At 69.1% G+C, this 56371-nt stretch carries 54 protein-coding genes and 1 pseudogene (1 of these 55 cut by a window edge); 18 read left to right on the plus strand and 37 right to left on the minus strand.

All coding sequences use genetic code 11. The features are described from left to right. Positions 1–292 (minus strand): annotated as a pseudogene (locus A5680_RS06455) (nuclease PIN); the annotation flags it as partial. Between the two features lie 57 nt (positions 293–349). Here A5680_RS06455 and A5680_RS06460 point away from each other — a divergent pair. Both A5680_RS06460 and A5680_RS06465 read left to right on the plus strand, forming a co-directional pair. Continuing rightward, positions 350–823 (plus strand): sensor domain-containing protein, encoded by a 474-nt coding sequence (locus A5680_RS06460; protein ID WP_231977577.1) that lies wholly within the window; start codon positions 350–352, stop codon positions 821–823. A 10-nt stretch (positions 824–833) separates the two neighbouring features. After that, positions 834–1802 carry an aldo/keto reductase gene (locus tag A5680_RS06465; RefSeq protein ID WP_067817415.1) on the plus strand — a complete coding sequence of 323 codons (969 nt, stop codon included), beginning with the start codon at positions 834–836 and terminating at the stop codon, positions 1800–1802. A gap of 112 nt (positions 1803–1914) precedes the next feature. Here the strand turns inward: A5680_RS06465 and A5680_RS06470 are convergent, their stop codons facing one another. The 5 genes from A5680_RS06470 to A5680_RS06490 form a co-directional block, all read right to left on the minus strand. Then, the gene (locus A5680_RS06470; RefSeq protein WP_082460019.1) at positions 1915–2682 is read right to left on the minus strand and encodes an SDR family oxidoreductase; all 768 of its coding nucleotides are present in this window, start codon (positions 2680–2682) and stop codon (positions 1915–1917) included. 91 nt (positions 2683–2773) lie between these two features. Further along, a complete protein-coding gene (locus A5680_RS06475; RefSeq protein WP_067817418.1) occupies positions 2774–4528 on the minus strand; it encodes a sensor domain-containing diguanylate cyclase in 1755 nt (584 codons plus the stop codon). 125 nt (positions 4529–4653) lie between these two features. Further along, on the minus strand, positions 4654–6804 hold the full coding sequence (gene glgX / locus A5680_RS06480; protein ID WP_067817421.1) for a glycogen debranching protein GlgX: 2151 nt from the start codon (positions 6802–6804) through the stop codon (positions 4654–4656). Positions 6805–6873: 69 nt separating this feature from the next. Beyond that, complete coding sequence (locus A5680_RS06485) at positions 6874–8055, minus strand: zinc-dependent alcohol dehydrogenase (protein WP_067817424.1); 1182 nt, start codon at positions 8053–8055, stop codon at positions 6874–6876. A gap of 40 nt (positions 8056–8095) precedes the next feature. Further along, complete coding sequence (locus A5680_RS06490; RefSeq protein ID WP_067817427.1) at positions 8096–8803, minus strand: GAF and ANTAR domain-containing protein; 708 nt, start codon at positions 8801–8803, stop codon at positions 8096–8098. A gap of 272 nt (positions 8804–9075) precedes the next feature. Here A5680_RS06490 and A5680_RS06495 point away from each other — a divergent pair, with 272 nt between their 5' ends. Further along, entirely contained in the window at positions 9076–10386 is a 1311-nt protein-coding gene (locus tag A5680_RS06495; protein ID WP_067817492.1) for an NAD(P)/FAD-dependent oxidoreductase, read from the plus strand. A 7-nt stretch (positions 10387–10393) separates the two neighbouring features. On the opposite strand, the gene A5680_RS06500 is transcribed toward A5680_RS06495, so the two are convergent. After that, positions 10394–10930, minus strand: a complete 537-nt coding sequence (locus A5680_RS06500) for a DUF1360 domain-containing protein (protein ID WP_055402111.1) — start codon at positions 10928–10930, stop codon at positions 10394–10396. Positions 10931–11001: 71 nt separating this feature from the next. After that, positions 11002–11373, minus strand: coding sequence for a helix-turn-helix transcriptional regulator (locus tag A5680_RS06505; protein ID WP_055402108.1), 372 nt, complete (start codon positions 11371–11373; stop codon positions 11002–11004). Positions 11374–11520: 147 nt separating this feature from the next. On the opposite strand from A5680_RS06505, the gene A5680_RS06510 reads away from it, so the two are divergent. Continuing rightward, a complete protein-coding gene (locus tag A5680_RS06510) occupies positions 11521–11970 on the plus strand; it encodes an Hsp20/alpha crystallin family protein (protein WP_055402137.1) in 450 nt (149 codons plus the stop codon). Between the two features lie 63 nt (positions 11971–12033). Beyond that, positions 12034–12708 (plus strand): PAS and ANTAR domain-containing protein, encoded by a 675-nt coding sequence (locus tag A5680_RS06515; protein WP_055402107.1) that lies wholly within the window; start codon positions 12034–12036, stop codon positions 12706–12708. Here the strand turns inward: A5680_RS06515 and A5680_RS06520 are convergent. Then, positions 12703–14085 carry a wax ester/triacylglycerol synthase family O-acyltransferase gene (locus A5680_RS06520; protein ID WP_055402105.1) on the minus strand — a complete coding sequence of 461 codons (1383 nt, stop codon included), beginning with the start codon at positions 14083–14085 and terminating at the stop codon, positions 12703–12705. The two genes, A5680_RS06515 and A5680_RS06520, sit on opposite strands and share 6 nt — an antisense overlap. Before the next feature lie 245 nt (positions 14086–14330). Here A5680_RS06520 and ppsA point away from each other — a divergent pair, with 245 nt between their 5' ends. Further along, the gene (gene ppsA / locus A5680_RS06525; RefSeq protein WP_067817430.1) at positions 14331–16736 is read left to right on the plus strand and encodes a phosphoenolpyruvate synthase; all 2406 of its coding nucleotides are present in this window, start codon (positions 14331–14333) and stop codon (positions 16734–16736) included. A gap of 96 nt (positions 16737–16832) precedes the next feature. Here ppsA and A5680_RS06530 read toward each other — a convergent pair whose 3' ends face one another. The 5 genes from A5680_RS06530 to A5680_RS06550 all read right to left on the minus strand — a co-directional run bounded on the left by A5680_RS06530 (position 16833) and on the right by A5680_RS06550 (position 22291). Next, positions 16833–17720 (minus strand): 3-oxoacyl-ACP synthase, encoded by an 888-nt coding sequence (locus A5680_RS06530; RefSeq protein ID WP_067817433.1) that lies wholly within the window; start codon positions 17718–17720, stop codon positions 16833–16835. Continuing rightward, the gene (locus tag A5680_RS06535; RefSeq protein WP_067817436.1) at positions 17704–18807 is read right to left on the minus strand and encodes a 3-oxoacyl-ACP synthase III family protein; all 1104 of its coding nucleotides are present in this window, start codon (positions 18805–18807) and stop codon (positions 17704–17706) included. The genes A5680_RS06530 and A5680_RS06535 overlap by 17 nt, the downstream gene beginning before the upstream one ends. 25 nt (positions 18808–18832) lie before the next feature. Then, the gene (locus A5680_RS06540; protein ID WP_067817493.1) at positions 18833–19822 is read right to left on the minus strand and encodes an NAD(P)H nitroreductase; all 990 of its coding nucleotides are present in this window, start codon (positions 19820–19822) and stop codon (positions 18833–18835) included. 105 nt (positions 19823–19927) lie between these two features. Further along, positions 19928–21388: a bifunctional aminoglycoside phosphotransferase/ATP-binding protein gene (locus A5680_RS06545; RefSeq protein ID WP_156675018.1), complete on the minus strand. Its 1461-nt coding sequence runs from the start codon at positions 21386–21388 to the stop codon at positions 19928–19930. Positions 21389–21403: 15 nt separating this feature from the next. Then, positions 21404–22291, minus strand: coding sequence for a universal stress protein (locus A5680_RS06550; RefSeq protein WP_055402099.1), 888 nt, complete (start codon positions 22289–22291; stop codon positions 21404–21406). A gap of 143 nt (positions 22292–22434) precedes the next feature. Between A5680_RS06550 and otsB the strand changes: the two genes are divergently transcribed. Together otsB and A5680_RS06560 are read left to right on the plus strand one after the other, a co-directional pair. Continuing rightward, positions 22435–26109, plus strand: coding sequence for a trehalose-phosphatase (gene otsB, locus A5680_RS06555; protein ID WP_067817439.1), 3675 nt, complete (start codon positions 22435–22437; stop codon positions 26107–26109). Between the two features lie 76 nt (positions 26110–26185). After that, positions 26186–27037 (plus strand): universal stress protein, encoded by an 852-nt coding sequence (locus A5680_RS06560; protein ID WP_231633767.1) that lies wholly within the window; start codon positions 26186–26188, stop codon positions 27035–27037. 7 nt (positions 27038–27044) lie between these two features. Here A5680_RS06560 and A5680_RS06565 read toward each other — a convergent pair whose 3' ends face one another. The 12 genes from A5680_RS06565 to A5680_RS06620 form a co-directional block, all read right to left on the minus strand. Beyond that, complete coding sequence (locus A5680_RS06565; protein ID WP_067817441.1) at positions 27045–27413, minus strand: STAS/SEC14 domain-containing protein; 369 nt, start codon at positions 27411–27413, stop codon at positions 27045–27047. Between the two features lie 16 nt (positions 27414–27429). Next, positions 27430–28302 (minus strand): universal stress protein, encoded by an 873-nt coding sequence (locus A5680_RS06570; RefSeq protein WP_055402092.1) that lies wholly within the window; start codon positions 28300–28302, stop codon positions 27430–27432. Positions 28303–28313: 11 nt separating this feature from the next. Further along, positions 28314–28847 carry a GNAT family N-acetyltransferase gene (locus A5680_RS06575; protein ID WP_197499733.1) on the minus strand — a complete coding sequence of 178 codons (534 nt, stop codon included), beginning with the start codon at positions 28845–28847 and terminating at the stop codon, positions 28314–28316. 88 nt (positions 28848–28935) lie between these two features. Continuing rightward, entirely contained in the window at positions 28936–30585 is a 1650-nt protein-coding gene (locus A5680_RS06580; RefSeq protein WP_197499734.1) for a GAF domain-containing sensor histidine kinase, read from the minus strand. Between the two features lie 172 nt (positions 30586–30757). Further along, positions 30758–31429: a response regulator transcription factor gene (locus A5680_RS06585; protein WP_055402088.1), complete on the minus strand. Its 672-nt coding sequence runs from the start codon at positions 31427–31429 to the stop codon at positions 30758–30760. 53 nt (positions 31430–31482) lie between these two features. Further along, positions 31483–32304, minus strand: coding sequence for a universal stress protein (locus tag A5680_RS06590; RefSeq protein WP_067817444.1), 822 nt, complete (start codon positions 32302–32304; stop codon positions 31483–31485). Positions 32305–32309: 5 nt separating this feature from the next. Next, positions 32310–33080 carry a universal stress protein gene (locus A5680_RS06595; RefSeq protein ID WP_055402085.1) on the minus strand — a complete coding sequence of 257 codons (771 nt, stop codon included), beginning with the start codon at positions 33078–33080 and terminating at the stop codon, positions 32310–32312. A gap of 64 nt (positions 33081–33144) precedes the next feature. Next, on the minus strand, positions 33145–34137 hold the full coding sequence (locus A5680_RS06600) for a 1-phosphofructokinase family hexose kinase (RefSeq protein ID WP_055402083.1): 993 nt from the start codon (positions 34135–34137) through the stop codon (positions 33145–33147). A gap of 11 nt (positions 34138–34148) precedes the next feature. Continuing rightward, positions 34149–36188: an erythromycin esterase family protein gene (locus A5680_RS06605; RefSeq protein WP_156675019.1), complete on the minus strand. Its 2040-nt coding sequence runs from the start codon at positions 36186–36188 to the stop codon at positions 34149–34151. 158 nt (positions 36189–36346) lie between these two features. Next, positions 36347–36586, minus strand: a complete 240-nt coding sequence (locus tag A5680_RS06610; RefSeq protein WP_055402079.1) for a hypothetical protein — start codon at positions 36584–36586, stop codon at positions 36347–36349. Positions 36587–36594: 8 nt separating this feature from the next. Continuing rightward, positions 36595–36864, minus strand: a complete 270-nt coding sequence (locus A5680_RS06615) for a DUF1918 domain-containing protein (RefSeq protein WP_055402077.1) — start codon at positions 36862–36864, stop codon at positions 36595–36597. Between the two features lie 43 nt (positions 36865–36907). Next, on the minus strand, positions 36908–37894 hold the full coding sequence (locus A5680_RS06620) for a hypothetical protein (protein ID WP_055402075.1): 987 nt from the start codon (positions 37892–37894) through the stop codon (positions 36908–36910). Between the two features lie 177 nt (positions 37895–38071). Here A5680_RS06620 and acsA point away from each other — a divergent pair, with 177 nt between their 5' ends. The 7 genes from acsA (at position 38072) to A5680_RS06655 (ending at position 44800) form a co-directional block, all read left to right on the plus strand. Further along, the gene (gene acsA, locus A5680_RS06625; protein ID WP_067817446.1) at positions 38072–39871 is read left to right on the plus strand and encodes an acetate--CoA ligase; all 1800 of its coding nucleotides are present in this window, start codon (positions 38072–38074) and stop codon (positions 39869–39871) included. Then, positions 39868–40839: a pyruvate dehydrogenase (acetyl-transferring) E1 component subunit alpha gene (gene pdhA / locus A5680_RS06630; RefSeq protein WP_067817451.1), complete on the plus strand. Its 972-nt coding sequence runs from the start codon at positions 39868–39870 to the stop codon at positions 40837–40839. Before acsA ends, pdhA begins: the two co-directional genes overlap by 4 nt. After that, a complete protein-coding gene (locus A5680_RS06635; protein ID WP_067817454.1) occupies positions 40836–41813 on the plus strand; it encodes an alpha-ketoacid dehydrogenase subunit beta in 978 nt (325 codons plus the stop codon). The genes pdhA and A5680_RS06635 overlap by 4 nt, the downstream gene beginning before the upstream one ends. Next, positions 41810–43018: a dihydrolipoamide acetyltransferase family protein gene (locus tag A5680_RS06640; protein WP_067817457.1), complete on the plus strand. Its 1209-nt coding sequence runs from the start codon at positions 41810–41812 to the stop codon at positions 43016–43018. Before A5680_RS06635 ends, A5680_RS06640 begins: the two co-directional genes overlap by 4 nt. Positions 43019–43024: 6 nt before the next feature. After that, positions 43025–43276, plus strand: a complete 252-nt coding sequence (locus A5680_RS06645) for an acyl carrier protein (protein WP_055402065.1) — start codon at positions 43025–43027, stop codon at positions 43274–43276. A gap of 25 nt (positions 43277–43301) precedes the next feature. Next, on the plus strand, positions 43302–44282 hold the full coding sequence (locus tag A5680_RS06650) for an NAD(P)H nitroreductase (protein WP_082970282.1): 981 nt from the start codon (positions 43302–43304) through the stop codon (positions 44280–44282). A 101-nt stretch (positions 44283–44383) separates the two neighbouring features. Further along, the gene (locus tag A5680_RS06655) at positions 44384–44800 is read left to right on the plus strand and encodes a pyridoxamine 5'-phosphate oxidase family protein (protein WP_067817460.1); all 417 of its coding nucleotides are present in this window, start codon (positions 44384–44386) and stop codon (positions 44798–44800) included. 7 nt (positions 44801–44807) lie between these two features. On the opposite strand, the gene A5680_RS06660 is transcribed toward A5680_RS06655, so the two are convergent. From A5680_RS06660 to A5680_RS06670, 3 genes are all read right to left on the minus strand, one after another. Then, the gene (locus A5680_RS06660) at positions 44808–45599 is read right to left on the minus strand and encodes a universal stress protein (protein WP_067817504.1); all 792 of its coding nucleotides are present in this window, start codon (positions 45597–45599) and stop codon (positions 44808–44810) included. A gap of 67 nt (positions 45600–45666) precedes the next feature. Continuing rightward, positions 45667–46311, minus strand: coding sequence for a hypothetical protein (locus tag A5680_RS06665; protein ID WP_067817463.1), 645 nt, complete (start codon positions 46309–46311; stop codon positions 45667–45669). 77 nt (positions 46312–46388) lie between these two features. Then, positions 46389–47192, minus strand: a complete 804-nt coding sequence (locus tag A5680_RS06670) for an HPF/RaiA family ribosome-associated protein (protein ID WP_067817464.1) — start codon at positions 47190–47192, stop codon at positions 46389–46391. Between the two features lie 169 nt (positions 47193–47361). Between A5680_RS06670 and A5680_RS25620 the strand changes: the two genes are divergently transcribed. From A5680_RS25620 to A5680_RS06680, 3 genes are read left to right on the plus strand one after another with little or no spacing between them, the layout of a single operon-like run. Beyond that, a complete protein-coding gene (locus tag A5680_RS25620; protein ID WP_231977575.1) occupies positions 47362–47514 on the plus strand; it encodes a hypothetical protein in 153 nt (50 codons plus the stop codon). Next, positions 47511–48908 carry a trypsin-like peptidase domain-containing protein gene (locus A5680_RS06675; protein ID WP_067817467.1) on the plus strand — a complete coding sequence of 466 codons (1398 nt, stop codon included), beginning with the start codon at positions 47511–47513 and terminating at the stop codon, positions 48906–48908. Before A5680_RS25620 ends, A5680_RS06675 begins: the two co-directional genes overlap by 4 nt. 16 nt (positions 48909–48924) lie before the next feature. Then, the gene (locus A5680_RS06680) at positions 48925–49329 is read left to right on the plus strand and encodes a DUF302 domain-containing protein (protein ID WP_055402054.1); all 405 of its coding nucleotides are present in this window, start codon (positions 48925–48927) and stop codon (positions 49327–49329) included. On the opposite strand, the gene A5680_RS06685 is transcribed toward A5680_RS06680, so the two are convergent. The 8 genes from A5680_RS06685 to A5680_RS06720 all read right to left on the minus strand — a co-directional run. Further along, positions 49280–49780, minus strand: coding sequence for a hydrogenase maturation protease (locus A5680_RS06685; RefSeq protein WP_067817469.1), 501 nt, complete (start codon positions 49778–49780; stop codon positions 49280–49282). The two genes, A5680_RS06680 and A5680_RS06685, sit on opposite strands and share 50 nt — an antisense overlap. Continuing rightward, a complete protein-coding gene (locus A5680_RS06690; protein WP_067817470.1) occupies positions 49777–51069 on the minus strand; it encodes a Ni/Fe hydrogenase subunit alpha in 1293 nt (430 codons plus the stop codon). The genes A5680_RS06685 and A5680_RS06690 overlap by 4 nt, the downstream gene beginning before the upstream one ends. Beyond that, the gene (locus A5680_RS06695) at positions 51066–51824 is read right to left on the minus strand and encodes an oxidoreductase (RefSeq protein WP_055402122.1); all 759 of its coding nucleotides are present in this window, start codon (positions 51822–51824) and stop codon (positions 51066–51068) included. Before A5680_RS06695 ends, A5680_RS06690 begins: the two co-directional genes overlap by 4 nt. Next, the gene (locus A5680_RS06700; protein WP_082459810.1) at positions 51824–52639 is read right to left on the minus strand and encodes an FAD/NAD(P)-binding protein; all 816 of its coding nucleotides are present in this window, start codon (positions 52637–52639) and stop codon (positions 51824–51826) included. The genes A5680_RS06695 and A5680_RS06700 overlap by 1 nt, the downstream gene beginning before the upstream one ends. A gap of 19 nt (positions 52640–52658) precedes the next feature. Then, positions 52659–53783, minus strand: coding sequence for a 4Fe-4S dicluster domain-containing protein (locus tag A5680_RS06705; protein WP_067817482.1), 1125 nt, complete (start codon positions 53781–53783; stop codon positions 52659–52661). Positions 53784–53786: 3 nt separating this feature from the next. Continuing rightward, positions 53787–54362 (minus strand): hypothetical protein, encoded by a 576-nt coding sequence (locus A5680_RS06710; RefSeq protein ID WP_082970283.1) that lies wholly within the window; start codon positions 54360–54362, stop codon positions 53787–53789. Between the two features lie 29 nt (positions 54363–54391). Further along, entirely contained in the window at positions 54392–55390 is a 999-nt protein-coding gene (locus tag A5680_RS06715; protein WP_067817509.1) for an NAD(P)H nitroreductase, read from the minus strand. 117 nt (positions 55391–55507) lie between these two features. After that, on the minus strand, positions 55508–56371 hold the 3' portion of the coding sequence (locus tag A5680_RS06720) for a cation:proton antiporter (protein WP_231977576.1). Its footprint extends 321 nt past the window's final position; only the last 864 of its 1185 coding nucleotides appear in the window; its start codon lies beyond the right edge, outside the window; its stop codon occupies positions 55508–55510.

The raw sequence follows: 56371 nt of genomic DNA on the forward strand, positions 1-56371 counted from the left end.
AATAGGCGTCCGGTGTGCCGGGGGCGACGCTGCCCCAGCATTCCGGCCGGTCGATCGCCCCGCCCGCGCCCGGGCGGCCCATGTTGTCCCACGTCTGGCCGGCCTGCAGGTTCTGGTCGCTGGTGATGTTCTTCAGGGCGTCGGCGCCCGGCAGCAGCGTCGCCAGGACGTCCGGCGCGACGGGGCCCGGGGCCGCCGCGGGCATCGCCGCGCTCGTGGGGGTGGAGGTCGGCGCCGCCGTCTGGGTGGGCGGTGCTGCGCCGAAGATTGCCCATGCGACCAGCCCGACCACGGCGACGGCGATGAAGGTGTAGGACAGCGCCAGTCCCGCCCGGGCGCGGGCGGGGCGATCGACCGGCCGGAATGCTGGGGCAGCGTCGCCCCCGGCACACCGGACGCCTATTCGGGCGCCGACGTCGCGGGATACCGCGCGACGGAGTTGCGCGACTCGCGCAGCTTCCTCAAGTCCACCCAGGTCATCCAGGCCGTGGTGGCCTTCCGCGACCCGCCGGCGGCGCAGGCGCAGCTGGCCGCGTTGCTGTCGGGGTGGCGCCGATGCGGCGGCTTGACCGTGACCCTGACACCGCCCAACGGGGAGGCGCTGCCGTTCGCGGTCGGCGCGCCGGCCGATGCCCCCAACGGCATCACGACGCTGGACCTCGCACCCAGGGGGCTGCAGATCCGCTCGGCGCGGGCGGTCGCGGCCAAGGCCAACGTCATCGTCGACGTGCTGGTCTCCTGCAGCGGCACCACCGACGGCGACCAACCGCGGGTGGCGGGCGTGGGCATCGCGAACTACGTGCTGGGCAAGCTTCCTGGCTAGGGTTGGGCGCATGAAGTATCTCGACGTCGACGGCGTGGGACGTGTCAGCCGGATCGGCCTGGGCACCTGGCAATTCGGGTCTCGTGAGTGGGGCTACGGGGAGGGGTACGCGTCGGGCGCCGCCGGTGACATCGTGCGCCGCGCCCTCGCCATGGGGGTCACGCTGTTCGACACCGCCGAGGTGTACGGGCTGGGCAAGAGCGAGCGGATTCTGGGCGAGGCGCTGGGCGACGAGCGCGCCAACGTCGCGGTGGCCAGCAAGATCATGCCGGTCGCGCCCTTCCCGGCCGTGATCAAGCAGCGCGAACGGGCCAGCGCGCGGCGGTTGGGCCTGGACCGCATCCCGCTCTACCAGATCCATCAGTCCAACCCGGTGGTTCCCGACACGGTGATCATGCCGGGCATGCGCGACCTGCTCGAGAGCGGCAAGATCGGCGCGGCCGGCGTCTCCAACTACTCGCTGGCGCGCTGGCAGAAGGCCGACGCCGCGCTCGGGCGGCCCGTCGTCAGCAACCAGGTCCACTTTTCGCTGGCCCATGCCCGGGCGCTGGAGGATTTGGTGCCCTTCGCCGAACGGGAGAACCGCATCGTGATCGCCTACAGCCCGCTCGAGCAGGGGCTGCTGGGCGGTAAGTACGGCCTGGATAACCGCCCCGGCGGCATCAGGGCGCTGAACTCGCTGTTCGGCACCGAGAACCTGCGCCGCGTCGAACCGCTCCTGCAGACCCTGCGCGACGTCGCGACCACCGTCGGCGCCAAGCCCGCCCAGGTCGCGCTGGCCTGGCTGATCAGCCATCCGGGCGTCGTCGCCATTCCCGGCGCCTCCAGCGTCGAGCAGCTCGAGTTCAACGTCGCCGCCGCCGACATCGACCTGCCCCCGGACGCCCGCGAGGCGCTCACCGGCGCGGCCCGTGCGTTCCGGCCGGTCTCGGCCGGGCGTTTCCTGACCGACCTGGTCCGCGAGAAGCTCGGGCGCTGAGGTTAAGGCGGCGACCCGCAGCGCCCGGCTTCGCCGCGCTCGCGATCGCCGCTGAGGCGCCGGCGGCGACCCGCAGCGCCCGGCTTCGCCGCGCTCGCGATCGCCGCTGAGGCTAGGACTGCGCGGAATCTGCGAACGCGGCCGGACTGGCCGGCGCGCCCCGCGCCACGACCACCGGCATCGAGGTCGCGGCGTTCGTCCGCAGGATCGTGTGCACCACGTCGATGAGGTCCTCGACCGGCATCAGCTTGCCGGGCATGCAGCCGCGCGATGCCCACAGCGGCACGGCCTTCATCGCGAGGTCCATGTCCCAGTCGACGTTCATTCCGGTCTGCCCGTCGCCCTCGCCTCCCGCGCATTCCCCGACGATCAGGGTGGTGAAGCCGATGTCGGGGTGCTCGGCGCGCCACGCGTCGACCATTCGCTCGAGGGCCGCCTTGCTGACGCCGTACGCCCCGAGGCCCGGCCATGGCGGCCCGAACGTGCCCGCATCGGAGGACAGATAGACCGACTTGCCCGCGGAGGCCGTCAGGTGCGGCACCGCGGCAGCCGTCACCAGCGCCGCGCCGATGACGTTGGTGTCGAAGATGCGCCGCCAGGTGGCGGCGTCGGTCTCGACCATGCGCACCAGGGGCCCGACGGCGGGCGTGTAGACGACGTTGTCGATGCCGCCCAGCGCGTTCGCGGCGTTCTCGATCGCCGACCGGCACGAGGCCTCGTCGGTGACGTCGCATTCGACGGCGACCGCGCCCGGGCCCGCCTCCTGCGCGGCGGCCTCGATGCGCTCGCGGCGCCGCGCCAACAGCGCTACCTGATCGCCGCGCTGCGCCAGGCCGACACCGATGCAACGACCGAGCCCGCTCGAGGCGCCCACTACCACTGTCCTTGACATATTTGCCCTCTCTTGTAACGAGCTGCCGTCGGCAAGAACCTACCGGATATCACCCGGCGCATGTCGATGGCTGGGCTGGCTAATTCCGGACGACGGTGTTCCGGTCGCCCAGTTTTGCCCGGTACATGGCCTCATCCGCCCGGGCCGTGATCGTGTCAACCGAGTCCCCGGGTAGGGCAAGGGTGGCGCCAATGCTCAGGGTGGCCGAGACCGTCGTGCCGGCGGCGTGGATGGGTTCGGCGGCCTGCCTGCGGATCTCTTCGGCGATCTGCGCGAGCTCGTCGGCGCTGCGGACACCGGGCAGCAGGACGAGGATTTCGTCGCCTCCGGTTCGTCCGACGGTGTCGCCGCGCCGAACGCTTCCTTCGATCCGCGCCGCCAGGGTCGCGAGCACCGAGTCGCCGACGCCGTGCCCCCAGGTGTCGTTGATCTCCTTGAAATGGTCTACGTCGCAAAACAACACGCCGACATAGGTCCCAACCGGTTGCGGTTCCTCGAGCGCGGCGGCGAGCCGGCCGAGGGCCTCGGCCCGGTTGGCCAGCCCGGTCAGGGTGTCGAACCGGGCGAGCCGCTCCAGGCGCTGCTCCGCCTTCACCTGATCGTCGACGACGCGCACCGCCGCGATCATGCCGTCGATGTTGCCGTCGGCGTCGACGTACGGTTTGCCGTGGCTCTCGACCCAATGGTATTGACCGTCAGCGGAGCGAATTCGGAACCGTTGCACGACCGATTCGCCGGCGGCGACCCTGCCCACAGCGGCGGCGACCGTCTCGATGTCCTGCGGGTGGATGTGGCGGTTGAAACCTGGGCCGATCCACTCGTCCGGCGGCCGGCCCAGCGCGGCCTCCACGGACGGCGACACCCATACGACCTCGTCACCGCGGAGGAGCACGACGATGTCCACCGCGTTGTCGGCCAGGATGCGGTATCGCGCCTCGGCCTCGGCACGCTCGGTGCTGACCAACTCCTTCTCGATCAGCAGTTTCTGCTCGTTCTGAATGAACAAGAAAGTGATCACCCCGACGACGAGGGTGCCCAGCAGAATCGAGAAGGTCCACTCGGCGTGCGGTCCGACCCCGAGCCCCGAGAAGATCGGCCGCGATATCGCGACGACGACCGGAAGCGCGGCGAGCAGGCCGGCTAACCGAATCAGCGACTTCCGGTCGGGGCGGGCGAGCAGCCAGGCGACCGGGAACCGATCCGGGCGCGCCAGCGCCGTCGCCGCGGCGACCAGCAACAGCGCCGACGCCGTCATCAGTGCCTGGCCGGTCGAAGACGAAGTGCCCACCAGCGCCAGCGCGTCGAAGAGGTAGGCACCGACGGTGACGAACGGAATGGCCCCGCCGGCGGCGGTGCACGCGGGCCGGACCACGCGGGTCCCACGATCCACTCGTATCAGGCCGGTGGCCGCCGCCAGGAACAGCGCCGACACGCCTGTCTGCGGGCTCGGCCGCCCCGGCCAGCTCCATCGTGACGCACGGACCGCGTCACCGAACCACACCTCGTCGAATCCGGACGATGGCCTGCCGGTGGCGTACTCCGCAAGCACGATCACGGCGAGGACGCCCACGACCAGTGCCAGTCCTCGCCCGGCCCACACGCGCCCCCGCGAGGGGCGCCCCGACTGGAGCAGAATCGCCGCGTCCAGCGCGACCAGCCACGCCCCGGTCCACGGCATCATCTCCGGCCAGGTCGGATGGATGCGGGTCAGTCGGTCAATACCCGTCGCCCAGCCCACCCAGGTCAGTGTCGCGATGGCGAACACCACCAGCAGGGCGATCCGCCGGCACCAGGCCACGTCGTTGAGGCACGCGTCGGGGCTCGGCCTCTCCATCGGCGGCCCCTTCCTCCCCCACGGCGCGCGCCCGTCAGTGTGCGCGGATCGATGACCCCGCCGGAGGGCAAAAGGTAATCAATCCGTGGGAGAAAGGTCCTCGATGGCGGGCGATCCGGGGCTCGTCAGCCGCCGTCGGCGGCCTGCAATACCACGGCGGTGTGCGCGTCCACGGTGAGCATGCCCCCGCCGGGCACCTCCTCCGCGGGCGTCTCCTCGTCGGGACCGGTGAAGACAACGAGTTGCCAGGACGCGCCGAATTCCTTTGGCGGCAAGGTGAATTCGATCGGCTCGTAGTGGGCATTGAAGCACAGCAGGAACGAGTCATCGAGGACCCGCTGCCCCCGGGCGTCCCGGTCCGGGATGCCGTGCCCGTTGAGGAACACCGCGAGGGATTTCGCGAAACCCGCGCCCCAGTCTTCCTCGGTCATCTCCGCGCCCTCGGGGGTGAACCAGGCGATGTCCGGTAGCCCGTCCTGACCGCGGCGGCCCAGCGGCTTGCCGGAGAAGAACCGGCGCCTGCGGAATACCGGGTGGTGGGCGCGCAGCGCCGACACGGCCCGGGTGAACTCCAGCAGGCCGTTGTCCACTTTCGCCCAGTCGATCCAGGTGAGTTCGTTGTCCTGGCAGTAGCCGTTGTTGTTGCCGTTCTGGGTGCGGCCCAGCTCGTCGCCGTGGCAGATCATCGGCACGCCCTGCGACAGCAGCAGTGTGGTGAGGAAGTTGCGCTGCTGTCGGGCCCGCAGCGCGTTGACGTTCGGGTCCTCGGTCGGCCCCTCCGCACCGCAGTTCCACGACCGGTTGTGGCTCTCGCCGTCGTTATTGTCCTCGCCGTTGGCCTCGTTGTGTTTCTCGTTGTAGGACACCAGGTCCCGCAGCGTGAACCCGTCGTGCGCGATGACGAAGTTGATCGAGGCCACCGGTCGGCGCGCGGTGTGCTCGTAGAGGTCGGCCGACCCGGACAGGCGGTAGGCGAACTCGTCGAGGGTCGAGGGCTCGCCGCGCCAGAAGTCGCGCACCGCGTCGCGGTACTTGCCGTTCCACTCCGTCCACTGGGGCGGGAAGTTGCCGACCTGGTAACCGCCCGGCCCGACGTCCCACGGCTCGGCGATGAGCTTCACCTGGCTGACCGTCGGGTCCTGTTGCACGAGTTCGAAAAACGCCGCCAGCCGGTCCACGTCGTAGAACTCGCGCGCCAGCGTCGCGGCCAGGTCGAACCGGAAGCCGTCGACGTGCATCTCGGTGACCCAGTAGCGCAGCGAATCCATGATCAGTTGCAGCGCGTGCGGATGCCCGACGTTGAGGCTGTTGCCGGTGCCGGTGTAGTCCATGTAGTAGCGCTTGTCGTCGTCGACCAGCCGGTAGTAGGCGGCGTTGTCGATGCCCCGCATCGACAACGTCGGGCCCATGTGATTGCCCTCGGCCGTGTGGTTGTAGACGACGTCGAGGATGACCTCGATGCCGGCCTCGTGCAGAGCGCGCACCATCGCCTTGAACTCCTGCACCTGCCCGCCCGGCGAGGTGGCGCTGGAGTACTTGAAGTCGGGTGCGAAGAAGCCGATCGTGTTGTAGCCCCAGTAATTAGAGAGGCCCTTGTCCACCAGCGTGGAGTCGTTGGCGAAGTGGTGCACCGGCATGAGCTCGATGGCGGTGACGCCGAGGTCCTTGAGGTGCTCGATGATCACCGGGTGCGCCACCGCCGCATAGGTGCCGCGCAGTTGCTCGGGGATGTCCGGGTGGGTCTGCGTCAGCCCTTTGACGTGCGCCTCGTAGATGACCGTGTCGGCGTACTGGTGGTCCGGCGGACGGTCGTTGCCCCAGTCGAAGTACGGGTTGATCACCACCGACTTGGGCATGAAGGCGGCGGAGTCGTCGTCGTTGCGGCTGTCGGGGTCGCCGAAGTTGTAGCTGAAGAGGGCCTGGTTCCACTCGAAGGAGCCGTCGATGGCCTTCGAATACGGGTCCACCAGCAGCTTGTTCGGGTTGCACCGCAGCCCCTGCTGGGGGTCGTAGGGCCCGTAGACGCGGTAGCCGTAACGCTGACCGGGCTCGATGTTGGGGATGTAGGCGTGCCAGACGAATCCGTCGATCTCCGGCAGTGTGACGCGGCTCTCGGTGCCGTCGGCGTCGAACAGGCACAACTCCACCCGCTCGGCCACTTCGCTGAACACGGCGAAATTGGTCCCCGCCCCGTCGTAGGTCGCGCCCAGCGGGTAGGCGCGGCCCGGCCACACCTCTCCGGTGGGCGTGGGGGCGGAGGCTTCTGCGGATGTCATGGCGCAATCAATACCCTACCGGGGCCTCCCCCAAACGGTGGTTCGGAAGCCCTTGCAGCAAAACGGTTTTCAAGGTCGTAACATGACCTTCACCGCGCCGTCCTGCTTCTTCTGGAAGATGTCGTAGCCGTGCGGGGCCTGGTCCAGCGGCAGCACGTGGGAGGCGAAATCGTCGACGCCGAGCGGGTCGTCGTCGGTCAGCAGCGGCATGATGTCGTCCACCCACCTCTTCACGTTCGCCTGACCCATCCGCAGGGTCACCTGCTTGTCGAAGAGCGTGAGCATCGGCAGCGGGTCGGCCATCCCGCCGTACACACCGATCAGCGATATCGTTCCGCCGCGGCGCACGATGTCGATGGCCGAGTACAGCGCGTGCAGCCGGTCCACGCCGGCGGTCTGCATGAACCGCTTGGCGACGAAGTCCGGCAACATGCCGGTGGCCTGCTGGGCGAGCTTGGCCGCGGGGGAGCCGTGGGCTTCCATGCCCACCGCGTCGATGACGGAGTCGGAGCCCCGCCCGTCGGTCAGGTCCCGGATGGTGTCCCCCAGCGGGGCGTCGAGCCGTGACAGGTCGATGGTGTGGATGCCGCGCTGCGCCGCGCGCCCGAGGCGCTCGGCCACCAGGTCGACTGCGATCACGCGGTAGCCGAGGTGATCCGCGATGCGCGCGGCCATGTCGCCGATCGGGCCCAGCCCGAGCACGGTGACGGTGCCGCCGTCGGGGATGTCGGCGTAGGCCACCGCCTGCCACGCCGTCGGCAGCACGTCGGACAGATAGACGAACCGCGAATCCGGCGGCCCCACAGGAACTTTGATGTGCGTGAACTGCGCCTGGGGCACCCGCAACAGTTCGGCTTGGCCGCCGGGGACTTCGCCGTACAGTTCCGAGTATCCGAACAGCGCGGCCCCCATGCCCTGCTCACGCACCTGGGTGGTCTCGCATTGGGTATAGAGCTGCTGGCCGCACATGTAGCAACTGCCACAGGAGATTTGGAAGGGGATGACGACCCGGTCGCCTATCCGCAGGTCGCCCGTCTCACCGCCGACCTCGCGCACGATCCCCATGGGTTCGTGCCCGAGGATGTCGCCGGGGTTCATGAACGCCCCGAGAATCTCGTAGAGATGCAAATCGGAGCCGCAGATGTTGGTCGACGTGACTTCGACGATGGCGTCGGTGGGCTTCTCGATCTTCGGGTCCGGCACCGACTCCACCCGGACGTCGCGCTTGCCGTGCCAGGTGACAGCCTTCATGTGCAAAGCACATACCCGCCTGGGGTCCGCCGAAACGCGGTCAGCGCCGGCGGCGCTTGATCGGGTGCTCGCTTTCGACCAGCCCATGAGCGATGTCGATGAGCCTGGTGTTGGATTGTTGAGAGAGCCGGGTGAGCAATTCGAACGCTTCGACGGCGTCAAGATTGAAGCGTTCCATAATGATTCCCTTGGCCTGACCGATGATGTCCCGCGACGCCAGGGCGCTGCGGAACTGGTCCTGTCGCTGCATCACCGACCACGCCAGCGCGACGTGCGTGGCGAATACGGCGCCGAGTTCCACCGCCTCGTAGCGGAACGCGTGCGGCCGATCGGCGTAGAAGTTGAGTGCGGCCAGGCTGTCGTGGTTGACGAACAACTCGTAGGACAGGATGGACCGGATCGGGGTCTGTTCGAGCGCGTGCCGGCGATAGCGCGGCCAGCGTTCCTCGGCGGTGAGGTCGTCGACGTGCATCACGTGGTGCCGCCAGGCCGCCTCCACACACGGCCCCTCCCCATACCGGTTCTGTATCGCGTCCAAGACGACGGGGTACCGGTGGGTGGCGGCGACGTTCGTGACCGCCCTGCTCTTCTCGGCCAGCGTGATCCCCGCGTACTGGGAGCCCGCCACGTGCTGGACGCCGTTGTGGATCAGTTCGCGCAGGCCGACATCGGTATCGGTTTCGTCGTGCTCCAGGCTGGCGACCAGTTTCGCCAGCTGGGCGACGATCACTTCGCTGCCCTGCTGCATGGCCTTACCCCTCCGGGCTAATTCGGGCATGCTTCATTTCGAGGTCCCGACCTCGCTTGTCTCATCTTTCCGGCGACGCGCTTACCTGTCTACCCCGGAAAACGAAGTCTATGGGTCATAGAACGAAGCTCTAGGCCGGCCCAGGCAGCCCGGCACTACGTTCCGCCGACGACGAGCGTAAGTCGTTGATAACCAAGACTTTTCGCCGCAGTGGCCGTCGCCCGACGAAACGGGACGGCGCTCGGTGGGTAATTCCTCCTACACTCGGCTTGGTGACCTCAATCGTGATCGTTGGCAGCGGCTTCACCGGATTCACCTGCGCGCACCGCCTGGCCCGCATTCTGCGCCGGCGGCGCGCGCAGGCCGACATCACGATCGTCTCCCCGGTGGACTACATGCTGTACACCCCGTTGCTGCCCGACGTCGCCGGCGGGGTCGCCGATGCCCGCTTCGTCGCGATCCCGCTGGCCAACACCCTCAAGGGGGTGCGCGCCGTGCGCGGCCGCGTGGACGGGGTGGACTTCGCCCAGCGCACGCTCATGTACTGCGATCCCGAAGAACGCAGCCACACCATGTCCTGGGACCGGCTGGTGCTCACGCCGGGCTCGGTGACCAAATTATTCGACGTGCCCGGTCTGGCGACCTGCGCGCGCGGCTTGAAGACCACCGCCGAGGCGCTCTACCTTCGCGACCATTTCGTGGAGCAGCTGGAGTTGGCCAACATCGAGGACGACCCGGCGGTGGCCGCGGCCCGGCGCACCGTCGTCGTGGTCGGGGCGTCTTATTCGGGCACCGAACTGGTGACCCAGCTGCGCGCGCTGGCCGACGCGGCCGCCAAACAGATGCGCTTCGATCCCGCCACGGTCCGGTTCGTGCTGCTCGATCTGGCGGAGCAGGTGATGCCCGAGGTCGGCAAGAAACTGGGCGATGCCGCGCAGAAGGTGCTCCGCCGGCGCGGCATCGACGTCCGCCTCGGCATCACGCTGAAGGAAGCGCACGCCGATCACGTTGTGCTCAGCGATGATTCGCGCATCGACACCCGCACGGTCGCCTGGGTCACCGGCGTCACGGGCGCGCCGCTGATCCAGGATCTGGGACTACCGACCGAGCGGGGCCGGCTCAAGGTGCAGGCCGACTTGCAGGTGCCGGACCACCCGGACGTGTTCGCCGCCGGCGACGCGGCCGCGGTTCCCGACCTGACCCAACCGGGCAAGATCACCCCGCCGACCGCCCAGCACGCCACCCGGCAGGGCAAGGTGCTGGCCCGCAACGTGGCGGCCAGCCTGGGTCACGGCACTTCCAAGCAGTACAAGCACCGCAACCTGGGCCTGGTGGTCGACCTGGGACCGTGGCATGCGGTGGCCAACCCGCTGAACATCCACCTGTCGGGGCTGCTGGCGAAATTCGTGACCCGGGCCTACCACCTGTACGCGATCCCGCGGGGCGTCAACCGGTGGGCGGTGTCGCTGGCCTACCTGACCGACCTGCTGTTCAACCGGTCGGTGGTTTCCATCGGCCTGGCCTCCGAGGAGGACTCGCAGTTCGCGGCCAGCGAGGGCATCCCGATGCCGAAGACGGGCTGAGGGCGGCTCAGCCCTCGGCCGACTTCTGGGCCATCGCGTAGCCGAGCTGCAGAAAGTCGGCACCGGCCAGTGCGGTGAAGACGCCGGCGATCAAGCGGGTCAACCGCGGGGCGAAGACCAGGCCGATGGCGAAGCCGGTCGCCACCCACATGTCCAGGCAGAACGGGCAGGTCAACAGCTCCCCCAGGCTGTGCCGCAGCTGGCTCTCGTCCCTGACCTCCTCCTTGACCTCCGCCGGGCCGCCCGTCCCCGCGTAGCGGGTGAACGGCGCCCGCAAGGGGCTGGTCACCGCGTCCTTGGTCACGGTCCGCGAGAGCTTGTGGGTGCCCAGCGTCACCAAGACGAGGTCCTGGATGCGCCAGCGCGGCGGCAGCGTGCGCCCGGTGAGCAGCGCGGCAGCGGTCGCGGCGGCCACCACGACGCCGTAGATCATCAGCACCGCTAGGTAGCCGCCGAGCGGCTGGGGCGCCTCTCCGCGGTACGCGTCGGCCTCGCGCCGCGCTCCGTCGACCACCTGGGCCTTGGCCTCCGCCACCTCTGCCATCGCATCTCCTTCAACTCAAAGGCACAGCAGGGGGTGTACCCGATGTCGGTCGGCGCAATCCGAGGCCGCCGTCAGGGGTCGTTGGCGCCGGCCTCGGCGAGCTTCGCGGTTTTGGCGGCCTTGCGCAGCGTGCGGTTGGTGGACCGCAGGTCGGTGTTGGCGGCCGAGAGCGTCGCGTTGTGGTCCTCGAGATCGAGGATGCGGGCTACGCCGGCCAGGTTGACGCCGGCGTCGACCAGCTCGCTGATGCGCTTGAGCCGGGCCAGGTCGTCGTTGCTGTAACGCCGGGTTCCGCCGTTGCTGCGCGCCGGCGTGAGCAGTCCATAACGCTCGTACAGGCGCAGCGACTGCACCGGGATGCCCGAAAGCTCGGCGGCCACCGAGATGCCGTACACGCCGTGATCGGGCGCCGGGGCGCCGGAATCGCCGCGTTGGTCGGTCATCACCCGCTCCCCCTCGAAACGAACTGCCTTAGAAAATCTGTTTATCACACTTGCAGGCATAGTGTCGACGGTGCTATATAAAATCTATGTCATTGGACATAGGTAAGAACCGGACCACAGCCTAGATTGGAGTGAGAGGTGACCACCATGCTGATGCGTAGCGACCCCTTCCGCGACCTCGACCGCTTTGCCCACCAGGTGTTCGGTACGGCCGCCCGGCCGGCGGTGATGCCGATGGACGCTTGGCGTCAGGGCGAGGAATTCGTCGTCGAGTTCGACCTGCCCGGCATCGATGCCGAATCGCTCGACATCGACATCGAGCGCAACGTGGTGACCGTGCGCGCGGAGCGCCCGGCCCTTGACCCGAACCGCGAGATGCTGGCCACCGAGCGCCCGCGCGGGGTGTTCAGCCGGCAACTGGTGCTCGGCGACAACCTCGATACCGACAAGATCGAGGCGTCCTACCGCGAAGGCGTTCTGCGCCTGCGCATTCCGGTGGCCGAACGGGCGAAGCCGCGCAAGATCACCGTCGGCCGCGGCGACGCACACTCGGCCATCGACGAGAAAGCCTCGCAGCGCGAGGTCATCAACGCCTGATCGGCCGCGGGGGGCGGCGGCCCGTGTTGAAACGGCCGCCGCCCCCCGGGAACGGGATGCGCAATGAAATGGGAACTGGACGGTCAAACGGTCGACGTCGAACGGGCGTTGGCCGGCGGTTCCGCGCAACCGGCCGGCTGGTTCCGCTTCTACTTCACCGATCAGCGCTGGGAGTGGTCGGAGCAGGTGCAGCGGATGCACGGGTACGAGCCGGGCACCGTGACCCCCACCACCGAACTGGTGCTCTCGCACAAGCATCCGGACGATCGCGGGCAGGTCGCGGCCACCATCAACCAGATCGTGAACACCCGCCAGGCGTTCAGCACGCGACACCGGATCGTCGACACCGGCGGCAACGTGCGGCACGTCGTGGTGGTGGGTGACCGGTTATTCGACGACGATGGCGACGTGGTCGGCACCCACGGGTTCTACATCGACGTCACCCCCGCGCCGGGGCATACCAACGAGGAACTCGTCAGCGCCAGGCTGGCCGAGATCAACTCGAACCGGGCCGGCATCGAGCAAGCCAAGGGCATGCTGATGCTGGTCTACGGCATCAGCGCCGACGCGGCCTTCGAGTTGCTCAAATGGCTTTCGCAGGAAGCGAATATCAAGCTTCGGCCGCTCGCCGAACAGATCGCCGACGACTTCCGCGGCGTCGGCGCGCGCCTGGACGCCCAATCGGAGTTCGACCACCTATTGCTGACCGCGCACGAGCGCGTCAACCATCAGTCATGACGACTTGCGGCGCCGGGTACCGGCGGCCGCCACCAGTTGCGCCATGCCCTTCTCGATGCCGTCGGCGAGCGCGTCGATGTCGGGCGCGGTGTCGTAGTCGGCGGTGATGCCGAAGACGAATGTGTCTGCGTAGCTGAGCATCGCGACGCCGGTGCGCACCTGCAGGGCGATCGGCGGGATCGGCAGCAGCTCCAGCACCGGACGGCCCATCAGCCGCTGCCGGCTCCGTGGGCCCGGAACGTTGGTGGCCAGCGCGACCACCGCCCGCTGAGGCAACCGCGAGAGCAAGCGAATCGCCCACGCGGACAGGGCAAACGGGGTGCGTTTGGCCGCCACTACCATCGCGCTGCCGCCCTCGCTCTGACCGCTGGACTTGGCGTGGGAGAGCCGGTCGTGCACCAGCTTCAGCTGACGCACCGGGTCCGCCTCGTCGACGGGCAACAGCGGCAGCATCGCCGAGACGCGGTTGCCTGCGACGTTGAAGTGGTCCACCGCGCGAACGGAGACGGGAACCAGCGTGCGCAGCGATTCGTGGCCGGGACGTTCCCCGCGCGCGAGCAAGATCTCGCGATAGCTGCTGGTGATCGCCGCCAGCGCAACGTCATTCAGCGTGACCCCGAACGCGCGGGCGACCTTGTGCATGTCGGCCAATCGGGCCCGGGCCGCGCTGTACCGGCGCATGGTGGTGACCGGTCCGTTCAACGACGATTCCGGGGCGGGGTGCAGCAAGCCGGCCGCCAGCTCCGCGGCTCCGATCGCCGCGTGTTCGGCCGCAGTCATCGCACCGAGGGCGCCCCGGCCGATTCCGCTCACCCAACTCAACGGGTTGAGGCTTACCTTGAACACGCCCGTCTGCGCCGGGACCGGCTTCTTGCCGGCGCCGACGTCGGAGGCGAAGGTGTCGCGGTCGCCGTCGTCGCTGAACTTCGCCAACAGCTGCGTCGTTGCGATGCCGTCGGCGATGCAGTGGTGGATCTTGGTCAGCACCGCCCACCGGCCCTCGCTGAGACCCTCGATGATCCAGCACTCCCACAGCGGGCGCTCGCGGTCGAGCCGGCGCTCCATCAGCGACGCGATCACCTCGAAAAGCTCGGCGTCGCCGCCGGGTTGCGGCACCGCGATGCGGTGCAGGTGACGCGCGAGGTCGAAGTGCGGGTCGTCCACCCAGTCCGGTGGCCGCAGGTCCAGCGGATGGGTCCGCAGGACCTGTCGGCAGCGCGGAATCGTCGCGACCCGTTCGGCGAACGAGGCGGCAAATTCTTGGTATGTGGGCGCGGGCCCCGCCACGATCGAGACGCCGCCCACCGCCAGGCTGACATGCGGGTCGGAGTCCTCGACCTCGAGGAAGCCGGCGTCCAGGGCGGTCAATTGCTCCACGATGCCACTTTCCGCGCCGCAATGCGCTGGTGGCAGGGCCGTAAGTCCCCAACTACTGAGGCCAAACGGCGGCTGTGGCCGCGTGCCCTCGGGCATATCGTCTGGGGGGTGAGGAGGAGATCAATTGAGCAGCGAGGCAGGTGCTTTCGCCGCCGCCTCCCGCACACTCCGCGAACGCCGCCCGGTCTACGTCCGCTGCCGCATCGACGAAGCGTGTTGACGCAACCCCCCGAAGGAAGAACACCATGAGCGATTTCACCTACGTCCGCTTCTTCGAGGAGATCGGCATCTCCGACGTCCCGCTGGTCGGCGGGAAGAACGCCTCGCTGGGCGAGATGTTCCAGAAGCTGACCGGACAGGGCGTTCGGGTTCCGCATGGGTTCGCGATCACCGCCGAGGCCTACCGGCACGTACTGGACAGCGCCGGCGCCTGGGACGCGTTGCACGCCGCGCTCGACGACCTCGACCCCGACGACGTCACCGCGTTGGCGCGCAAGGGCAAGCGGGCCCGCGAAATCGTTTACGGCGCAGGGCTTCCCCCGGAGCTGGCCGCCGAGATCACGGCCGCCTACCGGCAGCTTCAGGAGGAATACGGCGAGGACGTCAGCCTGGCCGTGCGCAGCTCGGCGACCGCGGAAGACCTGCCGACCGCCAGCTTCGCCGGCCAGCAGGAGACCTTCCTCAACATCAAGGGCACCGAGAGCCTGCTGGACGCCTGCCGCCGTTGTTTCGCGAGCCTGTTCACCGACCGGGCCATCCACTACCGGATCGACCAGGACTTCGACCACTTCAAGGTGGCGCTGTCGATCGGCGTGATGAAGATGGTGCGCTCCGACCTCGCCTCGTCGGGGGTGATGTTCACCCTGGACACCGAATCCGGCTTCCACGACGTCGTATTCATCACCGGCGCCTACGGGCTCGGCGAGAACGTGGTGCAGGGCGCCGTCGACCCCGACGAGTTCTACGTCCACAAGCCGACGTATCAGGCCGGCCACCGGGCGGTGCTGCGCCGGCTGATCGGGGACAAAGCGGTCAAGATGATCTACGTCGAGGGCGAGACCAAGAACACCGTCCGCAACATCCCCACCCCGAAGGCCGACCGCGCCCGGTTCTGCGTCACCGACGACGACGTGCTCGAGCTGGCCGGGTACGCCTGCACCATCGAGGCCCACTACGGGCGGCCGATGGACATCGAATGGGCCAAGGACGGTCTCGACGGGCGGCTCTACATCGTCCAGGCGCGCCCCGAAACCGCGGCCTCGCAGCGCAGCCGGACGACGATCGAAAGCTACGTGCTCGAGGCCAAGGGCGCCGAACGCAAGGAGGTGCTCGCCGAGGGCCGCTCGGTCGGCGAGAAGGTCGCCACGGGCGTCGCCCGGCGGATGGACAACCTCGGGAAGCTGTCGGAGTTCCGGCCCGGCGACGTGCTGGTCGCCGACATCACCACGCCCGACTGGGAACCCATCATGAAAATCGCCGCGGCCATCGTGACCAACCGCGGCGGGCGCACCTGCCACGCGGCGATCATCGCCCGCGAGCTCGGCATCCCCGCGGTCGTCGGCGCGGGTGACGCCACCACGAGCGTGCCCGACGGCGAGCTCGTCACGGTGTCGTGCGTTGAGGGCGACACGGGGCGGGTCTACCGCGGCGAGTTGGGCTTTCGCGTCGAGCACACCGAGGTGTCCGACCAGGAGCGCCCGCAGACCGAGATCATGCTCAACCTCGGCAACCCGGATCTGGCGTTCAAGACGTCGTTCCTGCCGAACGACGGCGTGGGGCTGGCCCGGATGGAGTTCATCATCAACGAGTACATCCGGGTGCACCCGCTGGCCCTGCTCCACCCCGACCGGGTGGACGACGCCGAGGCCAGGCGGACCATCGAAACGCTGACGTACGCCTATTCCGACGGCGCCGATTTCTTCGTGGAGCGCCTATCGGAAGGGATCGGCACCATCGCCGCCGCCTTCTGGCCCAAGCCCGTCGTCGTGCGGATGTCGGACTTCAAGACCAACGAATACGCCAGCCTGGTCGGCGGCAGCGGCTTCGAGGCGGCCGAGAGCAACCCGATGATCGGCTTCCGCGGCGCCTCGCGCTATGCGCACCCGGCCTACGCCGAAGGTTTCGCGCTGGAGTGCCGGGCGATGAAGCGGGTGCGCGAACAGATGGGGCTGACCAACGTCGTGCTGATGGTGCCGTTCGTGCGCCGGGTGGCCGAGGCGGACCTGGTCCTGGCGGAGATGGCCAAACACGGTCTGCGCCGCGGGGAGAACGGGCTCAAGGTCTACGCGATGTGCGAGATCCCCAACAACGTCATCCTCATCGACGAGTTCGCCAAGCGCTTCGACGGGTTCTCCATCGGGTCCAACGACCTCACCCAGCTGACCCTCGGTGTCGACCGGGACAGCGAGATCGTGGCCTTCGACTACGACGAACGCGACGAGGGAGTCAAGGAGATGATCCGTCTGGCCGTTGAGGGCTGCCGCCGCAACGGGATTCACTCCGGGTTGTGCGGTCAGGCGCCGTCGGACTACCCCGACATGGCCGAGTTCCTGGTTCGCTGCGGCATCGACTCGATCAGCCTGAACCCCGACGTGGTGGTCAAGACCACCCGGCAGGTCCTGGACCTCGAGCGTGCGGTGCAATTGCAGTAGGGCTCCGCGCGCCGTCCCGCCGAGATTGCCGTCACGGCTGTGGTTGGGGGCGCATCCACGACCCTGAGCGCAATCTCGCGAACGTCGCGGGGAACCTCAGGGCCGCGGCGGCTGGCGATAGAGGGCGGCGCCGGCGACGACGTCGGCCCCGGCCGCGACGAACAGCACCCGCGCGCCCGCCGGCAACCGCTGTGCCCGCTGCCCGAACGCGGCGGCCAGGGCGGTGGTATGCATGCGTTCGCCGTCGGCGACGCCGATCTGCTCGACCGGCACACCCAGCCGGGCGGCCAGCGCGGTGCGGTATCCGGGCCGGGCGGGGGCGGCGACGATCGCGTCGACGTCGGACAGCAGCACCGCCTGCTCGGAAAGGCACGCCGACACCGCCCGCCCGGCCGCCGCGGCCATCCGCTCGTCCATCGCCGCCGACTCCGAAAAGCGCAGGACGTTGCGGGAGTCGGCGAAACCGACCGTGGCGCTGAAGGTTTCATCGCCGATTTCACTCGGGTCGGTCACCCAGGAGACGCGGCTGAGACCGTCGTCGTCGTCGGACCAGCCGCACAGCATCGCGGCGCCGGCGGCCGAGAACGGGAAGTGCTCGCTCATGCCGTGCCCGGGATCGGCGTCGCTGGCGACCACCAGCGCGCGCCGGATGGCGCGGCTGCGCATGAACCCGTCGACGATTTGCAGCGCGGTCAGCAGCCCGCACGTGCCGTTGGCGATGTCGAAGGAGAACGTGCCATGGGCGCCGGCGTGCGGGTCCTCCGGGTTGGCGCCGATGTCGTCCTGGATCAGTGCGGCGAGCGCCGGCTCACCGAGGTTGCGGTCGCGGTAAATGCCGGCGTTGACCACGAGGTCGAGGTCCTTGGCCTCGCATCCGGCCCGCTTCAGGCAGTCCTTGGCGGCGACGACGGCCAGGTGCAACGCGCTGTGGCGGCCCCGTAGCCGCGGATGCGAGACGTCGATCCGATCAATCACCGTGCCCATAGCGGCTCACCACATCCTCGTCCAGGGTCAACAAGACCACGCCGATTTCCAGGCCGGAGGCCAACGCCAGCAACGCGATTCGCTCCCCGGGCCTGATCCGCCCGGCCTCGAGTTCCTCGACGAGCGCCACCGTGTGGGTCGTGGAGGCGGTGTTGCCGTAGCGGTCGACGGTGATCACCGCGTCGTGGCGCGGGCTGTCGCCGAACACCTCCGACATCCGGGCCATTCCCTTGCGGATGGCGCGCGCGGACGTCTGGTGGGTGATGACGTGGTCGATGTCGTGGATCGAAAGACCCACGGTGTCAAGCACTTCGGTCAACAGCACCGGGGTGTCGGCGATTGCGGCCTTTTGGATGGCGCGGGAGTTGGTGAACATCCGCGCGCCCGGATCGTCCCCCTGCGGATACGCCAGGCACAGCCGGCTGTAGTCGGCGACGGTGGTGAAGCCGGCCAAGGCGATGCCGGCCGAACCGGCCGGCGCCCGCTCCAGCAGCAGCGCCGCGCCGGCATCACCCAGGGTCAGGCAGGCCAGCTCCTTGCTCATGATGTTGCGGATGTGCCGTGCCGCATTGTTGCTGAGCTGCGAGATGTACTCGCCGCTGACGACGAGCCCGCGCTCGACGACGCCCTGGCGGATCCAGTTGTTCAGAATCGTTACACCCGTGAGCATTCCGGCGCACGCGTTGGACACGTCGAACGTCATCGCGTTCACCGCCCCGATCCCTCGCGCCACGGCGCTGCTCATGGTCGGCTCGAGCCACTGGGTCAGCCCGTCGCGGAACTTGGTGATGCTGCAACTGATCACCACGTCCAGCGCCGCCGGATCCTGCTGGGCGGTGGCCAGGCAGTTCAGCGCCGCCGAGCTGGCCAGGGTGTAGGAATCCTCGTCGCCCACCGACACCCGGCGTTCGCGGATCCCGGTCAGCCGTTCCAGGTCGATGTGGGTGCGATGGCGGGTGGACGCCATCAGCTCGTCGGTGCTCAGGTGAGTCCCGGGCAGATGCCGGCCCGCGGCCGCGACTCGCGCGACGAAGGGGGCCGCACCGCCCTCCCCGGTTGCTTCCATCACGAGCCAGTGCCGAGTCATCGATGGCACCTCCTTGGCATGTGGGTCACCCGCGCATCTCGAGGACTTCGGTCACCGGACGCCGGGCGGTGGGTTGCGGGTGTGGGTCCTTGGCCGGTGACCGGCCGACCCGGATCAGCAGCTGCGGCTGGCCGGAGCCGCCGGTGACTTGCCTGATGATGTCGCGGCTCAGCGATATTTCCGTCATGTGCGTCAGCGTGCAGGTCGCCATGCCGGCCAGGGTGCATTCGAGCAGCACCGCCGACAGCGCCTCACCGCAGCGCAGCACTTCGACCGGCGCATCGTCGTGACGGGTGGACAGGACCACGATCTTGGAGTGGTCCACCTCGATCGCGGCGCGGCGGCGGCCCCCGCCCGCCGGCGGGAACGCGCGGGCGATGTCGACGCGAGCGGCCTCGGAGCTCGACAGCAGGGCGCTTTCCGGCACGCGGTCGGCGTTCGCTTCGAAGGGCGAAGTCCACCAACGCAATTCGGTCAGGTAGGAGGTATCGGTTCGGCGCAGCTGCTCGGTGAGCCGCGACGCCTCGGCCAGTCTCGGCCGCTCGTCGTCGTCGACCACGTCCAGCGACACTTCGTAAGGGGTCACCGCGGCGCTCAGGGCCGAATGCAGCGTGGGCCACGCGTTCGGTGCGCCCAGCGGCAGCCGGTCGGTGCGGCGGCGGAGGATCGCGTCGGCCCGCAGCCGACATTGCGCCGTCACGTTCGCCACGGGCAGAAAGCCCACACTCGCAAGGTGATCCGGTCTGCCCTCGGTGGGAAATCGTTCGGTGACGCTTTCCCATCCCGCGGCGGCCATGGCGACCCGCAGGTGGTCGAGGACGGCGCCACAGCTCAGGATCAGCTCCCGACCGGTGTGGTCGGTGGCGTGCATCGCGTGGTGCGGGTCGGCCCACAGGTGCAGCCTGCCGCCGTCGGCCACCCACCGCCAGGGCTGGCTGTTGTGCAGCGACGGCGCGCGGCACGCGAGCGTCACCGCGTCCCGGATGACCTGCTCGGTCGGCACTTTCGCATCCATCGTCACCACTTCGTCGATTCCGGTGAGGCAAACTGTATGCCCCATGCGGCGGGTGCGGGCAGGGCCGTTGGTCCCCGACGGCCGGGACGTTGGGACCTGCGGCTGTTACGTCGCACGCGCCCACAGGTCGCGCGCCTCGCGGGCGACGAGGTCGGGTCTGCGGGAGGTGTCGATCCGGTGCGCACCGTTCCAGTCGGCGTGCCCGGCGGCCAGGGCGGCGGCGATCTCCGGTGTCACCTCCGAATTGCCCGCGGGCCTGGTCTTGATCCGCTCGGCCGCAAGGTCGGCCGTCGCCGCGCACACGAATTCCACCAGCGCCGAATGCGTCTCGGTGGCCAGCTGGCGGGCCGACTCGCGCGTGCGCGGGTCGCGCCAGGTGCCGTCGAGGATCACCGAGTGGCCCTCGCCCAGCAACCGCCGCGCGCGTCGGAGGGCGGTCTCGTAGACGACCGCTACCTGGTCGGGGCTGTAGAGCCCGGCGTTCAGCACACCGGGCGCACCGGCGATGGCCCCCGAATCTCGAAGCTCCCGGCGCACATCGTCGGTGGAAATAAGCTGCGCGTCAAACGATTCGGCCAGCCCGCGCGCCACGGTGGACTTCCCGGTGCCCGGGTTGCCGCCCACAAGGGCCAGGCGAACCGTGCCGGTTTGCAGGTGGGCCGTTGCGATGGCCAGGTGGCGGGCGGCGTCCTCGGCCGCCGCGGTCTTTCCCTGTGACTGTCGAACGCAATCCACCTTCGCCCTGACCACGGCGCGATACGCGATGTAGAACTCGCGCAACGACGGCGGCGCCGTGTCTCCGGAATGGTGCGCGTAGCGCTCGAGGAAATGCGCCGCGAGGTCGTTGCGGCCCAGGAACTCGAGATCCATTGCCAGGAAGGCTGCGTCGTCGACGCCGTCCACGTAGCGCAGTTGGTCGTCGAACTCCAGGCAGTCGAGCAGCGCCGGTTTCCCGTCCACCCAGAAGATATCGTCGGCGAGCAGGTCGCCGTGGCCGTCCAGGATGCGCCCGTCCTCGACGCGGTTCTTGAACAGCGCCGCTCGACCGGTGATGAATTCGGTGGCCAAGTGCTCGATCCGCGGCACGGCTTCGGCGGAGACGCCCGGTGTCGAGGCGTCCGCATAGCGCCGGAGTTCGGAAAGGTTGTCGCGCCAGCGGCGTTCGATCGCTTCCGCCTCGCCTTGGGTGCTGATCACCGGGCCCCGCTGGGCGCGGCGGTGAAACCGGGCCAACACGCCGGCGATCGCGTCCAGCGCGTCCCGAACGGACTGGCCCGGATCGCGAAATGCCATGGCCGCCAGGCGCTCTTCGTCGCGGTAACGCCGCATGACGATGACCGGCTCGGGCGGCCCGCCGGCCGGATCGGACAGATGCGCCACCCCGAGGTAACTGTCCGGCGACAGCCGGCTGTTGAGCTCGACCTCCCGGCGGCAGGCGTGCTCGCGCTGCTGCGGCGCGCGGAAGTCGAGAAAGTCGGTCAGCACCGGCTTCTTGGCTTTGTATGCGCGGTCGCCGGCGAGAATGACGACGCCAGTGTGGGTTTCGTGCAGATCGAGGAACGGCACGGCGGCGGCGCGGCCCTACGACGGCCGGGCCACGATGACGGGCATGCGGACCGAGTGGACGACGGCGTTGCTGACCGAACCCAGCAGCACACCCGACAGGCCGCCCCGGCCGTGGCTGCCCACGACGACGAGTTGGGCGGATTCCGACTGCTCGACGAGCTGGCGCGCCGGCCGGTCGGCGACGACGACCCGGTTCACGGTGACGTCGGGATAGCGTTCCTGCCAGCCGGCCAGTTGTTCGGCCAGGCTCCGCTCGGCTTCACCCTTCACCGCCGACCAGTCAACACCGGGGAGTTCGAAGACGTCGACGTCGCTCCACGCGTGCAGCGCGGTCAATTCGACGCCGCGGCGCGACGCTTCGTCGAACGCGACGCCCACCGCCACCTCCGAGGCCGGGGACCCGTCGATGCCGACGAGCACCGGGGCTTGCTGGGGATGCTCCATGAGCGGGTCCTCGTCGCGGATGATGGCGACCGGGCAGCGCGCGCCGCGCACCACGCTGCTGCTCACCGACCCGAGCAGCAGCCTGCCCAGCGCCCCGCGCCCGTTGCTGCCGACGACGACCATCTCGGCCTCTTTGGACATCTCGACCAGGGTCGGCACCGGGGGTGCACATCGGAGCTCGCTGCGGACGTCGACCTTGCGGTCCGTCGTGACCGCCTCTTCGGCGATCTTGACCGCCTGTTCGAGGACCTGCCGGCCCTGCTCTTCCTGCCACACCGCCACGCCCGTCGACAGCGGAAGGGCCGGATACATCGGCACGGCCGCGTTCACCACGTGGACCACGGTCAGCGGTACGTGTCGCATCGCCGCGTCACGCGCCGCCCAACATACGGCGGCGTTCGAGGCCGGCGATCCGTCGATTCCGACGACGATGCCGTGCCGGTTGGCTAGTGCGGACATGGCGTTCTCCCTCTCATCCCCCAAAACGCTATGGCGCGAACGCCCGTCGATCATGAGGCTTTAGTCCCCAACCGCATGGCCATGAGGCCTCCGTGGGGCGGTGGGCCTTGACGGGTGCCGGGCACTGGAACATCGTCAGAGAAATGACCGAATGGCCGGTGAGCGTCGACAGGCGCTACCACGATGCGGTGATCCTGGGCCTCGACTGTTTGGTGGCGCAGCCGGCGACGGGCCCCGTCGAGGCGCGCGACTCTTCCGCCGCCTTTCTGCGGCGGCTGCGCGAGGTCGGCGTAGCCACCGCCGTCTATTCCGCGAGCGGAGACTGCGCGCACCTGTTGCGGGAGGCGGGAATTGACTACCTCGTCGACGTCGCCGTCGGCTCGGCAGACGGCGCCGAGCGGCCCGATGTGGTGACGTCGGCGGCACGCCTGGGCGTGCGCCCGGTGCGGTGCGTCCTCATCGACTGCGGCGAGGCGGGGCTGGCCGCCGGGCGGGACGGCGGCTTCGGCCTCGTCATCGGCCTGGAGCGCAACGGCGGGGCCGACGGGATGCTGTCCTACGGCGCGGACAGAATCGTCGCCGACCTTCCGGAGATCTCGGTGCGGCGCGGGGGCGCCCCGCTGTCGACCATCGCCGACGCGATGGGTGTCTACGGCCAGCTCAAGGAGCTGGTGGCGAGTCGACGACCGGCGGTGTTCCTGGACTTCGACGGCACGCTGTCCGAGATCGTCGCCCAGCCGGAATCCGCCACGCTGGTGGACGGCGCGCTCGAAGCGCTGCGCGCGCTGGCCGCGGAATGCCCCGTCGCGGTGATTAGCGGCCGCGATCTGGCCGATCTTCGCGACCGCGTGCGGCTCGACGGGCTGTGGTACGCGGGCAGCCACGGCTTCGAACTCATCGCACCCGACGGGACCCACCACGACAACGCCGCCGCCATCGGCGCCACCGACGCCCTGACACGGGCGGCCGGTGGGCTGGCCGAGCTGCTCGCCGATGTACCCGGGGTTCGGGTGGAGCACAAGCGGTTTGCCGTCGCGGTCCACTATCGCAATGCGGATCCAGGACACGTCGACCGGGTCGTCGCGACGGCACGCAAAGTCGGGCGGTCCCAATGCCTGCGGGTCACGACGGGACGCAGGGTCATCGAGCTTCGACCGAGCATCGAGTGGGATAAGGGCAGGACGCTCAACTGGATCCTGGAGAAGATCGAGCAAACGGGTGGCGACTCCGTGTTGCCGATCTACGTCGGCGACGACCTCACCGACGAAGACGCGTTCGACGCTGTTCAATTCGACGGCGTGGGAATTGCGCTGCGGCACACCGAGGACGGCGATCGTCCCTCCGCCGCGCTGCTCAGCCTGGCTGATCCGTCCGCGGTGTGCGATTTCGTCCGGCGGCTGGCCGACGATCTGCACGAGGCGGCGTCCGCACCCAACGATCCGTGGGAACTGGTGTACGAGGGCTACGACCCGAAGTATGAGCGGCTGCGTGAAACGCTGTGCACCGTGGGCAATGGCTACGCCGCCACCCGTGGCTGCGCCCCCGAGACGACCGCGGGCGAGGCGCACTACCCCGGCACCTACGCGGCCGGCATCTACAACACGCTGACCGATCGGATCGCCGGGCGGACCGTGCAGAACGAAAGCCTGGTCAACCTGCCCAACTGGCTGTCGCTGACCTTCCGGATCAACGGCGGCGCCTGGTTCGACATCGACGACGTCGAATTGCTGTTCTACCGGCAGACTTTCGACCTGCGACACGCGACCTTGACCCGCACCCTGCGATTCGCCGACGCCGCGGGCCAGATCACGACGCTGACTCAGCAACGGTTCGCGTCGATGCGCCAGCCGCACGTGTTCGCGATGCAAACGACGATCGGCGCCCAGAACTGGTCGGGCACGGTCGAATTCCGTTCGCTGCTGGACGGCGGCGTGCGCAACACCATGGTCGAGCGCTACCAGTCGCTGTCCAGCACCCACCTCGCGGCGCCGGGGATCGATGAGTACGGGTCCGAATCGGTGATCCTGCGCACCGAGACGTCACAGTCGCGCATCGCCATCGCGGTGGCCGGCCGCAGCACCGTGTGGTGTGACGACGAACGGGCGGCCGCGCGTTATGAATTCGTGCGGGAGCCCGACCGTGGTGGCCACGACATCGAGGTGGCGCTGGCCGCGGGGCAATCGGTCACCTGCGAGAAGGTCGCCACGATCTTCACCGGGAGGGACAGCGCGATCTCGGAGCCGGCCAGCGCCGCCCAGCAGCACCTCGACGCCGCCGGCCGGTACGCCGAGCTGCACCGCCAGCATGCCCGGGCCTGGGACCTGTTGTGGGAGCAATGCGCCATCGGCCTGACCGACGGCCCGGACGCGCTGCGCATCCTGCGGTTGCACTTGGTGCACCTGCTGCAGACGCTCTCCCCGCACACCGCCGAACTCGACGCCGGCGTCCCCGCCCGGGGCCTGCACGGCGAGGCCTACCGCGGACACGTCTTCTGGGATTCGCTGTTCGTCTCACCGGTGCTGTCCGTACGGATGCCCAATGTGGCACGCTCGCTGCTGCTTTACCGTTATCGGCGGCTGCCCGAGGCCCGCCGCGCGGCACGCAGAGCCGGCTATCTGGGCGCCATGTATCCCTGGCAGTCGGGCAGCGACGGAACCGAGGTGAGCCAGGAACTGCACCTCAATCCGAAGTCCGGCCGGTGGAATCCCGACGCCAGCGCCCGCGCCCATCACGTCGGCCTGGCCATCGCCTACAACGCGTGGCAGCACTACCAGGTCACCGGCGACAGGCAGTTCCTGGTCGACTACGGCGCCGAGATGCTCGTCGAGATCGCGCGATTCTGGGTGGGGCTGGCGAGCTTTGACGAAGCCCGGGGCCGCTACACGATCACGGGCATCATCGGCCCGGACGAGTTCCATTCGGGCTACCCCGGCAAGGAATACGACGGGATTGACAACAACGCATACACCAATGTCATGGCGGTCTGGACCATCCTGCGGGCGATGGATGCGTTGGACCTGCTTCCGCTGCGCGACCGCCTCGACCTCGTCGGAAAGATCGACCTGAAGAGCGAGGAGCTGCGCCGGTGGGATCACGTGACGCGGCGCATGTTCGTGCCCTTCCACGACAACGTGATCAGCCAGTTCGAGGGCTATGCGCAACTGGCGGAGTTGGATTGGGACGATTACCGGCGGCGGTACGGGAACATTCAGCGCCTCGACCGGATCCTGGAGGCCGAGAACGACAGCGTGAACAATTACCGGGCGTCCAAGCAGGCCGACGTGCTGATGCTGTTCTACTTGCTGTCCTCGGACGAGTTGCTGGCCGTGTTCGGCCGGCTCGGCTACCGCTTCGCGCCCGAGCGCATCCCGGAGACCGTGGACTATTACCTGGCGCGCACTTCGGAGGGCTCGACGCTGAGCGCGCTCGTCCACTCCTGGGTGCTCACCCGCGCCAACCGGCATCACGCCATGAAGTACTTCGTGCAGGTCCTCGCCTCCGACATCGTCGACATCCAGGGCGGCACCACCGCTGAAGGCATCCACCTGGCCGCGATGGCCGGCAGCATCGACCTGCTGCAGCGGTGTTTCACCGGACTGGAAACCCGTGACGATCGGCTGATCCTGAGCCCGCAATGGCCAAAAGGGTTGGATCCCATTGAGTTCCCATTCGTGTATCGCGGCCAGCGCCTACACCTTCGGGTCAGCGGCCGGGCGGCCGAGCTGACCTCCGAGGCGGGAAACAGCGCGTCGATCGTGGTGGAGTGCCGCGGCCGGGTGCAGGACCTGCTGCCCGGGCACGCCGTCGAGGTCGCCTGAGCTTTGGTGACCAACGCCCGCCAACCGGGGTCCAACGGCCCTGCTTCCGCCGGCCGTGTCTCCATAGCGTTGACCGGTGAGGGGCCGCGGTGGCCCGGTGGGCGGTAAGCAGGAGGACGCGATGGACAATCCGCGGGCGTCGCAGCGGATCGTGGTGGGTATCGACGGCTCGGAAGCCGCGATCAACGCGGCCAAGTGGGCCGCCGCCGAAGCCGTCAGCCGCAACATCCCGCTGCGGCTCATCCATGCCATCCCCCAACGGGATGGCGACGATGACAGCCTGGACATCGAATACGCCCAGGAGTCGTTGCGCGCCGCCGATGCGGCGGTTCGCGCGACGGGCGAGCGGGTCGATGTCGAATCCGACATCGTGCGCGGCTCATCCGAGGCCGTATTGATCGACGAATCGCAAAACGCCGCAATGGTTTGCCTCGGGTCGGTGGGGATGGGCTGGGTGGCGCGCAAGGTGCTCGGCTCGACCGCCGACACCGTGGCGCACAAGGCGCACTGCCCGGTGGCGATCATTCGCAGCGGCCGCGCCGCCGCGCACCCGGATGGCGGATACGTCGCCGTCGCGGTCGAGGAATCGCCAGCCAACGACGCGGTGCTCGAGCACGGCTTCCGCGAGGCGCGCCTTCGTGGCGCGTCCATCCTGGCGATGGGGGTCTGGCGATGGGGACTCGGGGAGATCCCATACAGCCAGCTGAACCATCGACTCGGCCCATGGGCATCGCGGCATGGCGAGGTCCACGTTCAGCCCGTCTCGGCGCGGCGCGGGGCCGCCGAATTTCTCTCGCGCACACTGGAACCCGTGCAACTGGCGGTGGTCGGTACCGAGGACGCGGACAAGGTCGCCCGCATGGTCGGGCCGGTCACCACGCACTCGGGCGGCCGCCCGGGGTGTTCCGTGCTCGTCGTGCGCGACTGACGGCGGACTACCCGGCCGCCCACTGGATGGCGCGGTCGAGGTCATCGAGTGAGAACACCGCGAACTCGCCGGGCACCATCCACGCCACGGCGTGCAGGACGTGGGCGACCCAGTCCTTGTCGGAGACCACGGCGATCCGCTTGAACGCCGCATGGTGCGGCAGGACGGTGCCGAGGCCCAGCTTGAGATCCTCGAGAAATCCGCCCGGCCCGAATCCCTCGTAATCGGGCGCGATCACCTCGACGATCCGGACCTCGCCCGTCTCTAGCACCTGCTCGATCTCGGGCTTGAAGTCACGCAGCTCGTCCCCGCGCAGGCGCCCCGAGACGCGGATGCCGATCACCTTCTCCGGCATGTCAGTCAGCAATTCGATCAATTTACGAGCCTCCTTCTCAACGGACAACCACCACTGGAACGCGGGCCGACTGCGCCACCGCCGAACTCACCGAGCCGAGCAGCATCCCGGGGAATCCGCCGCGGCCGCGGCTGCCGACCACCACCAGCTGAGCGTGTTCAGATTCCTTCAGCAACCATTCGGAGGGCTTGTCGCAGAACAGTTTCCGTTCGACGTGCACCTCGGGATGGCGCTCCTGCCAGCCGGCGAGGCGTTCGGCGAGGATCTCTTGCGCCTCCTTCTCGCGGTCGTGCCAGTCCATGCCCAGGATGGGGAACACGCCCACATCGCTCCACACGTGCAGCGCCACCAACCCCACTCCCCGCCGCGACGCCTCGTCGAACGCCAGGGCGGTTGCCGCCTCGGACGCGGGGGATCCGTCGATGCCCAGCACCACGGGCGCGCCGGTGTCCGGGGTCACCTCGGAGTGGATCACCGCGACCGGGCAGTGCGCGTGGTGCACGATCCCCGTGGCCACCGAGCCCAGCAGCAGTCGGCCCACGGCGCCCAGCCCCTCGCTGCCGGTGACGAGCATCCACGCGTCCCTTGAGGCCTCGATCAACGCCGGGACGATGGCCGAATACACCGTCTCGGTGCGTATTTCGGGGGGGTTGGCGTCGCCGACGCTGGCGCTGAGCGTCTTTCGGGCCTGGTCCATGACGTGCTCGGCGCCCTCGCGCTGCCAGTCGGGCATGTCGGCATACAGCTGGCCCACCGGCCAGCCGACCACGACGGGCGGCACGGCGTGCATGAGGGTGATCGGCAGCTCGTGCATGATCGCCTCACGCGTTGCCCAGGCGACGGCGGCGTCGGATGCGGCCGAGCCGTCGACACACACCAGCACTCCGAACTTCTTTGCGCTTTCCGTCATTGTTCGCTCCTCTACGCTGACGCCTCGTCGGATCCGGGTAGCTCGATCTCGAGGTGGCGAATCGACCCGTAATCGATGGGCCTGCAACGCCACCCGAGGTCGAAGAAGACGCTGAGCATCAGGTGATTCTCGCCGAGCACGTCCGCGACGAAGCATTCGACGCCGTGGGCTCGGGCGATGGGGGCCAGGTGCTTGAGCAGGGCGGTGCCCACGCCCACCGAATGGTCTTCGTGGGCAACCACGATCGCGACCTCGGCGGCGGTCGGGTCGTCGACCACCACGCAGTGGGCCACGCCGATCAGCCGGTCGGCGTCGAAGGCTCCGAGCGCGTACAGCCCGTCCGCGGGCTCGGTGAGCCTGGCAACCAGGTCGTGCAGCGGCGACAGCTGCATGGTGAAGAAGCGGAAGTACCGGTCATGGTCGGACAGGTGCTGATGAAGCGCCAGCACCGCGTCGGCGTCGGCGACCGTGAGCGGGCGCAACGACACCAGGCGCCCGTCGAGCAGCCGAACCGTACCGGCGACGTCCACCGCGCGATCACCCACGCTGCTCGACGTTATTGCGGGGCGACGCGATCGGGCCAGGGCCGTTAGACCCCTCGGCCGCCCCCATTGGTCCCGCTGCGTGGGGCCGCTACTGGTCGATGAGCGGGGCGACCCAGTGCACCCGGGTGCCGCCCTCGGGCGGACCGGTGATCTCGCACGCGCCGCCCAGTTGTTCGGCGCGGCGCGTCATGTTGCCCAGGCCGCTGCGGCGCGTGTTGTCCGCCGGTATGCCGGAGCCGTTGTCGACGATGTCGAGGACGAACATGTCCGCGACGCTGATCTCGACCGTCAGCCGCGACGCGCCGGAATGCCGCAGGGCGTTGCTGACGGCCTCCGTGGTCACCGCCTCGGCGTGGTCGGCTAGCTCGCCGCCGACGGCGGTCATCGGCCCGTGCATGCGGACCGTGGTCACGACGTCGCGGCTCTCGGTCAGATCGGCGACCACGTGCTGAATCCGGTACCGGAAGTCGGCGTTCTTTCCCGGCGGGGACTTCAGCTGGAAGATCGTCGTGCGAATCTCCTCGATGATGGTCTGCAGGTCGTCGAGCGTGCGGTTGAGCCGGTCGGCGACCTCCGGGGACCGCGCCCGCGCCAGCGTCCCCTGCAAATCCATGCCGGCGGCGAAGAGGCGCTGGATGACGTGGTCGTGCAGGTCGTGCGCGATCCGTTCGCGCTCAGCCAGGATGGTCACCTGGCGCGCGTCGTCGCGGGCCGACGCGAGCACCAGCGCCATCGCGGCGTGCGTCGCGAAGTCGTTGACCAGATCGAGGTAGCTCTCGTCGAAGGGCGGCTGGTCGGCGCCGCGGGCGATGGCGATCACGCCGACGACCTCGTCGCGGGCGCGCAGCGGCATCAGAATGGCCGGGCGCTGCCCGACGTCGGTGAACGCCTGGATCGGATATTGCAGGGTCTCGGTGATCAGCGGTTCGCCCGAGCGGAAGACGGTGCCGCTGGTGGAAGCGTCCACGGGCACCCGCTGTCCCACCACCTCGGTCGCGTGCACGCCGACCGCCGCCGAGACCACCAGCGTGTCGACCTCGTCATCGGGCAGGTCGGGGTCGGCCGGTACCAGCACGATGGCCTGCTCGGCGCCGGTCAGGACGCGGGCGCGGTCGGCGATCAGCTGCAGCGGCCGCCGGTGCGGCTCGGCGTCGGAGAGCAGCGCGGTGGTGATTTCGCGGCTGGCCTCCATCCACTTCACGGCGGTCCGCTCGCGTTCGAACATCTGGGCGTTGTCGATGGCGACCGCGGCGGCGAATGCCAGCGCGCGGGCGGCGACCTCGTCGGACTCGGAGAACAACCGCGCCGGGTCGACGTGGGTGAGATAGAGGTTGCCGAACACGGTGTCGCGGATGGTGATGGGCACCGCGAGAAAGGCCCGCATGGGCGGGTGGTGCTCGGGGAAACCGACGGCGGCCGGATGGGCGGTCAGATCGTCCATCCGCAGGGCCGGCGTGTCCAGCATCGACAAACTCAGCAGGCCCTTGCCCACCGGCAGGTGCCCGATGCGCGACACCGTCTCGGCGTCCATTCCCTCGTGGACGAACGACAGCAGGTTGCCGTCCGGGTCGCGGATGGCCAGCGCGCCGTAGGGGGCGGAGGTCAATTGCCTGGCCGCCATGATGATCCGGTGCAGCGTCGCGTCCAGGTCGAGGCCCGCGCCGATCTCGACGATGACCCGCAGCAACTGCTCCATCTGGTCGCGGGCGGCCAGCATCTCGTCGAGCTGCTGGTGCATCCTGCCGACCAACCCGCGCTGGCCCAGTCCGGCGAATGCCGAGCCGCTATCGTCGCTCGTCATCCCGAACACCTCCACGACACTTTTGCTCAATGTCAGATGGCAGGATCAGCCTAGTCACAAAATGTCAAGCGCCAAAGCGAATGACTGCCGACGCAGGCGTAACGCATAGCTAGTCGCGCGGCGGGGCGGTCGGCGCCTGCGGGTGGCCGGCCTGCTGATCCAGCTTCGACGCGAACACCGCCGCTTGGGTACGACGCTCCATACCGAGCTTGGCCAGCAGCCGCGACACGTAATTCTTGACCGTTTTCTCGGCGAGGAACATCCGGGCGGCGATCTGCCGATTGGTCAGGCCCTCGCTGAGCAGCCCGAGGAGCGTTCGCTCCTGCTCGGTGAGGCCGGACAGCGGGTCTTCGCGCTCAGCCGCGCCGCGCAGCTTCGCCATCAGCGCGGCCGCCGCACGGTTGTCCAGCAGGGACTTCCCGGCGCCCACCTCCTTGATGGCGTGGGCCAGCTCCATTCCCTTGATGTCCTTGACAACGTAGCCGCTGGCGCCGGCCAGGATCGCCTCGAGCATCGCCTCGTCGGAGGTGAACGACGTGAGCATCAGGCAGCGCAGGTCGGGATGATCGGAGACCAGGTCACGGCACAGCTCGATCCCGTTGCCGTCCGGAAGCCGCACGTCGAGGACCGCGACGTCGGGTTGCAGGGCCGGGATCCGGGCCTTCGCCTCGGACACGGAGCCCGCCTCGCCGACGATCTGAAGTTCGGGGTCGGATGCGAGCAGGTCGGCGAGGCCGCGCCGGACGACTTCATGGTCGTCGACGAGGAAAACCTTGACCATCTACGAAACCCTCCTGCCGGTCGCGCCTCGGCCCAATATCCCACACGTGGCAGTCACATATGTTGCCGATTCACGACCAACAGCGAACAGTTGGCGTCCTGCATCACCGAGCTGCCGGTCGGTCCGACCAACTCGGCCACGCGCTGGCGGTTGCCGGCGCCGACGATCACCAGGCCCACCGGCCCGCGCAGGCCGGCCAGGTACTCCAGCAGCCCGGCGTGCACCGCCACCGATTCCACCCGCAACTCCGGATGGCGCCGCTTCCACCGGGCCAGCCGGCGATCGAGGTCGGCGAGAGCGCGGCGGTCGGCCTCGCTGACCCCCGCGCCGTGCTCGGTCGGGGGCGTTCGCCGCGCGATGACCGCATGCAACGGGGCGCCCCGGATCAGGGCTTCGTCGATGGCGGCGCCCAGCAGGGCGTCCGGGGCCCCGTCGATCTCCACGACAGCCTTTTCCCCGGGCCGCTGGGAGTGATCGTCGCGGCCGCGGACGATCGCCACCGGGCAGTGGGCCGAGATGGCCAGCGCCGCGGCGGTGGAGCCTACGCGTCCCGGCTGGAAGTGGCGCAGTCCGACGGCCCCCACGCATACCATGGCCGCCGACGCCGACGAGCGGATCAGCGACCCGATCGCGGGTCCCTGGACAATCCCGCTCTCGATGTGCACCGGTTTGCCGGCGGCGTGAATGGCCGTAACCGCCTGGCGGACCGCCGTCTCCGCGGTGTGCCGGCTGTCGCCGGGGTCGGCCGCGTAGAGGAGGCGCAGCGGGACGTCACGATTCACCGCCTCGTCGACCGCCCACAGTGCCGCGCGGATCGCCCCTTTGGAACCATCGATGCCGGCGATGATCGACTTGGTGCTGGCTGGCTCGGACATCGGTCTCAGTGGCGCACCACGAGCACCGAGCAGTCGGGGTAGCCCACGATCGGATGGCAATTCGGGGTGGCCAGCCCGAACATCTCGTCGGCGTCGGCGCTGCCCACAACCGCCAATTCGATTGCGCTAGAAGGTGTTCCGCTGGACTTCAGGCCCGTCCCCGCGGCGACGGTCTGGACGTGGACGTCGGGGTAACGGCGGACCCAGCTGTTCAAGCGCCGATCGATCTGCCGCACGGTGGCGTGGCGGCGCCGCCCTTCCTCCATGGCTTGGTGCACAACCTCGTCGTTGTCGGGCTCGTCGTTGAGCACGACGGCGATCACCCCGAGCTCCGTCGGCGACCCGTCGGGATTGGTGCGGATGACGGCGACCGGGCAGTGCGCGTGCGCCACCAGGCCGGCGGCGGTCGGGCCCAGCAACCCGTCGGAGGCCCATCCCCGCCTGGCCGTGCCGACGCAGACCAGGGCGGCGTCCTGCGATTGGCCGACCAGCACCTGCGCGGGATCCCCGGACAGGATCACCGCGTCGACCTCGACGGGCTTCTCGGCGCGCTGCAGGGCGCACTCGGCTTGCGACAGCGCCATTTCGGCGCGCTCCAGCTCCCATTCGGAACCGGGTGCCGTCCCGGCCGACGCCCCTCGGCCGGCGATGACGTAGACGAGGCGAAGGGGCAGCTGGCGGCTCACCGCCTCGTCGACAGCCCATTTGGCGGCGTTCACCGCGGCTTGCGAGCCGTTGATGCCCACGACCACCGACTTCGCGTCCAGCTCGTTCATGTCGGCTCCTGAGGGTTTCATTCGCTTTCAGGCTATTGCGCCGATGCGCATGCTGGAGGGGCCGTTAGGCCTCAGCTGCGAAGTCGTTCGGCCCCACCTCCGCCGGTTCGGCGACCAGCTCGAACAACCGCTCGATGTCGGCGCGTTCGAAGACCGCCGTACCGGGCGTCATCAGCATCGCCGCACCCGCCGCGATCCCGTACCGCACGGACTTGGCGAGCGACCAGCCGCGCGTGATGCCCACAGTGATCGCGGCGACCATCGCGTCACCGGCCCCGACGCCGCTGCCGCTTCGCATCGGGACCGCCGGAAAGCGTTGGCTCGCATGGCGTGTGGCGAGCAGCGCGCCGTAGGACCCCAGCGACACCACGACGACCTGTGCGTGGCCGCTGTCGATCAGCTGATGGGCGGCGGCCAATTGCTCGGACTCGGTGGCGAGTCGGCGGCCGACGCATTCCCTCAGCTCGCGCACGCTCGCCTTGAGCAGGTATACGCCCGAGGAGATGTGCTGCAAGCCGCCGCCGGAAGTGTCCAGAATCAGCTTCACGCCCAGCTCCCGGCAGATGTCGGCGACCCGCTGATAGTAGTCGGCCGGGACGCCCGGCGGCAGGCTGCCGCTTGCCACTACGACTTCGGCCGAGTGGGCGGCCGAGCGCAGTTCGTCGAGGCACTGCTCTTGCTCGAAGGCGTTCAGCTCCGGCCCCGGAAGAACGAACCGGTATTGCTGGCCGGTGCTGGTCTCGTTGACAGTGAAACTCTCGCGGGTCTGCGCGGCGATCGGGATCTGCAGAACCGGCACCTCCGCCTCATCGAGCAGGGTGGTGACGAGACCGCCATGCGACCCGCCCGCCGGGAACAGCGCCAGCACTGGGCTGCCGAGGACCTTCGCGATCCGCGCGACGTTGATCCCGCCGCCGCCCGGGTCGTAACGCGTAGCCGAGCAACGCAATTTGTCGGTAGGCCGCACGACGCCCACACTCGTGGTGATATCGAGCGCGGGATTCATGGTCAACGTGACAATTCTTCGGGTCGGCTCCCGATCCGCCGGCATCTCCATCTCCCTCGTGCCTAGAGCCCGCTCGGGTACGTTTCGGGCGTCTCGCCGGCGATCCACAGGCTGGTCACCTCGAGGGGTTCCAGCGCCCGCGTCCGGTCGATGTGGATCATCGCGTCAAACTGGTCGGCGGGCCGGACATGGAAGTAGTGGCTCTGCCGTTCGGTCTCGGGTCGGTAGATCACCCCGATGGCGCGCCCCAGGCGCACCGCGTCGAGTGGCTCCGCCGCCCCCGGGTTGATGTGCGGCGACACCAGGAACGCCTCCCTGCCCGTCTCGTGGAGGAGTTCTTCGACGCTCCCGTTGAGCGCCGGTCGGACGACCTTGCGTTCGGCGATGCCACCCCAGTCGCTGGCGGCGGTGACGGTGCCCGCGTACGTGCTGAAGCCGAGCAGGCGTGCTTCGTCGCCGTGCCGCTGCCGGACCAGTTGACCGAGCGTCAGTTGTCCATCGGCCCACACCTCGGTGGCGCGCGCGTCACCGACGTGGGAGTTGTGGGCCCACACCACAATCCGCGCGGACGGCACTTCATGGTGGCGGTCCAGGTGCTTCAGAAGAGCCTCGAGGGTCTGCGCCATGTGTTTGTCGCGCAAGTTCCACGAGGTGACCCGCCCGCTGAACATCGCCCGGTAGTACACCTCGGCGTTGTGCACCGTCTGGGCGTTCTGGTGGGCGTAGAAGAGTTCGTCCTCGGCGAGCAGTCCGTCCCTGCGCGCGTAGGCCAGCGCATTGCGCTGGATCTCGACGAGTTGATCGATCGCTTCCTTCTCGCATGACGGTCCGGCTCCGAAGGCCGCCGAGAAGCCGTACGCCTGACCGTCGTCCGCCGAGGCGTGGTCGAAGCAGGCGTACCGTTCCCGCGCCCGCGCCGCCGCGTCCGGGTCGATCTTGTCGAGGTAGCCGATCACCTCCCGTATCGACCGGTGCAGGCTGTAGAGGTCCAGGCCGTAGAAGCCGGTCTGCCGCTGGCCGTTGTTCTCGTGCAGCCGGTTTCGGGCGCGCAGCCATTCGACGAAGTCACGGACGACGGTGTTGCGCCACATCCAGGCGGGAAAGCGCTCGAAGCCGCTCAACGCCTCCTCGGCGCTGGCGTCGTTGCCGGTGCCGCGAACGTAGCGGTTCACCCGGTACGCGTCGGGCCAGTCCGCCTCCGCCGCGACGGCGCAGAAACCCTTCTCCTCGATCAGCCACTTGGTGATTTCGGCCCGAGCCTCGTAGAACTCGTGTGTGCCGTGCGAACTTTCACCGATCAGCACGATGCGCGCGTCGCCGACGAGCGCATCCAGCGCCGCCCGCGGCGGCACTCCCGCCGGTGCGTCGATAGCGATCCCGCTAATCACTTCGGCCGGTGTCCGCGCCGCGGTGCGCCGCGACGCTTCGGTCGTCGGCGTGGCGAGCAGCCGGCGGACCTCGTCGTCGGTGACCTGGCGGAAATCCCAAAACGATTCGCCGACCGCGAAGAACGGGGTGGGCATGCTCGCGCACACCACGTCGTCAACCTGCCCGGCGAATTCCCGGCACGTCGATTCGGGGGCCGCCGGCACGGCGATGACGATGCGCGCGGGCTCGGCTTCGCGTAACGCCTGCACCGCCGCGGACATGCTTGCGCCGGTGGCCAAGCCGTCGTCGACCAAGATGACCGTCTTGCCGGCCACCTCCACCGGCGGGCGCCCGTCGCGGTAGGCGGCCTCGCGCCGAATCAGTTCCCGACCCTCACGCTCGGCGACCGCGCGCAACTCCTGCGGGGTGATGCGTAGGCCCCGCACGACGTCGTCGTTGACTACGACGCGGCCCCCGCTCGCCAGTGCTCCCACCGCGAACTCCTCGTGGCCGGGCGCGCCGAGCTTTCGCACGATGAAGGCGTCCAGTGGCGCGTGCAGCGCCGCCGCCACCTCCCACGCGACGGGTATGCCACCCCGCGCGAGGCCCAGCACGATCACGTCGGACCGATCGCGGTAGACCCCCAAGAGGTTGGCCAGCACCCGGCCCGCCTCGCTGCGGTCGCGGAACACGCGGCGCGGCGAGTGTCGGGTCGCGTCAGCCGCTCTGGTCATCGCGCACCGCTTTCACTGCGACGGCGGCCGGCGGACGAAAAGGGCGGTCATGGGAAATCCCTCCTCGTATCTTCAGACCAATGACGAGATTCATCCGACCAGTCCGCCGGGGTGGGCGGTAGGGACCGAAGTCCCGGGCTTACGGGTCGTTCGTCGGGTCAGCGTTTCCGGCGCAGCTCGGCCATGTACGCCATGACCCGGTTGAGGATCAGGCCGTAGACGTCGCCGTCTTGGGTGAGCCGCACCAGCCCGCGGTGGCGGAGAAAGCCGTCGAGGCGCTGGTCCAGGCGCCAGTCGAGGTAGGTGTCGCCGGCGTAGGGCGAGTGCAGGAATTCGTACGCGAGCTCATCGACGTCGGCGTCGGTCAGCGACGGGCATCCGTCCGTGGTGGAAGGCATTTGTCCGCTTATTCGCCTCGGGCCTGATTCCGGATGGCGGCCTGCACCGCGGTAAAGCGTGACCGCGCCCGCTCGTCGGCGGCCTGCTGCTCGGCGGCCGTGACGACAATGGCGTCGGGGCCGGGGAACACGGTCGTCTCATCGCCGGTGGCCAGCCACCGAACCCGGTAGGGCGGTGCGCCATCCGGCGAGTGCACCGAGGTGATCAGCCCGCGCAGGTCGGGCCGCCCGATGGTGGCGCTCTTGATGACGAGCCAGTCGCCCGCGTCGGCGATCATCCTGGTCTCCCTTCGAAAATCCTGATTCGCAACCGAATTCGCATTAGCCGCGCATTTCCAAGACGTCGCTTATCGGGCGGCGCGGCGTCGGGTCCGGCTGGCCCTTGCCGGCGGGCGCGGTGCCCACCCGGATCAGCAGTTGGGGAACCGCCTCGGCGTCGGATACGAGCTCCCGGATCATCTCGCGACTGGCCGGCAGCTCCGTCACGTGTGTCACGGTGCAGGTCGCCAGGCCGGCCATGGTGCACTCCAGCAGAATCGCCGAAAGCGCCTGGCCGCAACGGAATGCATCGGCGCGGGCGTCCCCCGGCGTGGACAGGGCGAGGACCTTCGCGTGATCGGGCGGAACGGCGGAGCTCGTCCGGGCGCGCGGATCGCCGGGAAACCGGCGGTTGACCTCGATGGTGCGGGGCTGCCCCTCGTTCACCAGCGCGGCTTCGGGGATGCCGTCGTCGTGCCTGCCCGGTGCTGTCCACCAACGCAATTCGTGGTGGTAAACGTCGTCGTAGCGGCGCAACGCCTCGTTCAGGCGACCGGCTTCCACCAGGCGCGGCCGCGCGTCGTCGGCCAGCACGTCGAGGCTGACCCGGTCACCGTCGACGGCCGTGCGCAGCACCGGCTCGAACGACGCCCAGTCCGGCGGTGCGCCGAACGGTCGCCGGTCGGTCCTGCGGCGCAGGATCGCCGCCGCGCGGTCTCGCCGGCCCGCCGCGACGTAGTCGGCGGAAACGAAGTCGACCGACGCCAGGTGGTCGAGGTTGTTGGGGTTGGGGAACTCATCGGTGTGGGTGCTCCACCCCTCGGCGGCCATCGCCACCCGGAAGTGGTCGAGCACCGCGCCGCAGCTGATGATCGACTCGCGGCCCGAGTTGTCGGCCGAGGGGACCACCCGGCGCGGATCGCTGAAAAGGTCGACGGTCGGTCCGGCGGCGACCCATCGCCACGGCTGGCTGTTGTGCAGCGAGGGTGCCCGGCAAGCGAGCTCCACCGCCCGGGTGAGCACTTTCGAGTCGACCATCGTCGGCGTCATCGCTCGTCGCCTCTCCTCTCTTACCTGGACCCTCGGGCATCCGGGCGGCCCGCACCAGGGTCCTTGGTCCCCAGCGTCGGGTCATTGGGCCCGCGGGTCGACTGATGACCTTTGTCTCTATTGCGCCGTTGTGGCGAAGCAAACGATGAAGGCGACCACGCAAACCGAGGACCAGTTATGGATGTCATCCGCAAAACGGCCGCCGATTGTTCCGTTCCGCCGAACCTCACCGACTACGAGCGCGAGCGCGCCCGGTTCGACTGGTCCGATGTGCCGAATCTGTGCGAAGGCATGGGCCCGGGCCTGTGCAACATCGCCTACGCGGCCGTCGACCGCCACACGGCGGGGCCGGCCGCGACGCGCACGGCCCTGCGGTTCGTCACCGACCGGCCGTGGGACGGCGTGATCGCCACCCACGACCTCAGTTATGCCGAGCTCGGCCGGCTGTCCCGGCGGTTCTCCAGCGCGCTGCATTCGCTGGGCATCAACAAGGGCAATCGCGTGTTCACCCTGATGGGCCGCACCCCCGAGCTCTACATCGCGATGCTGGGCGCGCTGCGCAACGGCAGCGTGGTCTCGCCGTTGTTCTCGGCCTTCGGACCCGAGCCGATCGCCACCAGGATCAACATCGGGCAGGCCGACGTCCTGGTGACCACCCGCGCGATCTATCAGCGCAAGGTCGCCAAGATCCGCGATCGGCTGCCGTCGCTGCGGCACGTTTTCGTCGTCGACGACGGTCAGGGCGGCGGCGCGCCGCCGGGAACGCTCGACTTCTGGCACTGGGTCGACGCGGCCGACGAGAACTCGCCGATCGAGCCCACCACCGCCGACGACCCGTCGCTGCTGCACTTCACCAGCGGGACCACGGGCACGCCCAAGGGCGCCATCCACGTGCACGGCGCCGTCGCGATGCACTACGTCACCGGCTTGTACGCGCTCGATCTGCACCCCGACGACACCTATTGGTGCACAGCGGATCCCGGTTGGGTGACAGGAACGTCCTACGGCATCATCAGCCCCCTGCTGCACGGGGTCACCTCCATCGTCGACGAGGCGGACTTCGACGCCGAACGGTGGTATCGCATCCTGCAGGACCAGGCCGTGTCCGTGTGGTACACCGCGCCGACCGCCATTCGGATGCTCATCAAGGCGGGACCGGAACTGCCCGCGAAATACCGCTTTCCGCGGCTTCGCTTCGTCGCCAGCGTGGGCGAACCCCTCAACCCGGAAGCGGTCTGGTGGGGAAAGCGGGTGCTGGGCTTGCCGATTCACGACAACTGGTGGCAGACCGAGACGGGCGGGATCATGATCGCCAACACGCCGGCGTTCGACATCAAGCCCGGCTCGATGGGCCGCCCGCTGCCAGGGGTGGAGGCCTTCGTCGTGCGCCGCGGCGACGACGGGTCCGTCGAGGTGATCGACGAGCCCGACGTCGAGGGCGAGCTCGCGCTCAAACCCGGCTGGCCGTCGATGTTCCGCGGTTACCTGAACGCCGAAGAGCGATACCGCAACTCGTTCGCGAACGGCCTGTACCTGAGCGGAGATCTGGCCAAGAAGGACGCCGACGGCTACTTCTGGTTCGTCGGGCGCGCCGACGACGTGATCAAGTCCGCGGGACACCTGATCGGGCCGTTCGAAGTGGAGAGCGCGCTGACCGATCACCCCGCGGTGGCCGAGGCCGCCGTCATCGGCATCCCGGATCCGACCGTCGGTGAGATGGTCAAGGCCTTCGTCACGCTGAAGAACGGTGTGGTGGCCGACGAAGACCTCCGACTCGAATTGCTGGGCCACGCTCGCAAGCGGCTCGGGGCGACGGTGGCGCCCAAGGAGATCGAGTTCGCGGATTCGTTGCCGCACACCAGCAGCGGCAAGATCATGCGGCGCCTGCTGAAGGCGCGGGAACTCGGCCTGCCCGAGGGCGACACCTCCACCATCGAACAACATCCGGTCCGCCAGGCCGAAGGAGTGCCGTCATGACTGATACGAAACTGGCCCATGAGCTGTTGTCGGACATGGTCCGGGTGCGGCGCATGGAGGAAAAGTGCGCGGAACTGTACAGCGCGGCCAAGATTCGCGGGTTCCTGCATCTCTACGTCGGGGAGGAAGCGGTGGCCGCCGGGTCGCTGCGTGCGCTGGCCGACGATGACGCGGTGGTGGCGACCTATCGCGAGCACGCGCACGCGCTGCTGCGCGGCATTCCGATGACCTCGATCATGGCCGAGATGTTCGGCAAGCAGGAGGGCTGCTCGCGCGGCCGCGGCGGATCGATGCACCTGTTCGACGCGTCCAAGCGGTTCTACGGCGGAAACGCGATCGTCGCGGGCGGCCTGCCGCTGGCGGCGGGCATCGCCCTGGCCGACGCCATGCTGCAGCAGAAGCGGGTGACCGCCTGCTACTTCGGCGACGGCGCGGTGGCCGAGGGCGCGTTCCACGAGTCACTGAACATGGCGGCGTTGTGGAACCTGCCGGTGCTGTTCTGTTGCGAGAACAACCTTTACGCGATGGGAACCGCGTTGGATCGCGCGCAGTCGCAGACCGATCTCACGGTCAAGGCGGCCGCCTATCGGGTGCCCACGCTGGCCGTCGACGGGATGGACGTCGAGGCGTGCCACACCGCCGCGCAGGAGGGCGTCGATCACGTCCGGGACACTGGAGGCCCGTTCTTCATCGAATTCCGCACCTACCGGTTCCGCGCACACTCGATGTTCGACCCCGAACTGTACCGGGACAAGGGCGAAGTCGAACGGTGGCGCGAGCGCGACCCGATCCAGGCGTTCACCGAGAAGTGCGTGGGCGACGGCACGCTTTCCGACGCCGACGTGCAAGACATCGAGGATGCGGCCGCCGCCGAGATCGAGGCCGCCGTCGCGTTCGCCGAGGCCGGAACGTGGGAGGACGTGACGGATCTCGAACGCGACGTGCTGACGCCGGGGACGGCGCGATGAAGACCAGCTACCGCACCGCGGTGCACGACGCCATGCGCGACGCGCTGCGTGACGACGAGCGCGTGGTGGTAATGGGGGAAGACGTCGGACGCTACGGCGGAACGTATGCGGCCTCCAAGGGCCTGCTGGACGAATTCGGTCCCGACCGCGTGCGGGACACCCCGCTGTCGGAGTTGGGGTTCGTCGGCATCGGGATCGGCGCGGCGCTCAACGGGTTACGCCCGATCGTCGAAGTCATGACGGTGAACTTCAGCCTGCTGGCGCTCGACCAGATCGTCAACACCGCTGCGGCCCTGCGCCATATGTCCGGTGGGCAGTTCTCCGTGCCGATCGTGGTGCGCATGGCGACGGGAGCCGGGCGCCAGCTCGGCGCGCAGCATTCGCACAGCCTCGAACCGTGGTATGCCCACATCCCGGGCATCAAGGTGTTGGCGCCGGCCACCGTCGAGGACGCGTACGGCATGCTGGCACCCGCCCTGGCCGACCCCGACCCGGTGGTGATCTTCGAGCACGTCCAGCTCTATAACACCTCGACCGACGTCGACGCTCTGACCCCGACCGACATCTCGCGGGCGGCGGTCCGCCGCGCGGGCGGCGACGTCACCCTGATCACCTACGGCGGCAGCCTGCCGAAGACGCTGGACGCCGCCAATGAGCTGTCGCTGGCCGGAATCGACTGCGAGGTAATCGATCTGCGCGTGCTCCGACCGCTCGATGAGGACACCATCTTGGACTCCGTCCGCAAGACCCATCGGGCGGTCGTGGTCGACGAGGCCTGGCATACCGGCAGCCTGGCCGCGGAGATCACCGCGCGCGTGATGGAGGGCGCCTTCTACGATCTGGACGCGCCGGTGGCGCGGGTGTGCAGCGCCGAAGTGCCCATGCCCTACGCCAAGCACCTGGAAGAGGCCGCGCTCCCCCAAACCCCGAAGATCGTTGCCGCCGTGCAGAGTCTGTTCGGAGACGGGTCGTGATCGAATTCAAGATGCCCTCGCTCGGCTCCGACATGGACGAAGGCACCCTCAACGAGTGGCTGGTCAAGCCCGGCGACAAGGTGACCCGCGGCCAGGTCGTCGCGATCGTCGAGACCACCAAGGCCGCGGTCGAAGTCGAATGCTGGCAGGAGGGCATCGTCGACGAGCTCGTGGTGCCGGTGGGCGAAACCGTCCAGGTGGGAACCACATTGGCGACCCTGACGGCGCCCGGCGAGCAGGCCGAGAAGCGACCCACGCCCCGGCCGGCGCCGAAGGCGGCCGCCAAGCCTTCGACCGCCCCGCCGTCGGCGCCGTCCGCGCCCCGGACCCCCCCGACCGCCCCCGGGCGGCGCCGCTGGGTGTCCCCGGCCGCGCGGCGGCTGGCCCAGTCGCTGGCCGTCGACATCGACGCGGTGACCGGCACCGGCCCGCAGGGTGCGGTCACCATCAACGATGTGGAGCACGCGGCAGCGGCCAAGCCGGCCGCGCCCAAGCCCGTCGCGCAGCCGGGGACCAAGCCCACGGCGGCCGACCGCGCCACGCAGATGCGCAAGTCGATCGCCGCGGCGATGAGCCGGTCGAAGCGCGAGATCCCGCACTACTACCTCGCCGAGGAAATCCGGCTGGAAAAGTCGTTGTCCTGGTTGACAACCCGTAACGCGCAGCGATCCATCGACGAGCGGGTGCTGCCGGCCGTGCTGCTGCTGAAGGCCGTCGGAGTCGCCGCGCAGCGGTTCGGTGAGTTCAACGGCTTCTGGCGCGAGGACGGATTCGAACCCGCCAACGGTGTGCACGTCGGTGTCGGGATATCCCTGCGGGGCGGCGGGCTGGTCGCGCCGGCGATCCACGACGTGCCGGAGAAGAAGCTGGACGAATTGATGGACGACCTCACCGATTTGGTGGCGCGGGCGCGGTCCTTCTCGCTGCGGAGTTCGGAGATGTCGGACCCGACCATCACCGTCACCAACCTCGGTGACCAGGGCGTCGATGCGGTCTTCGGCGTCATCTACCCGCCGCAGGTCGCGATCGTCGGCTTCGGCCAGCCGGCCGAGCGCGTCTGCGTCATCGACGGCGGGATCCGCGTCGTCACCACCGTGCAGGCCACCCTGGCCGCCGACCACCGGGCCAGCGACGGGCACCGGGGTGCGCTCTTCCTCGCCGCAATCAACGAGCTGCTCCAGCAGCCCGACCTCCTAGAAAAGTGATGCGCAATGACCAATGAAGACACCCGCGCGGTGGTGCTGTCCGTGCTGACCTCCATCGCCCCCGAAATCGATCCCGACGACATCGCCGACGACGTCCTGCTGCGCGACCAGGTCGACCTGGATTCCATGGACTGGCTGAGCTTTCTGCGTGGGATCCACCGGAAACTGCATGTCGACATCCCGGAATCGGACTACGCGTCGCTGCGGACGCTGGCCGATGTGGTCGGCTACGTGGAAGCCAACGCGTCCAAGGTTTGAGCCGAAAATCGCACAGGGGGTTGACATGAGGGGCAGGACGCCCGACATCGGCGTGCTCGAAAACGCGGTGCTGCTGGCCTGCCGTGCCCCGTCGGTGCACAACAGCCAGCCGTGGCGCTGGGTGGCCGAGGACGGCGTGCTGCGCCTGTTCGCGGAGCGGCACCGCGCGATACCCGCCACCGACGACTCCGGGCGAGAGGTGATCCTGTCCTGCGGCGCCGTCCTGGACCACCTGTGCGTCGCCATGACCGCCGCCGGCTGGGCGCCGAAGGTCGAGCGGTTGGCGGACCCGGACGACCCCGACCAGCTGGCCACGGTCACCTTCAGCCCGCTGGAGGACATCACCGAGGCGCAGCGCCGCCGCGCCGAGGCCATCCTGCAGCGCCGCAGCGACCGGCTCCCGTTGGGACGCCCGACGTATTGGGAGCTGTTCGAGCCCACGCTGCGCGCCGCCTTCGACGGCGGCCTGGTCACCCTGGATGTGCTCGCCGATGACGTGCGCCCGTTGTTGGTGGAGGCGTCGCGGCTCACCGAGGAGCTTCGCCGCGAGGATGTCTATTACCACGCCGAACTCGACTGGTGGACTTCGTCTTTCGCACTGGCGGAGGGGATACCGCCGACCGCCCTGGCGTCCGACAAGGAGAGCTGGCGGGTAGACGTGGCGCGCAGCTTCCCGATCAGGAGCCACGCCGACCGGCGCGGCGACATCAACGTCGATTGGGCGAAAATCCTTGTGCTGTCGACCCCCGACGACACCAGGCTGGACGTGTTGCGGTGCGGCGAAGTGCTGTCGACGGTGTTGCTGGAATGCACGGCGGCCGGAATGGCGACGTGCCCGCTCACGCACCTGATCGAGCTCGACGAAAGCCGCGACATCGTGCGCGAACTCATCGGCCGGCGCGGCGAGCCGCAAGTGCTGATCCGTGCGGGGATCGCCCCGCCGGCGGAACTACTGCCGGCGGCGACTCCCCGCCGCCCGCTGGCGGATGTGCTGCAGATCCGCTAGCCAAAGCCTTTGGTCCCCGGGCCGCGGGACCTTCGGCCGACGCTGTCGGCCGGCCGCCGCAATACCATCGACGGGAGCGCTGCCGATGAAGGGGATGACTGATGTCGCTGATCGATGATGGGGTTTCCATCCTGCCGGTGAACGAATGCTGGGACCTGATGGCGGGCGTGACGCTGGGCCGCCTGGTCACCAGTGTGGGCGGGCAGCCCGAGATCTTTCCGGTCAACTACGCCGTCCAGCGCCACACCGTGCTGTTTCGCACCGCGGAGGGCACCAAGCTGGTCAGCACCGCGATCAACAACCGGGTGCTGTTCGAGGTCGACGACCACAATGTCGCCGAAGGCTGGAGCGTGATCATCAAGGGCGTCGCGCGCTCCCTGCGCACCAACGAGGACATCGAGGAAGCCGAACGCGCGCAGGTGCTGCCCTGGACGGCCTCGGAGAAATCGCACTACGTGCGGATCATTCCCGAGATAGTCACGGGGCGCCGGTTCCGGTTCGGCGCGCCGGAGGACTGACCCACCGCTAACGCACGACGAGCACGGAGCATTCGGGGTGCCGGAACAACGGATGCCCCTGGGGCCCGACCAACCGCGCGAGTTGGCCGGCCTCGTCGCCGCCGATGACGGCGAGCTGGACTCGCTCGTTGTTGGAGTTCAGGTAGCTGGCGATGGCGTGCTTCGTGGCGATCGGGTAGACGCGCACCTCCGGATAGGGCTGTCGCCACTGCGCTATCCGGCGCTCGAACTTCCCGTCGGCATATTCGGTCAGTTCCTCGGGCCGACCGCCGAGGATCAGCATCGGAGCCCTGCGCAACTTCGCCTCCGCCGCAGCGCAATTCACGACGTCGTCGTTTCCGGGGGTGTCGGTCATCCGGACGATGACCCAATTGATGTCCGGCGGCGGCAGCTCGGAGCCGGTCCGCAACACCACCACCGGACAATGGGCCTTCTCCGCGAGCTCGGTGGCCGTCGAACCGACGATGGAGCGCGCGTAGCGTCCGATGCCCACGCAGCCCACGCAGATCATTGCGGCCTGAGAGGACGCCTCGATCAGCACGGAGGCGGCGGGACCCCTTGGCACGTCGGTTTCCACCTCGACACACTTGCCGGTGGCCGCCACCGCCGCCGCGACTTCCCGCAGCGACTTCTCGGCGTGCGCGAGATCGCGTTCGTAGTCTTCGGGAGACTCGTGCGTCGGCTTGACAACGGAGACGAGACGCAGGGGTGCGCCGCGCGTGATCGCCTCGTCGACGGCCCATAGCGCGGCCGCGATCGCCGCCGACGAACCGTCGATCCCCACCACGATTGGTTTCACCGTCCGGGCCTCCCTTCGTTCCTTGTCGCGCGGGCCGGCGGCCCACACGCGCCAAAGACCAGAACTGTCAACTTGTTTCGACCGAGGAGCGGACCGGCTCCAGCGGGGTGAGTCGCTCCGCCCGCCGCTTGATCGCGAGCAACAGCGCGCGCGTCCCGAGCGCGATCAGCGGCCTGGCCAGTTCGAGGACGAACACCTCGCCCGGGTAGCGCAACGCGATCCGGGCACGCGCCAGCAGTCGGACGCGGTCCTCCCAGTGCGGCTGCACGTGCAATGACAGGACCACATTCCAGTGCGGATCGGACCGCATGGCATGGAGCACGACGTACTTTTGGGGCACTATTTCCGCGACCCGCAACGTCAGCCCCTCGGGGAGCCCCAGCCAGCCCTCGGGGGCCAGGCGGACGGCATCCCCCACCCGCAGGGTCTCGCTATCACTATGCTCGACAGGGCTTTTCATCCCGTCGTTGCCGTACCGCTCACCCCGATCCAGGCCCAACCGCAGTAACCAGGACCAGACGACGGGCGTGGTCGCGTCGATGTCGACCGCTTCGGTGGTCTGCACCGCCGGATCTCCCACCAGGGTGTCGCCCGGAAAGCGCAGCTGCGACTCGGCCTTGGTGGCGCCCCAGTTGCGGTAATACCTGCGCGCGCCGTAGAGAACGGCGAGCAGCGCGGTGGTCCGGGCGATCCGCTTCGTCGTGTTGGCCATGGCGCCAGTGTGCGCGGGCCGCCCGACCCCGGCGAGGGTCCTTGGTCCCCGGTGCGCGCGCCGATGTGCCCTGCGCGCTAGCCGGCCGGGGTGATCAGGCCGTAATGCCCGTCGTAGCGGTGGTATAGCACGCTGGCGCAACCGTGGTCGGCATCGATGAAGAACAGGAACGGCAGGCCGAGCAGGGCAAGCCGGTCGGCGGCCCCGTCCTCGGTGAGGCACGGCAGCGGTTGTGCGCTGACGGTCACGGGCAGCGCGTGCTCGCTCACCCGGTCGGCGAGCTCCGGGGCCGCCAACGCAAGGCGGTAGCCCGTCGTCCCGGCGCGATACAGGACGCCGGCGATGCCCGTCCCTTTCTCGGTGAACAGGTGAAAGTCGTAGTCGAGCGAGTTCATTTCGTGGGCGGCGTCGTCGAGGGTGCACGCCGCCATCGTGAACGACTTACGGCGGATGACGCGGCGCTGGTCTGCCGGCCGGGGGAAGTAATTTGGCCGGTGCGCCGGCTCGGAATCGTGCCGCCATTCGTCGTGGCCGGGCGCCGGCCGCTCGCCGCGGCGGGCCTCCCAGTGTGCGGCCGTGCGTTCCAGCCGGCGCCGCAACCGCGCCGCGAGAAGGTCGACCGCTTCGTGCGCCGTGCCGGCCTGGACCTGGGCGCGGACCAGCCGTCCGTCGACATCGAGATTGGCCTGCGCGACGACGGGCCGTTGCACCGCCGGATCGCGATGCCTGGTCAGCCGGACGCGGGCGTGCAGCACCGGTCGGCTCGCGAACCGCGCGAGCTCACCGATCTTGCCGCGCGCGTATTCCGCGACCGAGGGCGGCTCGTCACGCAGGGTGACCTGGACGTCGACATGCTGTGCCGATTCAGTCGTTTCAGACATGCCTAAAGTGCTACTCACCGAACCGGTTGCGAGACAGGGCCGAAGGTCACCGGACCTGGACGTCGTCGGCCGTCGTGCAGCCAGAACGAACGGAGGTCCTCACCGGTCGTGACTTCGGTCCCTATCGAGCCGCCCGGCGAGCGACTGAAATAGGGTTGTGACTGCGACAATGCCCGCAACCCAGCGACGCGGAAATGCATCCATCGTCGGCGCGGAAGTGATCGTGCTCGAGTCGCATCCGGCGTGGATTTCGGTGCGGCGATACGAAGCCGAGCTGCTCGAGTCGATGAGCCGGCATCCGTCGTCGATGGCCCGGCCGTGACTCGTCCGACGGCAGCCCGGCGGTTGCTGGCGCTGGCGGCGACCGCCCTCACGCTGTGGGCCGGCGCGCCGGGCATGGCGGCCGCCGACAGCGGGCGCCCGCAAGCCAAGCCCGAGGAACGCGCGGCGGCGCTGATCCGGCCGTCCATCATGTATCTCGCCGGCGAGGGCTACGGCTTGGTCCGGTTGCCCAGCGGTGAGATCCTGTCCCAGTTCGGGCGGGGCTCCAGCATGCCGTTCCTGGCCACCTGGAACTGCACGGCCTTCGTCGTCAACCCCGACGGGTGGGTGGCCACGGCGGGTCACTGCGTCGACCCGGCGAGCGCCACGGAACTGATCCTCAAGCGGGCCGCCACCGAATATCGAAGCGAGTTTCCGGACGCACCCGAGTCGAGCGATCCGGCAACCACTTTGGAGTGGCTGGGCAAGAACGCGCGGGTCGAGGGCGATTCGCCCGGCCAGGGTCCTCACGTCAGCGTCGCGCTGATGTCCGGCACGGGAACGAAACTCGCGGACAAGATGGTCGCCAACATCGTCGATTTCCGGCCCCTCGGAAAGGGCGACGCCGCGCTGCTCAAGGTCGCCAAGCGCAACCTGCCGTCGTCCGAGCTGGCCACCGACGCCGAGGTCACCATCGGGACGCCCGTTCTCACCGTCGGCTACCCGGAGAGCACCCAAAACGTCACCGGCCCGTCGCTGGATCCCACCTACAAGAGCGGCAAGGTCAGCAAGAAGTCCATCGCCGGGTCGAACCCCGCCTACGAGATCGACGCCGCGATGACCGAGGGCATGAGCGGCGGGCCGGCGATCGGGCTGAACGGAAAGGTGGTCGGCCTGAACAGCTTCGCCCCCGCCGGCGAATCCCAGCCCTTCAACTTCATCGCGCCGGCCGACGGCGTGGCGGCGATACTGGCCGCCAAGGGCGTCAAGCCGATGCTGGGACCCGCCGACCGGTTTTATCGCAAGGGGCTCGCCGACTTCTATGCGGGTCACTACACCGATGCGATCGGCGAGTTCGACCAGACGCTGGCGATGTCGCCCGGCTATCCCGGGCTGGACGATCTGAAGACGACCGCGGTCAATCTGCGCCAGCAGTACGGGGACGCCTCGTCGCTGAGCGGGAAGAATCTGTTGGCCTACATCGTGATCAGCGTGGCCTCGGTGATCGCCCTGGGCGCCGGACTGACCTTCTTGGGGCTTCGGCTGCGGCGGCCGCGCGGTCCGGCACCCGAGGTAGCGCCGCTTCGCCTGATGCCCCGTGAATCGGGCGCCGACGAGCCGCACTTCTGCGCGCATTGCGGGGCCGCACATCATCCGAGCGAACGGTTCTGCCCGAATTGCGGCAAGCGCATCGAGGTTCCGGCGGCGGCGCGGGGCACGGGGTTGATCTCTTGACCGATGACACGCCGCGATGAGCGGGGAACTCTCCACGAGATTGGCGACCCCGTTCGACGACGCGGTGGCCCGGACCCGAGAGGCGCTCTCGCGCAGCGGCTTTGGCGTGGTCACCGAGATCGACGTCAGGGCGAAACTGCGAGCCCTGCTCGGCGTGGAGATGGAGGACTACCTCATCCTGGGGGCATGCGATCCGGCGCTGGCGTATCGGGCGATCAGCGTGGATCGCGAGATCGGGCTGCTGCTGCCGTGCAACATGCTGGTGCGCACCGACCCGGGCGACCCGGGCACGGTGATCGTCGAGGCGATGGATCCCGGACTGCTGGTCGAGGTGACCGGCGAGCCGGCGCTCATCAGCATCGCGGCCGAGGTCACCGAGAACCTGCGTGCCGCGATTGCGTCGCTGACCGAAAGCGATTGATCTCGGCGGCCACCATGTCGATCACCAGCGGCACGGCGCGCGCGACCGTCGGAGTGAGCCCGTCGCCGGCGCCGGTGTCCGCCGCCTCGACGGCGAAGACCACCACCGCGCCGGGTACCCGCCCGAGCGCCCGAGCCAGCGCGTGGGTGCCGCCGATGTCGACGCTGTGCGAGCTCAGCCCCTCGGGCTGGTCGGGCACCTCGTCCAACTGATACCGATGGATGCGACCCGGGTTGGCGGGCGTGGCGATCGCCGCGTCGACGATCACGGCCAGCCCCGCCCCGGTCCAGGCCTCGAGAAGGGCCGTGGGTTCCGCAACATCGCTTGTCACAACGACATTCGGCCACACGAGGTCGCCCAAAGCGGTGGCAACGGCGACACCAACGCCGTCGTCGCGGCGGTAACGGTTGCCGAGCCCGACGACGGCGACCCGTCCAGCGTCGCCGGTCATCCCCGCTCCACCGTCAGCGTCAGGAAGTGCGCCGAACACGAAATGCACGGGTCGTAGCTGCGGATCAGCTGTTCGCACAACCCGGTGAGCGCGGCGTCGTCGAGCGTGAGGTTGCCGGAGACCAGCCGGGCCAGGTCCGCCTCGATGGCCCCCTGATTCTGCGACGTCGGCGGAATCATCGTCGCGGCCGACACCAGCCCGCCCTCGTCGATCCGGTATCGGTGGTACAGCAGGCCGCGGGGGGCCTCGCTGACCCCGTGGCCGACGCCGGCGCGAGCGGGGACGGGAACGAACGGGCGCGACGGGCGCTGGTATTCATCGATGATGCGCAGCGCCTCTTCGAGCGCGTAGACGACTTCGACGGCGCGCACGACGATGCTGCGGAACGGGTTTCGGCATTCGCCCGCCAGCCCGGCGCCGGCCGCCGCCTGAGCGGCGATCGGAGACAGCGCCCGCGCGTTCAGCGAGTACCGCGCCAGCGGACCGGTCAGGTAGCGACCGCCGTCGAGCGTGGCGTGCAGGGCGGTGGAGTGCGGCAGCTGTGATTCCGCGACGTGGTCGGTGAACTCGGCCACGCCGAACGCCGGACCGGCGCTGCGCGCGATGACACCGTTCTCGATCGGATACCGGCCCGCCGCCGTGAGCGCCAGGAACTCGTGGTCGAGCTCGAGATCGGGGAATTCGAATCCGGACACCCACTCGACCGTCGCGACGGCGTCGTCCAGCGCGCGACGCAACAGCTCTTGGAGCGGGGCGAATTCGGATCGCATTGGGACGGAATAGAATCCACCCAGGCGCACGTTGACGGGGTGGATCGCCCGGCCGCCGACGAATTCCATCAGCCGGTTGCCCGCCTTCTTCAGCGCCAGCCCCCGCTCGACGACCTCCCGGTGGTCGCGCGCCATGCCGACGATGTCGTCGTAGCCGAGGAAGTCCGGCGCGTGCAGCAGGTAGATGTGCAGGGCGTGGCTGTTGATCCACTCGCCACAGTAGAGCAACCGCCGCAGCGCGACGAGCTCCTCGTCCACCTGAACCCCGCAGGCGTCCTCGATGGCATTGCAGGAACTGACCTGATAGGCGACCGGGCAGATGCCGCAGACGCGCGCCGTCAGGTCGGGCGGTTCGGTGTGGGCGCGCCCGCGCAGGAACGCTTCGAAAAACCGTGGTGGCTCATAGATGTTGAGCTGCACGCTGCGCAGTTCCCCGTCCCGCAGGGCGACGTGGAGCGCGCCCTCCCCCTCGACGCGGGTCAGCGCGCCCACGCTCAGGGTGCGCTCTGAGGAATTCACTGCTCGCTCCGTTCGGCGGCGAAGGTGGCGACGTTGAAGGTCGAGAACACTCGGTCGACGTCGCCGTCGGACATGCCGTCGCGGCGCAGCAACGGAATCAACGTCGCGGTCCGCGGGGCCGCCGACGGGCCGAAGCAGCCGTAACAACCCCGGTGATGGCTGGGGCACAGCGCCCCGCAACCGGCGTGGGTTACCGGGCCCAGGCACGGAATCCCCTCGGCGACAACGACACACGACACGCCACGGAGTTTGCACTCGGTGCACACCGTCTTGGCCGGCACCCGCGGTTTGCGCCCGATCAGCAGGGCCGCCAGCGTGTCGAGCAGCTGACCCCGGTCGATCGGGCAGCCCGGCAATTGGTAGTCCACCTTGACGTGCGCGGACGCGGGCGTCGATGTCGCAAGCGTGTCAACGTATTCCGGCTTGGCGTAGACGACGGAGGCGAACTCGGCGATGTCGGCGAAGTTGCGCAGCGCCTGCACTCCGCCGGCCGTCGCGCACGCCCCGATGGTGACCAGCACCTTCGATTGCTGCCGAATTTCCTGGATGCGTTGCTCGTCGTGCCGAGTGGTGACCGAGCCCTCGACCAGCGACACATCGTAGGGCCCGGCGACGACCGCGCTGGAGGCCTCGGCGAAGTTGGCGATCTGCACCTGGTCGGCCAGGGTGAGCAGCTCGTCCTCACAGTCCAGCAGGGTCAGCTGGCAACCGTCGCACGAGGCGAACTTCCACACGGCCAGGGTCGGTCGGCTCATCAAAGCTCCTTCACCCGTAGCAGCGGACCGGCCACGTCGAAGCCGACCACCGGGCCGTCGCGGCACACCAGCAGCGGCCCCAGCTGGCAGTGACCGCATATCCCCACCCCGCACTGCATATTGCGCTCCAATGACACCCGGATATCCTGCGGCGCAATGCCTTTCGCGAGCAAAGTTTCCGCGCCGAACCGCAACATCGGCTCCGGGCCGCAGAGGAACGCGGTGGTGCGATCGGGTTCCAGGGCGAGCCGCCCCAGCGGCTCGGTGACCATGCCGACCTCGCCGTGCCAGCCCGGCGTCTTGGCGTCGACGATCAGGTGCAAATCGATCTGCGGGTCGTGCGCCCACTTTTCGAGCTGAGCGGCGAAGACGAGGTCGGCCTGCGACCGGGCGCCCACCACCAGCGTCAGCTTGCCGTAGCGGGAGCGCTCGGCCAGCGCTCCGAGTATCGCCGGACGCAGGGGGCACAGGCCCACGCCCCCGGCGACCATCACCAAATCCCGTCCCTCGGCCTCGGCGAGCCCCCAGGTGGTGCCGAAGGGGCCGCGGACGCCGATGATGCTTCCCGGCTGGGCGTCGTGCAGCGCCCGGCTCACCGCGCCGACCGCACGGATCGTGTGGGTGATCGATCCGTCGGTGACGGTGGGATCGCCGCTGATGGAGATCGCCGCCTCGCCGACACCGAATGCGTAGAGCATCATGAACTCTCCGGGTTGCGGAGCGCGCAGCACCTGGCCGAGCGGTTCCAGGCACAGGGTCGCGGAGTCGGGGCTTTCGACGATTCGGCTGCGCACCCGGTACGGGTTCGGCGCCATCACCGCCGTGTCCGCCACGTCAATCATCGCGGGCCATCTTGTTCATTTCCTCGGTGATGTCGATCCCGGTGGGACACCAGGCGATACAGCGCCCACAGCCGACGCACCCGGACATGTCGAACTGGTCGTGCCAGGTGCCCAGTTTGTGGGTGATCCAATGCCGGTAGCGCGAGGCGCCGGACTGGCGGACGCTGCCGCCGCCGTGGATGTAGGTGAAGTCGGGCTCGAAGCAGGACGACCAGTGCTGCCAGCGCTCGGCATGCTCACCGGTGAGATCGCTGACGTCTTCGGTGCTGGTGCAGAAGCAGGTTGGGCACACCATGGTGCAGTTGCCACAGGTCAGGCAGCGGCTGGCGACCTCGTCCCACTGCGGTGACTCCCGCGAACGGACCAGCAAGTCGCGCAGATTCACCTCGGGCATCTGGCGGCCCATGCGCTGCGACGCCGCCTGCACCGCGGCACGCGCGGCGCCGATCTCCGCGTCGTCGGCGGCCCGGTGCGCGACGGCGGCGAGCACGTCGGCGCCGTCTTCGGTGCCCACCTCGACCAGGTAGGTCACGCCGCCGTTCTCGACCCGCTCGGTCAGCGCCAAGTCGTATCCCGGTCCGGCCGCGGGGCCGGTACCCATCGAGGCGCAGAAGCACAGCCCGCCGGGTTCGGTGCAGTTGACCGCGATCACGAAAATCTGCCGATGCCGGCGGACGAAGGAGTTGTCGGGGTACTGGCCGCGGCCAAGGACCCGGTCAAGCGTCGCGATCGCGGCCAAGTCGCACCCACGCACCCCGAGGAACGCGTACCGCGGCGCCTCCTCGTCCGATTCGGATTCGGTGAAGCCGTCGCGGCTGCCGGACCACAGCCGCCGCCGTGGCGGGTGCAGGAACTGCTTCCACGACTGGGGCCCGGACGAGTGCCCGAACGCCGCGTCGTCGTCGCGCGCGCGCACCCGATAGTGCCCGGGAGCCACGTCGACGCCCCACCCGCGCGGCAGGTCGTCGGCCGACTGCAGTTGATCGAGCACGATCGCGTTGTCCCGCAACGTCGGGCCGATGACGCGGTACCCGCGCTCGATCAGGACCTCGACCAAACGCTGCAGCCCGGCGATGCCGAAGGTTGCGGCACCGGACTGCCCGCCGTTTCCGCTCATGGTTTACGAAGCCTCGGCGAGGAGTTCGATGTCGCGCTCCCACAGGGCATCACGCGCGCGATCCAGCCGGGACCGGACGACCGCCACCAGTGCCGCCATCGCCATCGTCACGCCCAGCGCGGCCACCACCGCCACGCCGATCGCCTCGGCGGCGGCGAGCCACGTCGGGGGCGGCGGCACCACCGGATTGCCGTCGCCGTCCACCCAGATGTCGACGGTTCCGCCGGCCTGGACGCGCTCGGACAGTTCCAGCGTCCCGCCGCGCTCCCCGTTGGGGCCCGGCCACTTCGCCTGTGCGACAGTCACACCGAAGTCCTCGGCGCGCGCCTCGTCGACGGTCGCCACGACGCGGTGCCGTTCGCGCGCCTCTTGGGTGTACACCTTGTCCCGCGCGCCATAGGTCGTCGCGCCGATCACACCGGCGACGGGGACGCCGAGCAGCGACACGACGATCGCGACCAGCACGACCATCGCCTCGATGCGGTCGGAGCGGCGCAGCAACGGGTTACGGCCGAAGACGCGGGCCACCCGCCAGCACCGAGGGTCCAGTGTGAACGCCTCCATCACGTATCCCTCCACGCCGCAATCGTTTCGGTGAGTTCGCCGGGTCAGTGCGCGGCCTGGTGTTCGTATTCGGTCATCCACTCGACGAACTCGGAGAGCTCGCGCCGCGGCGTCGCGGGCAACGGGTCCGCGTTGATCGGCGCCCAGCCCACCCGCAGCAGCATCTGCGGATAGTTGCTGTCGCCGAAGATGTCGGATTGGACCGCCGCGCGCGTGTCGGGAACTTCCAGCGGTTCGGTGACCGGGCAACTGGCCAGCCCCAGGGACGTCGCGGTGAGCAGCACGACGCTGGTCGCCTCGCCGGCGCGCAGCTGGGCGAGGCGGTCGTCGTTGCGGGTGCCCAGGGCGACGACGACGGCGTTGTCCTCGGCCGCCGAGGATTCCGCCGGCATGGGCAGCACCGGCCCGGCGAAGAACCGGCCGGGAATCTTCGCCGTCGGGTCCGGTGCGGGTGTGTTGCGCGCGGGAACGCCGGCCACCGACGCGTAGCGTCCGCTCCACGCCGTGAGCTCGGCAAGATAGTCCTGGTTCAAGTGATCCCGCACGGATTGGGCGACGATCTCCCGCAAATTGTCGAGGTCTTCGACCTGGCACAGCGTTACCCCGCTGCGGGCCGCGCGCGCGGCCATCAGGGCGACATCGCCGACCGGCACCGGCCAGGAGCTGTAGTAGCGCCGGTCGGTTCGGCGCCGCGGTATCGCCGCGGCCAGCGCGATGTCCACGGAGTCGGCGCGGTGTGGCGAAAGTTCGATCGCCGCAAGGTGACTGGGGTCGGCCGGATTCGGGAACCGGGTCACCTTGGACAGCCACCCGACCGCCGCGAGCGCGACGACGCAGTGATGCAGGGCCGCACCGCAACTCAGCATGAGGTCCCGGCCATCGGGGTCGATGTTGGGCAGCTGCCGGCTCTCGTCGGAATACAGGTGCAGGCTCGACGCGTCCACCCGCCACCGCCAGGGTTGCGTGTTGTGCACCGAAGGTGCCCGCGCGGCCAGACTCAGGACGGTCCGGACCGTGCCGGCATCCGGAAAGCGGGTGTTCATGGCGGTCGTTCCCTTCGGTATTGCGTCGTCCATCCACGATGGCCGATTGCCGCCGCCCCCGACGAGGGCACGACGGCACTAGCGCAAAGGACTTTGGGCCAATCGCGCAGCTAGACGTCAGTCGTGCCGCTGGGCATGCGGCGGCTCGGCGTTGGAAGGGCCGTTGGTCACCTGCTTGCGCGACGCCAACGCGCCCGCGATCGACGCGGCCGCGATGGTCAGCAAGGCGCCGAACATCAACGCGGACGCCTCGCCGGCGACGAGGAGGTGTTCCTCGGTGCCGATGGTTGCCGCGGCGACGGGCACACCCAGCTGGGCGGCCGAGAGCACCGCGAGGGTCAGCGGTTGGCCGAGCAGTCGGCCGGCGGCGTGCGCCAGCACGGCCCCCAGGCCCAGGCCCGCGCCGAGCAGGATCAGTTTCGGGTGCGCGCCCAGCTCGCGCACCTGCAGCGAGGCGCCGAGCCAGACGAAGAACAGCGGGCTGAAAAACCCTTCGGTGATGCCGAACAGCTGACGCGCCAACCGTCGTGGTTCGCCGACCATGCCGACCACCAGGCCCACCGCGAACCCCGCCAACATCACGGACACCCGCGTGCTGACGGCGAGCGCGGCCAGCGCGAACAGCACCATGAGGTTGGTCCGCAACTCCAGCGCGAACCGGTGGCTTTCGGAGTAGGCGTGCATGCGCCGGCGCCAGCCCCTGGCGTCGGATTGGCGCATCACCACGAACAGCACCGCCGCGCAGCCCGCCACCGCGAGCGCGCCCAGCGCGGCGGTGGGCGCGTGATGCAGGTCGATCACCAACGGCAGCAAGACAATACAGGCGGTGTCCGCGACGGCGATCTGGGCGGTGACCGCCACCACCTGCGGCCCCCGCAGCCGCAGGGAATCGATCACCGGCAGCGCCAGCGCCGCCGACGACGACGCCATCAGGACCGCGTACATCGCCGCGTGGCCGGTCCCGAACGCCACCGCCAGCCC

The sequence above is a fragment of the Mycobacterium sp. E2989 genome (assembly GCF_001667595.1).
Classification (GTDB): domain Bacteria; phylum Actinomycetota; class Actinomycetes; order Mycobacteriales; family Mycobacteriaceae; genus Mycobacterium.

Excerpts from the sequence above, each read along its gene's own strand:
- A5680_RS06705 (WP_067817482.1), bottom strand. The coding sequence starts at position 53,783 with ATGAGCGGAAACGGCGGGCAGTCCGGTGCCGCAACCTTCGGCATCGCC.
- A5680_RS06680 (WP_055402054.1), top strand. The coding sequence starts at position 48,925 with ATGAGCGGGGAACTCTCCACGAGATTGGCGACCCCGTTCGACGACGCG.
- A5680_RS06665 (WP_067817463.1), bottom strand. The coding sequence starts at position 46,311 with ATGGCCAACACGACGAAGCGGATCGCCCGGACCACCGCGCTGCTCGCC.
- A5680_RS06595 (WP_055402085.1), bottom strand. The coding sequence starts at position 33,080 with ATGAACGAGCTGGACGCGAAGTCGGTGGTCGTGGGCATCAACGGCTCG.
- A5680_RS06535 (WP_067817436.1), bottom strand. The coding sequence starts at position 18,807 with ATGACTCGGCACTGGCTCGTGATGGAAGCAACCGGGGAGGGCGGTGCG.
- A5680_RS06645 (WP_055402065.1), top strand. The coding sequence starts at position 43,025 with ATGACCAATGAAGACACCCGCGCGGTGGTGCTGTCCGTGCTGACCTCC.
- A5680_RS06500 (WP_055402111.1), bottom strand. The coding sequence starts at position 10,930 with ATGGCAGAGGTGGCGGAGGCCAAGGCCCAGGTGGTCGACGGAGCGCGG.
- A5680_RS25620 (WP_231977575.1), top strand. The coding sequence starts at position 47,362 with ATGCCCGCAACCCAGCGACGCGGAAATGCATCCATCGTCGGCGCGGAA.
- A5680_RS06570 (WP_055402092.1), bottom strand. The coding sequence starts at position 28,302 with ATGACGGAAAGCGCAAAGAAGTTCGGAGTGCTGGTGTGTGTCGACGGC.
- A5680_RS06695 (WP_055402122.1), bottom strand. The coding sequence starts at position 51,824 with ATGAGCCGACCGACCCTGGCCGTGTGGAAGTTCGCCTCGTGCGACGGT.
- A5680_RS06465 (WP_067817415.1), top strand. The coding sequence starts at position 834 with ATGAAGTATCTCGACGTCGACGGCGTGGGACGTGTCAGCCGGATCGGC.
- A5680_RS06635 (WP_067817454.1), top strand. The coding sequence starts at position 40,836 with ATGAAGACCAGCTACCGCACCGCGGTGCACGACGCCATGCGCGACGCG.
- A5680_RS06685 (WP_067817469.1), bottom strand. The coding sequence starts at position 49,780 with ATGACCGGCGACGCTGGACGGGTCGCCGTCGTCGGGCTCGGCAACCGT.
- A5680_RS06485 (WP_067817424.1), bottom strand. The coding sequence starts at position 8,055 with ATGAAGGCTGTCACCTGGCACGGCAAGCGCGACGTCCGGGTGGAGTCG.
- A5680_RS06510 (WP_055402137.1), top strand. The coding sequence starts at position 11,521 with ATGCTGATGCGTAGCGACCCCTTCCGCGACCTCGACCGCTTTGCCCAC.
- A5680_RS06585 (WP_055402088.1), bottom strand. The coding sequence starts at position 31,429 with ATGGTCAAGGTTTTCCTCGTCGACGACCATGAAGTCGTCCGGCGCGGC.
- A5680_RS06655 (WP_067817460.1), top strand. The coding sequence starts at position 44,384 with ATGTCGCTGATCGATGATGGGGTTTCCATCCTGCCGGTGAACGAATGC.
- A5680_RS06670 (WP_067817464.1), bottom strand. The coding sequence starts at position 47,192 with ATGTCTGAAACGACTGAATCGGCACAGCATGTCGACGTCCAGGTCACC.
- otsB (WP_067817439.1), top strand. The coding sequence starts at position 22,435 with ATGACCGAATGGCCGGTGAGCGTCGACAGGCGCTACCACGATGCGGTG.
- A5680_RS06580 (WP_197499734.1), bottom strand. The coding sequence starts at position 30,585 with ATGCACCAGCAGCTCGACGAGATGCTGGCCGCCCGCGACCAGATGGAG.
- A5680_RS06540 (WP_067817493.1), bottom strand. The coding sequence starts at position 19,822 with ATGGATGCGAAAGTGCCGACCGAGCAGGTCATCCGGGACGCGGTGACG.
- A5680_RS06700 (WP_082459810.1), bottom strand. The coding sequence starts at position 52,639 with ATGGCGCCGAACCCGTACCGGGTGCGCAGCCGAATCGTCGAAAGCCCC.
- A5680_RS06715 (WP_067817509.1), bottom strand. The coding sequence starts at position 55,390 with ATGAACACCCGCTTTCCGGATGCCGGCACGGTCCGGACCGTCCTGAGT.
- A5680_RS06650 (WP_082970282.1), top strand. The coding sequence starts at position 43,302 with ATGAGGGGCAGGACGCCCGACATCGGCGTGCTCGAAAACGCGGTGCTG.
- A5680_RS06610 (WP_055402079.1), bottom strand. The coding sequence starts at position 36,586 with ATGCCTTCCACCACGGACGGATGCCCGTCGCTGACCGACGCCGACGTC.
- A5680_RS06600 (WP_055402083.1), bottom strand. The coding sequence starts at position 34,137 with ATGGAGATGCCGGCGGATCGGGAGCCGACCCGAAGAATTGTCACGTTG.
- ppsA (WP_067817430.1), top strand. The coding sequence starts at position 14,331 with ATGAGCGATTTCACCTACGTCCGCTTCTTCGAGGAGATCGGCATCTCC.
- A5680_RS06620 (WP_055402075.1), bottom strand. The coding sequence starts at position 37,894 with ATGACGCCGACGATGGTCGACTCGAAAGTGCTCACCCGGGCGGTGGAG.
- A5680_RS06515 (WP_055402107.1), top strand. The coding sequence starts at position 12,034 with ATGAAATGGGAACTGGACGGTCAAACGGTCGACGTCGAACGGGCGTTG.
- glgX (WP_067817421.1), bottom strand. The coding sequence starts at position 6,804 with ATGACATCCGCAGAAGCCTCCGCCCCCACGCCCACCGGAGAGGTGTGG.
- A5680_RS06505 (WP_055402108.1), bottom strand. The coding sequence starts at position 11,373 with ATGACCGACCAACGCGGCGATTCCGGCGCCCCGGCGCCCGATCACGGC.
- pdhA (WP_067817451.1), top strand. The coding sequence starts at position 39,868 with ATGACTGATACGAAACTGGCCCATGAGCTGTTGTCGGACATGGTCCGG.
- A5680_RS06550 (WP_055402099.1), bottom strand. The coding sequence starts at position 22,291 with ATGTCCGCACTAGCCAACCGGCACGGCATCGTCGTCGGAATCGACGGA.
- A5680_RS06490 (WP_067817427.1), bottom strand. The coding sequence starts at position 8,803 with ATGCAGCAGGGCAGCGAAGTGATCGTCGCCCAGCTGGCGAAACTGGTC.
- A5680_RS06590 (WP_067817444.1), bottom strand. The coding sequence starts at position 32,304 with ATGTCCGAGCCAGCCAGCACCAAGTCGATCATCGCCGGCATCGATGGT.
- A5680_RS06615 (WP_055402077.1), bottom strand. The coding sequence starts at position 36,864 with ATGATCGCCGACGCGGGCGACTGGCTCGTCATCAAGAGCGCCACCATC.
- A5680_RS06530 (WP_067817433.1), bottom strand. The coding sequence starts at position 17,720 with ATGGGCACGGTGATTGATCGGATCGACGTCTCGCATCCGCGGCTACGG.
- A5680_RS06475 (WP_067817418.1), bottom strand. The coding sequence starts at position 4,528 with ATGGAGAGGCCGAGCCCCGACGCGTGCCTCAACGACGTGGCCTGGTGC.
- acsA (WP_067817446.1), top strand. The coding sequence starts at position 38,072 with ATGGATGTCATCCGCAAAACGGCCGCCGATTGTTCCGTTCCGCCGAAC.
- A5680_RS06605 (WP_156675019.1), bottom strand. The coding sequence starts at position 36,188 with ATGACCAGAGCGGCTGACGCGACCCGACACTCGCCGCGCCGCGTGTTC.